The organism is Portibacter lacus, assembly GCF_021533215.1.
Classification (GTDB): domain Bacteria; phylum Bacteroidota; class Bacteroidia; order Chitinophagales; family Saprospiraceae; genus Portibacter; species Portibacter lacus.
In genome coordinates, this window is the sequence record NZ_JAJNKA010000011.1 from 57,672 (window position 1) to 115,342 (window position 57,671).

General features: G+C 36.2%; 49 protein-coding genes (2 of these 49 cut by a window edge). 17 read left to right on the forward strand and 32 right to left on the reverse strand.

Translation table 11 applies throughout. From position 1 onward, the window contains the following. Nucleotides 1-1,015, reverse strand: the 5' portion of a protein-coding gene (locus L2586_RS17440; RefSeq protein WP_235294220.1) for a formylglycine-generating enzyme family protein. It extends 11 nt beyond the left edge of the window; 1,015 of the gene's 1,026 nt are visible here — the first part of the coding sequence; it begins with the start codon at nt 1,013-1,015; its stop codon lies off the left edge, out of view. Nucleotides 1,016-1,057: 42 nt separating this feature from the next. On the opposite strand from L2586_RS17440, the gene L2586_RS17445 reads away from it, so the two are divergent. Together L2586_RS17445 and L2586_RS17450 are read left to right on the forward strand one after the other, a co-directional pair. After that, on the forward strand, nt 1,058-1,738 hold the full coding sequence (locus L2586_RS17445) for a DUF2461 domain-containing protein (protein WP_235294221.1): 681 nt from the start codon (nt 1,058-1,060) through the stop codon (nt 1,736-1,738). A 13-nt stretch (nt 1,739-1,751) separates the two neighbouring features. Beyond that, the gene (locus tag L2586_RS17450) at nt 1,752-3,575 is read left to right on the forward strand and encodes a T9SS type B sorting domain-containing protein (RefSeq protein WP_235294222.1); all 1,824 of its coding nucleotides are present in this window, start codon (nt 1,752-1,754) and stop codon (nt 3,573-3,575) included. Here L2586_RS17450 and L2586_RS17455 read toward each other — a convergent pair whose 3' ends face one another. Then, nucleotides 3,576-6,956, reverse strand: coding sequence for a DUF7133 domain-containing protein (locus tag L2586_RS17455; RefSeq protein WP_235294223.1), 3,381 nt, complete (start codon nt 6,954-6,956; stop codon nt 3,576-3,578). 288 nt (nt 6,957-7,244) lie between these two features. Between L2586_RS17455 and L2586_RS17460 the strand changes: the two genes are divergently transcribed. Further along, nucleotides 7,245-11,513: a LamG-like jellyroll fold domain-containing protein gene (locus L2586_RS17460; RefSeq protein ID WP_235294224.1), complete on the forward strand. Its 4,269-nt coding sequence runs from the start codon at nt 7,245-7,247 to the stop codon at nt 11,511-11,513. Between the two features lie 168 nt (nt 11,514-11,681). Here L2586_RS17460 and L2586_RS17465 read toward each other — a convergent pair whose 3' ends face one another. The 5 genes from L2586_RS17465 to L2586_RS17485 form a co-directional block, all read right to left on the reverse strand. Next, complete coding sequence (locus L2586_RS17465) at nt 11,682-11,987, reverse strand: ArsR/SmtB family transcription factor (protein WP_235294225.1); 306 nt, start codon at nt 11,985-11,987, stop codon at nt 11,682-11,684. Nucleotides 11,988-12,200: 213 nt separating this feature from the next. Next, complete coding sequence (locus L2586_RS17470) at nt 12,201-12,539, reverse strand: ArsR/SmtB family transcription factor (RefSeq protein ID WP_235294226.1); 339 nt, start codon at nt 12,537-12,539, stop codon at nt 12,201-12,203. A gap of 157 nt (nt 12,540-12,696) precedes the next feature. Then, complete coding sequence (tsaB, locus tag L2586_RS17475; RefSeq protein WP_235294227.1) at nt 12,697-13,374, reverse strand: tRNA (adenosine(37)-N6)-threonylcarbamoyltransferase complex dimerization subunit type 1 TsaB; 678 nt, start codon at nt 13,372-13,374, stop codon at nt 12,697-12,699. Between the two features lie 29 nt (nt 13,375-13,403). Then, nucleotides 13,404-15,023: a S41 family peptidase gene (locus L2586_RS17480; protein ID WP_235294228.1), complete on the reverse strand. Its 1,620-nt coding sequence runs from the start codon at nt 15,021-15,023 to the stop codon at nt 13,404-13,406. Between the two features lie 221 nt (nt 15,024-15,244). Further along, a complete protein-coding gene (locus L2586_RS17485) occupies nt 15,245-16,132 on the reverse strand; it encodes a phosphohexomutase domain-containing protein (protein WP_235294229.1) in 888 nt (295 codons plus the stop codon). A 92-nt stretch (nt 16,133-16,224) separates the two neighbouring features. On the opposite strand from L2586_RS17485, the gene L2586_RS17490 reads away from it, so the two are divergent. Beyond that, a complete protein-coding gene (locus tag L2586_RS17490; RefSeq protein ID WP_235294230.1) occupies nt 16,225-16,905 on the forward strand; it encodes a protein-L-isoaspartate(D-aspartate) O-methyltransferase in 681 nt (226 codons plus the stop codon). A gap of 194 nt (nt 16,906-17,099) precedes the next feature. On the opposite strand, the gene yidD is transcribed toward L2586_RS17490, so the two are convergent. Genes yidD through L2586_RS17505 form a run of 3 tightly spaced genes read right to left on the reverse strand, consistent with a single transcriptional unit; the run spans nt 17,100 to nt 18,998 of the window. Further along, nucleotides 17,100-17,360, reverse strand: coding sequence for a membrane protein insertion efficiency factor YidD (gene yidD / locus L2586_RS17495; RefSeq protein WP_235294231.1), 261 nt, complete (start codon nt 17,358-17,360; stop codon nt 17,100-17,102). Further along, the gene (locus L2586_RS17500; protein ID WP_235294232.1) at nt 17,360-18,475 is read right to left on the reverse strand and encodes a hypothetical protein; all 1,116 of its coding nucleotides are present in this window, start codon (nt 18,473-18,475) and stop codon (nt 17,360-17,362) included. Before L2586_RS17500 ends, yidD begins: the two co-directional genes overlap by 1 nt. After that, nucleotides 18,414-18,998 (reverse strand): RNA polymerase sigma factor, encoded by a 585-nt coding sequence (locus L2586_RS17505; protein ID WP_235294233.1) that lies wholly within the window; start codon nt 18,996-18,998, stop codon nt 18,414-18,416. Before L2586_RS17505 ends, L2586_RS17500 begins: the two co-directional genes overlap by 62 nt. A gap of 157 nt (nt 18,999-19,155) precedes the next feature. Between L2586_RS17505 and L2586_RS17510 the strand changes: the two genes are divergently transcribed. After that, complete coding sequence (locus L2586_RS17510; protein ID WP_235294234.1) at nt 19,156-20,961, forward strand: carboxypeptidase-like regulatory domain-containing protein; 1,806 nt, start codon at nt 19,156-19,158, stop codon at nt 20,959-20,961. Nucleotides 20,962-21,152: 191 nt separating this feature from the next. On the opposite strand, the gene L2586_RS17515 is transcribed toward L2586_RS17510, so the two are convergent. Next, nucleotides 21,153-21,851, reverse strand: a complete 699-nt coding sequence (locus L2586_RS17515; RefSeq protein ID WP_235294235.1) for a response regulator transcription factor — start codon at nt 21,849-21,851, stop codon at nt 21,153-21,155. Between the two features lie 62 nt (nt 21,852-21,913). Then, entirely contained in the window at nt 21,914-23,338 is a 1,425-nt protein-coding gene (locus L2586_RS17520; RefSeq protein ID WP_235294236.1) for a sensor histidine kinase, read from the reverse strand. Between the two features lie 90 nt (nt 23,339-23,428). Here L2586_RS17520 and L2586_RS17525 point away from each other — a divergent pair, with 90 nt between their 5' ends. Continuing rightward, nucleotides 23,429-23,956 (forward strand): DinB family protein, encoded by a 528-nt coding sequence (locus L2586_RS17525; protein ID WP_235294237.1) that lies wholly within the window; start codon nt 23,429-23,431, stop codon nt 23,954-23,956. On the opposite strand, the gene L2586_RS17530 is transcribed toward L2586_RS17525, so the two are convergent. Further along, a complete protein-coding gene (locus tag L2586_RS17530) occupies nt 23,953-24,675 on the reverse strand; it encodes a hypothetical protein (RefSeq protein WP_235294238.1) in 723 nt (240 codons plus the stop codon). The genes L2586_RS17525 and L2586_RS17530 overlap by 4 nt on opposite strands. Further along, nucleotides 24,665-25,810, reverse strand: coding sequence for a glucosaminidase domain-containing protein (locus L2586_RS17535; RefSeq protein ID WP_235294239.1), 1,146 nt, complete (start codon nt 25,808-25,810; stop codon nt 24,665-24,667). Before L2586_RS17535 ends, L2586_RS17530 begins: the two co-directional genes overlap by 11 nt. Nucleotides 25,811-25,969: 159 nt before the next feature. Here L2586_RS17535 and L2586_RS17540 point away from each other — a divergent pair, with 159 nt between their 5' ends. Beyond that, nucleotides 25,970-26,935, forward strand: a complete 966-nt coding sequence (locus L2586_RS17540; protein ID WP_235294240.1) for a tetratricopeptide repeat protein — start codon at nt 25,970-25,972, stop codon at nt 26,933-26,935. Between the two features lie 222 nt (nt 26,936-27,157). Further along, entirely contained in the window at nt 27,158-27,358 is a 201-nt protein-coding gene (locus L2586_RS17545) for a dodecin family protein (RefSeq protein ID WP_235294241.1), read from the forward strand. 74 nt (nt 27,359-27,432) lie between these two features. Here L2586_RS17545 and L2586_RS17550 read toward each other — a convergent pair whose 3' ends face one another. From L2586_RS17550 to L2586_RS17560, 3 genes are read right to left on the reverse strand one after another with little or no spacing between them, the layout of a single operon-like run. Further along, nucleotides 27,433-28,518: a site-2 protease family protein gene (locus L2586_RS17550; protein ID WP_235294242.1), complete on the reverse strand. Its 1,086-nt coding sequence runs from the start codon at nt 28,516-28,518 to the stop codon at nt 27,433-27,435. Beyond that, on the reverse strand, nt 28,518-29,678 hold the full coding sequence (locus L2586_RS17555) for an acyl-CoA dehydrogenase family protein (RefSeq protein WP_235294243.1): 1,161 nt from the start codon (nt 29,676-29,678) through the stop codon (nt 28,518-28,520). Before L2586_RS17555 ends, L2586_RS17550 begins: the two co-directional genes overlap by 1 nt. A 4-nt stretch (nt 29,679-29,682) precedes the next feature. Next, nucleotides 29,683-30,006 (reverse strand): DUF4286 family protein, encoded by a 324-nt coding sequence (locus tag L2586_RS17560; protein ID WP_235294244.1) that lies wholly within the window; start codon nt 30,004-30,006, stop codon nt 29,683-29,685. 395 nt (nt 30,007-30,401) lie between these two features. On the opposite strand from L2586_RS17560, the gene L2586_RS17565 reads away from it, so the two are divergent. After that, a complete protein-coding gene (locus L2586_RS17565; protein WP_235294245.1) occupies nt 30,402-32,624 on the forward strand; it encodes an NADP-dependent isocitrate dehydrogenase in 2,223 nt (740 codons plus the stop codon). 247 nt (nt 32,625-32,871) lie between these two features. Here L2586_RS17565 and crcB read toward each other — a convergent pair whose 3' ends face one another. Genes crcB through L2586_RS17580 form a run of 3 tightly spaced genes read right to left on the reverse strand, consistent with a single transcriptional unit; the run spans nt 32,872 to nt 34,839 of the window. Beyond that, nucleotides 32,872-33,240, reverse strand: coding sequence for a fluoride efflux transporter CrcB (crcB, locus tag L2586_RS17570; protein WP_235294246.1), 369 nt, complete (start codon nt 33,238-33,240; stop codon nt 32,872-32,874). Next, nucleotides 33,237-34,313 carry a glycosyltransferase family 4 protein gene (locus L2586_RS17575; RefSeq protein WP_235294247.1) on the reverse strand — a complete coding sequence of 359 codons (1,077 nt, stop codon included), beginning with the start codon at nt 34,311-34,313 and terminating at the stop codon, nt 33,237-33,239. Before L2586_RS17575 ends, crcB begins: the two co-directional genes overlap by 4 nt. A gap of 25 nt (nt 34,314-34,338) precedes the next feature. Beyond that, on the reverse strand, nt 34,339-34,839 hold the full coding sequence (locus tag L2586_RS17580; protein ID WP_235294248.1) for a DUF6565 domain-containing protein: 501 nt from the start codon (nt 34,837-34,839) through the stop codon (nt 34,339-34,341). A gap of 214 nt (nt 34,840-35,053) precedes the next feature. Between L2586_RS17580 and L2586_RS17585 the strand changes: the two genes are divergently transcribed. From L2586_RS17585 to L2586_RS17595, 3 genes are all read left to right on the forward strand, one after another. Continuing rightward, nucleotides 35,054-35,821 (forward strand): isoprenyl transferase, encoded by a 768-nt coding sequence (locus L2586_RS17585; RefSeq protein WP_262914182.1) that lies wholly within the window; start codon nt 35,054-35,056, stop codon nt 35,819-35,821. Between the two features lie 60 nt (nt 35,822-35,881). Then, nucleotides 35,882-38,488, forward strand: coding sequence for a BamA/OMP85 family outer membrane protein (locus L2586_RS17590; RefSeq protein ID WP_235294250.1), 2,607 nt, complete (start codon nt 35,882-35,884; stop codon nt 38,486-38,488). 544 nt (nt 38,489-39,032) lie between these two features. Next, entirely contained in the window at nt 39,033-39,686 is a 654-nt protein-coding gene (locus L2586_RS17595) for a hypothetical protein (protein WP_235294251.1), read from the forward strand. Between the two features lie 107 nt (nt 39,687-39,793). Here L2586_RS17595 and L2586_RS17600 read toward each other — a convergent pair whose 3' ends face one another. Beyond that, nucleotides 39,794-41,515 (reverse strand): ABC transporter substrate-binding protein, encoded by a 1,722-nt coding sequence (locus L2586_RS17600; RefSeq protein ID WP_235294252.1) that lies wholly within the window; start codon nt 41,513-41,515, stop codon nt 39,794-39,796. A gap of 78 nt (nt 41,516-41,593) precedes the next feature. Between L2586_RS17600 and L2586_RS17605 the strand changes: the two genes are divergently transcribed. After that, on the forward strand, nt 41,594-42,502 hold the full coding sequence (locus L2586_RS17605) for a TIGR01777 family oxidoreductase (RefSeq protein ID WP_235294253.1): 909 nt from the start codon (nt 41,594-41,596) through the stop codon (nt 42,500-42,502). Between the two features lie 80 nt (nt 42,503-42,582). Here the strand turns inward: L2586_RS17605 and L2586_RS17610 are convergent, their stop codons facing one another. Together L2586_RS17610 and L2586_RS17615 are read right to left on the reverse strand one after the other, a co-directional pair. Then, nucleotides 42,583-43,008 (reverse strand): LNS2 domain-containing protein, encoded by a 426-nt coding sequence (locus L2586_RS17610; RefSeq protein ID WP_235294254.1) that lies wholly within the window; start codon nt 43,006-43,008, stop codon nt 42,583-42,585. A 4-nt stretch (nt 43,009-43,012) separates the two neighbouring features. Beyond that, entirely contained in the window at nt 43,013-43,843 is an 831-nt protein-coding gene (locus L2586_RS17615) for a M23 family metallopeptidase (RefSeq protein ID WP_235294255.1), read from the reverse strand. Nucleotides 43,844-44,015: 172 nt separating this feature from the next. On the opposite strand from L2586_RS17615, the gene porW reads away from it, so the two are divergent. Continuing rightward, a complete protein-coding gene (gene porW, locus L2586_RS17620; RefSeq protein ID WP_235294256.1) occupies nt 44,016-46,976 on the forward strand; it encodes a type IX secretion system periplasmic lipoprotein PorW/SprE in 2,961 nt (986 codons plus the stop codon). Between the two features lie 471 nt (nt 46,977-47,447). On the opposite strand, the gene L2586_RS17625 is transcribed toward porW, so the two are convergent. The 6 genes from L2586_RS17625 to L2586_RS17650 form a co-directional block, all read right to left on the reverse strand. After that, complete coding sequence (locus L2586_RS17625) at nt 47,448-47,828, reverse strand: hypothetical protein (protein ID WP_235294257.1); 381 nt, start codon at nt 47,826-47,828, stop codon at nt 47,448-47,450. Continuing rightward, nucleotides 47,828-48,037 carry an AtpZ/AtpI family protein gene (locus tag L2586_RS17630; RefSeq protein WP_235294258.1) on the reverse strand — a complete coding sequence of 70 codons (210 nt, stop codon included), beginning with the start codon at nt 48,035-48,037 and terminating at the stop codon, nt 47,828-47,830. Before L2586_RS17630 ends, L2586_RS17625 begins: the two co-directional genes overlap by 1 nt. Then, nucleotides 48,030-48,488: a bactofilin family protein gene (locus L2586_RS17635; RefSeq protein ID WP_235294259.1), complete on the reverse strand. Its 459-nt coding sequence runs from the start codon at nt 48,486-48,488 to the stop codon at nt 48,030-48,032. The genes L2586_RS17630 and L2586_RS17635 overlap by 8 nt, the downstream gene beginning before the upstream one ends. Nucleotides 48,489-48,613: 125 nt before the next feature. Next, a complete protein-coding gene (locus L2586_RS17640; protein ID WP_235294260.1) occupies nt 48,614-49,660 on the reverse strand; it encodes a PorP/SprF family type IX secretion system membrane protein in 1,047 nt (348 codons plus the stop codon). Nucleotides 49,661-49,780: 120 nt separating this feature from the next. Further along, nucleotides 49,781-50,863 carry a trypsin-like peptidase domain-containing protein gene (locus tag L2586_RS17645; protein WP_235294261.1) on the reverse strand — a complete coding sequence of 361 codons (1,083 nt, stop codon included), beginning with the start codon at nt 50,861-50,863 and terminating at the stop codon, nt 49,781-49,783. A gap of 1 nt (nt 50,864) precedes the next feature. Then, nucleotides 50,865-52,169, reverse strand: a complete 1,305-nt coding sequence (locus tag L2586_RS17650; protein WP_235294262.1) for a YbjN domain-containing protein — start codon at nt 52,167-52,169, stop codon at nt 50,865-50,867. 96 nt (nt 52,170-52,265) lie between these two features. On the opposite strand from L2586_RS17650, the gene L2586_RS17655 reads away from it, so the two are divergent. From L2586_RS17655 to L2586_RS17665, 3 genes are all read left to right on the forward strand, one after another. Continuing rightward, on the forward strand, nt 52,266-53,228 hold the full coding sequence (locus L2586_RS17655; RefSeq protein ID WP_235294263.1) for a GSCFA domain-containing protein: 963 nt from the start codon (nt 52,266-52,268) through the stop codon (nt 53,226-53,228). Further along, the gene (locus tag L2586_RS17660) at nt 53,228-54,292 is read left to right on the forward strand and encodes a BamA/TamA family outer membrane protein (RefSeq protein WP_235294264.1); all 1,065 of its coding nucleotides are present in this window, start codon (nt 53,228-53,230) and stop codon (nt 54,290-54,292) included. The genes L2586_RS17655 and L2586_RS17660 overlap by 1 nt, the downstream gene beginning before the upstream one ends. Nucleotides 54,293-54,976: 684 nt before the next feature. Continuing rightward, entirely contained in the window at nt 54,977-55,576 is a 600-nt protein-coding gene (locus L2586_RS17665; protein ID WP_235294265.1) for a hypothetical protein, read from the forward strand. An 84-nt stretch (nt 55,577-55,660) separates the two neighbouring features. Here L2586_RS17665 and L2586_RS17670 read toward each other — a convergent pair whose 3' ends face one another. The 3 genes in view from L2586_RS17670 to L2586_RS17680 are tightly spaced (at most 10 nt apart) and all read right to left on the reverse strand, a layout consistent with a single transcriptional unit that may run on beyond the window. Continuing rightward, nucleotides 55,661-55,966 carry a hypothetical protein gene (locus L2586_RS17670; protein WP_235294266.1) on the reverse strand — a complete coding sequence of 102 codons (306 nt, stop codon included), beginning with the start codon at nt 55,964-55,966 and terminating at the stop codon, nt 55,661-55,663. Nucleotides 55,967-55,976: 10 nt separating this feature from the next. Further along, nucleotides 55,977-57,050 (reverse strand): cytochrome d ubiquinol oxidase subunit II, encoded by a 1,074-nt coding sequence (gene cydB / locus L2586_RS17675; RefSeq protein ID WP_235294267.1) that lies wholly within the window; start codon nt 57,048-57,050, stop codon nt 55,977-55,979. A 3-nt stretch (nt 57,051-57,053) separates the two neighbouring features. Continuing rightward, nucleotides 57,054-57,671, reverse strand: the final stretch of a protein-coding gene (locus L2586_RS17680; RefSeq protein WP_235294268.1) for a cytochrome ubiquinol oxidase subunit I. 714 nt of this gene lie beyond the right edge of the window; only the last 618 of its 1,332 coding nucleotides appear in the window; its start codon lies off the right edge, out of view; it ends in the stop codon at nt 57,054-57,056.

A 57,671-nucleotide genomic window follows, 5' to 3' on the forward strand; every position in this document is an offset into this window, starting at 1 on the left:
TCGCACACCTAAACCCAGCATGGTTTAATCCGGTATCAGGACTAGATTGCATACGTCGTGCATTTCTATACCCAGAACAATATTCATCGTTGCATAAAAATGAACCACCACGCATTACTTTAGAAGCTTGATATGGATTCATTGGATTGTAACTTACACTCGGTCCATCCGTACCTTTTTTAGCAGCATCTTCTTTTTGGTAGTAATTAGAATCATACCAATCCTGGCACCATTCCCATACGTTTCCGGCCATATCATAAAGGCCGTAACCATTAGGAGGGAACGACTTAACGGGAGCTGTAGTTATAAAGCCATCTTTCTTAGAGTTTTCATAAGGAAATAGACCTTGCCAGAAATTAGCGTATTGATGACCTACTTTATCGACAGCTTCATTTCCCCAAGGGTATATCTGACCATCTTGTCCACCTCGAGCTGCCCATTCCCATTCTGCTTCTGTAGGAAGGCGCTTTCCAGCCCAATTCGCGTAAGCTTCTGCATCTTCCCATGATATCTGAACAACAGGATGGTCCATTTTGTCTTTGATATCTGAATCTGGTCCGAGTGGATGTTGCCACGAGGCGCCTATCGTCCATGACCACCATTTCGAAGGGTCATCCAGCGCAACGGGTTGTGATGTTTGGTGAAAAACTAACGCACCTGGTTGTAGTAAACTATCAGGTGGTTTCGGTGTCCCAGGTGGAATATCTTTTTTAAGAACTTCCCAGTCTATTTCTCGTTCTGCCACAGTGATATAACCTGTTGCGTCAACAAATTTTTTAAATTCTGCATTGGTTACTTCGGTTTCATCCATATAGAATCCATTCACCTTAGTTGCATGCTTAGGATACTCATCTTCGGAAGCTTGCTCATTATCGCCACCCATATTTAATGTTCCCGCAGGTATAAAAACCATTCCAGAAATTGCTTCTTTGGGCTCAGAATCCGAACAACTGACTAGAAAGGCAAGACAAATAAAAACAAAAACAATTTTTAAGTTGCTAATTTTAATAATCATATAATATATTGAGTAACATTAATTCTAAAAGTATACATTTTAATGATAACTGAAAAGACTTTTAAATTTTTAAAAGAATTAAAGCAAAATAACAATCGGGATTGGTTTCAGAACAATAAATCATTGTATGAGACGAGCCAGCTTGAAATGATTGATCTTGCAAAAAATGTCAATGAATTAATGTCTACGCATGATCATATTGTTGAATTATCGCCTAAAAGGAGTATTTTTAGAATATATAGGGATGTGAGATTCTCTAAAGACAAGACGCCATATAAAACAAATTGGGGCGGCAGGGTGAAAAGAGATACACCATTCCTAAGGGGCGGATATTATTATCAAGTGGAACCAGGAAACTCTTTTGCAGCAGTTGGGTTTTGGGGGCCAAGTAGTCCTGATTTGAAATTGATCCGGAAGCAAATAGCTCAAGATCCTGAAGGCATCATTCAAGTGAGTAAAGATCCAGGAATCATTGCTACGTTTGGTGAAATAAATGGAGAGCGGCTTAAAAAAGCGCCACAGGGATTCAGTCCAGATCATGAGGCTATTCATTGGCTGAGGTATAAGCAGTTTATATTAAGCAAGTCGTTCACTGACAAAGAGGTTCTGGGGAGTGATTTTGCGGAGAAATTAGATAAGACATTTAGGACTGCGCGACCCTTTTTAAATTACATGAGTGAAATATTGACCACTAATCTCGATGGCGAGCCTTTATATGAATAAAATATACTTTTTCTTGTTTTTGGTAATTGGATTCAGTCTTAATGGTCAAAATATTTGTTCTGGAAATCTTGGAGAGAATATATTCACAATTGGTGATTTCGGCTCAGGTTCAGCAGCAATTATTCAGATGGATCCAGAAATTGCGCCAGGTTATATCTATTCCACTAATCCTCCGCCGAATGATGGTTATTACACGATTACGAATAATATGAATGCCCCACAATGGAGTGGTTTATGGGCAAGTTGGCTCAGAATTCAAGACAATAGTGATGATCCTGAAGGTTATATGATGGTGGTGAATGCAAGTTATGAACCTGGAATATTCTATGAAGAAACAGTAGAAGGATTATGTGAGAATACATTATATGAGTTTTCATCGGATGTCATTAATTTAATCAATATTGGAGTTACAGGACATCATGAACCCAATCTTTCTTTTTTACTGGACGATGTTGTTCAGTATAGTTCTGGAATTGTACCTCAAGATGCACAATGGCATAAGTATGGTTTTACATTTACTACTGGTCCAGATCAGACGACGGTAAAATTGACCTTAAGTAATAATGCTCCAGGTGGAATAGGAAATGATCTTGCCCTTGATAATATCTCTTTTCGAGCGTGTGGTCCAAGTGCATTTGCTAATGCTCCGGAAGATTTAGTAGTTTGTTCTAATGAATTAGATCCACTAGAAATCATAGCGGAAACAATTAATGATGCGGCTATACAGTGGCAGTTGTTTGATTCGATAACTGGTTTCTGGACAGATATAATAGGCGAAAATGACGTAATTACTTATCATTCGGATTTTAATCCTGGGGCATATAACTACCGTTATCTCACCGCTGGAAATGCAGCAAACCTTCAAAATGAAAAATGCAGGGTAATTTCTGATGTTGCAACAGTTACTGTTCTACCTATAGAATTCACAGTGTATGATACCATTTGTGAGAACTTGCCTTACTTGTTTAATGATGAACCGATCCTTGAAGAAGGTTTCTATGAAGCGACTTTTGTGGCCTCTTCAGGATGTGATAGTTTCGTCGATCTGTTTTTAACACATGTTCCGGAACCTGAATTATTGTTTGATCACTTGCTTCTGGATCCACTTTGCTTCGGTGATAACACTGGGGCAATTGAAATTTCAAATATTAGCGGGGGAAACGGGCCTTATGAGATTTTATTAAACGAAGTAGATGTTGAAAATAGGATAGAAGGACTTGGTTCAGGAATCTATAATATAGTTGTACAGGATAAATTTTTGTGTCAATCTGCAAGAGAAGTAAGTCTAGAAGATCCAGAGGAGTTTAGGCTTTCCCTTGGAAATGATACCACAGTTAATTTTGGTACTATTTTCAACTTTGATATTGCTTCTAATTATGATATTGCTTCAGGGGGCTGGCAGGGAAATGAATTAGAATGCATGACTTGCGTTCAGAACAGTGCTCAGCCTTTCGAGAGTGGTAGATATATTTTCGAAGGAGTTAACGAGCTTGGGTGTCAAGCTGTAGATTCCATTTTATTGCAGGTGAATGAGTTAGGAGACTTGTTTTATAAACCGAATATCTTTTCTCCTAATGATGATGGGTTCAATGATGTATTCCAGATATTATCTAGCTCTCAAGCAATAAGAGAGGTTAATTTTTTCAAAGTATATGACCGACTTGGAAATATAGTGTACAGCACACAAAATAGAATGTTTCAATCTGAGGAATATGGCTGGGATGGAAGAATAAATGGAAGTCCCGCTTCCGTCGGGACTTACACTTATCTTTATTTATTGACACTTATTAATGATGCGGAATTAACAGTTTCCGGCGATGTTACCTTAATAAGATAGTTACAATTCTTCTCCTTTTAACGAAGATAAAAAGGCAACTAAATCTCTTAATTCTTTCTTGTCTAGGATCTTATCCATTGCAGGCATACTCGATGGAAGGAAGCTTTGCGTTTTCACATTGCTTTTCTGAACAACTTTACTTTCATCTTTAGATACTTTCAGTGTGTAAGTCGCTTCATCTTCTGCTTCTAACACTCCAGCAACAGTTGAATCATCATTTAATGTAACACTTAATACTCCGAATCCTGGAGCTAGTCGCGCACTTGGATTCAATAATGCTTCTAGTATTTGTTCAGAAGTGATCTTATTAGCAATTCCAGCAAGTCCAGGTCCTGCATCGCCTCCCCACTCATAAATAGAGTGACATCTGACACACTGTGCAGCTTCGTTGTTAAAGAAGATTCTTTTTCCTCTATTTACGCTGCCTCCATAAAGTGTTTCTTCATATCCTTTAAGTGGGCCATCTGGTTTTGCTTCATGGTAAACGGAAGCAATACTATCACCTGCTGCTTCTAATAAATCTAGCGCAAGTTCTGGCTTTAAATCACCAGCTTTAAGAAGTTCTAATTTTGAACTCAAAAGTTCTTTTGATGCTTTTCCAGTGTAACCTGCTAATGCTGCGTAAGTTGATTTTTGTTCCAGATCACTACCATTCTCTAAAATATCTGCAAAAAGTGTCACGGCTGATTCTTCGTCAATGGATGATTTCGGAATTAGTGATAATGCTTGAGCTCGAAGTGTTTTATTATCTGAACTTAATGCATCTTGTAAAATCATATCAAGATCCTCAAAATTCATTGCAGATAAAGCTTCTAAGCTTTCTATTTTAACCTTTTCAGACTTGCTGTTGGTATATAAGTTTTCAATGTCATCAATTCTATCAGACATTTTTAATCTGCTAATAGCGCTGATCACTTCAATCTGGATATTTTCAGAAGATTCCGTAAGTAAGTTATCTATAAGACCATTCATCTGACTTTTCACATAGCTACCATCTCTTGCGGTCAGTTTTCTATTTCGACCATCCACTCTATCTAGAGGAGAAGGATTTTCCCAGGTAGAAAGACAAGCCATCGCTTCTGCTCTCATAGCATCTGGCTTTCTTTTATCCTGCGCGTATTTAATTAATTGGTCAATGTTTTCTTTTTCAGCCAATCTGAAATTAGCATTGATAGCTCTTCTGATAAGTGCTTCATTCTTGAAATTGGTGGTATTCAATAATGCCGCTAGGTCAGGCATTGCGCCCATAATAGACCTGTCATCATTAATTGCTCTTGCTGCTTCAGTAACAATAAGCTCATTTTTGTCCGTTAGGTAAACCTTAATCTGATCGCTTGACATTCTTCGCAGTGCAACGACGGCTCCGATTCGAACAGCATATGATGGATCGTTATTAAAGGAAGCAAGGTAAGTATCATCACCTATAAGAGACAATGCATAAGAAGCAGCGTGTCTTATGTATAAATCTTTACCATTATTGCTTCTTATTAAGTCAATTAATTCCTCTTTCGCTCCTTCGAATTTCATTCTTCCCAATGCTTCTGCAGCAATCATCTGAACTCGTAGAGATTTATCTTTTAGCGCTGGAATGATCTGGTCACCAGCTTCTGCATATCTTACATCCCCAAGCATCTTAATTGCTTGAGCTTTTATCTCTGGATCTATATGATTGATAAACTTTGTTAGGTATGCAGCTTGGGATTTATCTTTTCTAGCGATTTGTGAAAGACCCCAAATCGAATGTATAATGCTCATTTGGTTTTTACTAGAGGATAGAACAGTGTGAAATGCAGCAATTCCTGGTTTTCCTTTCTTTGCTATTTCAAATTGTGCTTTTAACCTAACACGCATATCGTCGTGTTCAAGTAGAGGAATTAAGTTTTTAGTGGATAGCTTTCCATAATCCATGGTTAATTCACGTTGAGTTGCCTTTCTCAGTGGATTTTGCTCTGCAGCAGGAACATCTAATTTCCAGATTCTACCTTTATCTTTAGTTCCCCATCCATCGATCCAGTCTCCGAAATATAATGCACCATCAGGTCCGAAATCTAGACCAGTAGGAAGTAAGCCTGAAACAACTTCTTGCGTTTCGCCTAGTTTGAATCCAGCACCATTAGGTTCCATTGTAAATGCATGAATAGGCGAATTAGCAGGATTTCCTCTGAATTCTGCAATAAAGAAATGGTCATTCCATTTTTCACCAAGAGCGGTTCCTGGATTGTAAACCATTCCAGTCGGTCCGTTCACATAGTTCTGAATAGGAGGAATAATATAGGCTGCTTGTCCTTCCCAGTATGGGATACTCATTTTTTCGTCGATCCATACCTTGTAACTATTATTATTAGGATCTGTATATTTTCCAAACTGCCAGTTCGTTCTCCATCCAGCATCCGATCCATTAATTACATACATTAATCGTTCTCTTTCTCCTCTATGGTCACCATCATTATCTTCTGTAATTAAGTTGCCATATTTATCGAAAACAAATTCATGTGTATTTCTTACACCAGCTGCATAGACTTCGAAATTGCTTCCATCAGGGTCAGAACGTACGATTACTCCTTGATTAGGATACTCCCATTTATTACCATCTTTATCTGTAGCGTTCATTCCGATATCACCGATTCCCCACCAGATTCTGCCTTGTGGTCCGATGGTTACACCTGACATTCCATGTCCACTAAATCCAATGTGAACAGCGAATCCATTGATCAGTGATTGAGTCTTGTCACCTATACCATTATTATCCGTATCTGAAATTCTCCATAAGTCTGGTGCAACTGCGAGGTAGATTTCTCCATCATGTGCAAGAATTCCATTCGCAACATCTGTGTTTTCTTGGTTGAAATCTTTTAAATATAGTCTAGAGGTTTCTGCAACGCCATCATTATCTTCATCCGCAACATACCAGATTTCTTCCTTTTGTACTGCTAGATCTTTCCAATCAAGCACGCCATCTTCATTTAGATCCTTTAAGAACTTTTCAGATTCTTCTGAATTTTCGGTAAAAGTCTCTTTCAAGAAAGCTCTTCGGTCTTCTGCTGTTTCGAATGAAATAGAAGCAGTCATCCAATTTCGGTGACCACGTATGTCAAATTCTGAATTTTCTTGCCTTGTTGCACTTGTATAAAAAATCCGTCCTTGTGGATCTATGCTGATAGCGATAGGATCGTGCACAAGAGAATCTGAACCCCACAAAGATAATTCCATTCCATCAGCAACTTGAACTGCCACTTCTTCTCTAATCTTTTTAGCATCTGAGAGCGCATTTTCTGCCTTTACAGATCTTACAGTTTTAAAAGTTTCTTTTGTAGGCGTTGTTGTAGGTGTGCAGCTGAACATTAATAGCGCTAGAGCACCGACAACCAAGTGGATTTTCATATTTAGTATTTTAAGTAAATATACAATTTATAGACTTTAATTAAATTTTGAACCCTTATAAATAGGGGCTGTAAGATTTTTTTTGAAAAAATAGAGAATTAAAAGTAGGGTAGTTGTCATTTTACGGTTTCTTTAATATACCTAACATTTACTAATTCACCTCTCTATATGCTGAGCAATTTAGCTTTTAGCTATCCAGTTTTTAGCATTTATATACGCACAGAATAATCAAAGATCTTCCAAAAAATCAATTTGGTTATTTATTAAATACAAATTCAATTTATGAATATGAGTGTGATATTGAGGCATTTAGCTTCCTGGGATTCCTATGCCATTAACTTAAAGACAGGTTCTCTTTTCTTATTTCTTTTTATGTGTGTTGCTCTAAATGCACAAGCTCCTAACTGGGCGGAATTAATGTACAAAGAAGGTGCAGATGTTCAGAAAGTTTCCGAAGCTTATGAAGCGTATTATGAGTCGCATGAATTTGTGAAAAATAGATACACTCAAGACTATAAAAGATTTTTGAGAGGCAAAACTAGAGAAGCCTTCGAATTGAAAGACACGAAGACGCTGAGATCTCAGCAGGAATTGTATCAAAATAAATTATTGATAAATAATACAAGAGGTCCAGGTTCCACATGGCAGCCATTAGGCCCCTTTGATATTGATTTGAACTCTTCAGCCGTAGGAACTACTCCAGGGTTAGCACATATTTACACTGTGGAGAAGAATGGGTTTCTAGTTGCAGGAACGGCTACATCAGGAGCTTGGAAATCCACAAATAATGGAAGTACATGGCAAGCGATCACTAAAAATTTAATGGTTACGGAAGTAAAGGCAGTAGAAATTGTTGGGAGCACAATTTATATTGGCGGAAATGGTCACATCTATAAGAGTACAAATGGAGGTTCTTCATGGTCAGAAACTGGAAGTTCTTCTTTTAAAAATCAATACCATAATACATTAGATATCGTTTCATCAAATTCAGTTTTATTTGCGGCTACAAATTATGGTTTTTATCGAAGTACGGATGCGGGAAATAACTGGACTCAGATAGCATCAGGAAAAGTACAAGAAATAGAGGTTCATCCTACGAATCCTGATGTTATTTACTTTATAAAACAAGAAGGAAGTGGAACAGCTTTTTACAGATCGATGGATGGAGGGCTTAATTTCACACAATTAACTAACGGGTATCCTGTAGTTGCCAATGGGGAAGAACAGTTGAGAACTGAAATTGCAGTTACTCAGGCGCAACCGGATAGAATCGTAGCATTAGCAACTGGAATCGCGAATGGAGGTTCTGGATTATATGGAATCTATGTTTCTGACGATATGGGCAGTTCTTGGACTTTTAAATGTTGCGGAACAGGACCTGGAGGTCCAGCCTCTGCATCGAATAAAAATATCATGGCTTGGCAGATCACAGGAGAGGTTAGTGGAGGACAATACTATTATGATGTTGCATTGGCTGTCTCGCAAATCAATCCTGACGAAATATATACAGGTGGAATTAACATTTGGAAATCTACCGATGGAGGAACAACATTTGTCAATAACGCTGACTACATTTTTAATAAAGCTAAGGAGAAATATGTTCACGCAGATATTCAAGATATTAGAATTATCGGAAACGAAATTTGGGTAGCAACAGATGGCGGAATATTTATGTCCAATGATAGTGCAGAAACATTTAACAAGAGAATGTACGGGATAGTAGGGACTGATTTTAGAGGTTTCGGAGCTGGAGCAAAAGATGGAGAAGTATTAATAGGTGGAACCTACCACAACGGAACACTACTTAAGGAAAATAATACATATGAAGGCGGATGGTTATCTACTTATAGTGGGGACAACACGCATGGAAATGTTAATCCTCAAAACAATAAAATAACTTATAGTGATATAGGGATAATGACATTGCCAGGGAATGCTAGCTCAGTTCCTACACTTAAAACATTGACCATTAAACCTAATGCCTCGTATAAAACAGGCGAATCCAGTGAGTATGTTTTTCATCCTAATAGCGGTGATATCTTTTTCCTAGGATCAGGCGGAAGTCTTTTCAAAACCACAGATAATGGAACTAACTTTACTCAACTCCATAATTTCGGAAGTGGAAAAGTGACTAAAATAGAAATCGCACCAGCGAATCCAGATATAATTTACGTCGTTTATTACCCCAGTTATGATAGCCATAAAAAGCTTTACAGGACAACTGATGGAGGACAATCTTGGGATGATATTTCTCCCTTGTCCTCCGTTTTTCAAAACAATAAATTATGGATTGCATGGGACATTGCAGTGAGTTCAACTAATCCAGATGAACTTTGGTTAGCTCGAACACCACAGACTAGTTCGAATGCGAATATTGATGGATATCAGGTTTTTCATACAGCAGATGCAGGAGGATCATGGAATAATATTTCGACCTCTTCATTGAATGGTGAGATGCTTACGAATATTGTTCATCAACACGGAACGAATGGTGGTGTTTACATTGGTACACGAAGAACTGTATTTTATAAAAATGCAGCAATGTCACAATGGGCATTATTTCAGAACGGACTTCCTGCGCTTACGTATTCTACAAATTTGGTTATTCTATATAACCAGAATAAAATTGTAAATGCAACACACAGAGGTGTGTATTCAGTGGACTTATACGAAACGGTAGTAAAAGATGTAGCTTTCCAAGTAGATAAAACAGAAGGGTTATGTGAGCGAGATTTCTTTCAATTTTCTAATAATTCAAAAGGATTTCTTGCGAGTGCTACGGTAAAGTGGACATTCGAAAATGGAAATCCATCTGTCTCTTATGACGAAAATCCAATGGTGAGATTTAATGGAGTAGGAGGGCATAATGTAACTCTAGAGATCATAGAAAATGGAAAGTCTACTCAGAAAACAGAAGTTGATTTTATAACGGTGCAAGAATCATGTGGTATAGAATCACTACCTGGGAGCGCATTGAGAACAAATAATAACAACTATTTGATCGTTCCGGCAATTGGCTTGGAAACGAATGAGATTAGTTTCTCTACATGGGTAAAAAGAGAAGGTACGACAAAAGATAATGCAGGGCTTTTCACGATGCGTCGATTCGCGAATACAACAGGGCTGTCCATTTCATCTAGTGGTGAAGTAAAATACATGTGGGATCAAGTAGAATTAGGAATTCCAACTGGACTAAAGATCGAGAAGAGCAAGTGGACTCACGTTGCGATGACGGTAAGTCCTACTGAGCTTAGAGTATATGTAGATGGGATAGAAAAGGTTTTCGCAGGTAATTATTCGCCAGTTATTTTTGACAAGGATCTTTTAATAGGCAAAGATATAAACTCTTATATCTACTATTTTAATGGTTACTTTGACGAGTTTAGTGTTTATGATAAAACACTTTCGACAGCTGAAGTTAGATCACATATGAACTTGGTGAAATACGAAGAGGCGGTATCCGGGCTTCATAATTATTTTCAGTTTAATGATGAAACTTCAGTAACTAAAGATGTGATTGGATCTAAGCATGCGAGTTTCTTTTCAAATGCTGATTTTGTAGAATCTATGGCTCCGATAGGGAAGGGAACATCACAAGTGAAAAAAATTGAAAATTTTGGAATTCACACTTTCGATGCGGTTAATGTAGAATTGAATATTGAATCAGGAATTTCATGCAATAGTGATTTGGGAGTATATCGAATAGAGAGAAATGTGAGTGGATCATCAGATCTTCACAGCTCAGACTATTTATACATCGTTAATCATTTTGCGGAAGATGATTTTATAATAAATGGAGAAATTTCGATATCCAGAGCATTTGATGAATTAGTAGATTCAGGGGTTTCAAAGGACTCGTTTAAGTTGTATCAACTAGCTTTCGATGAAGTTCCGGAATGGGAAAATAATACAAGAGCTTATTCTATGGATTTTGATCCTGACAATGATGATAAAGTGATTTTCGAAGTTCATGAAGAAAAGGAAATGGAAGGTAAATTTTTGGTTTCTTATAATCCAATGAATGCTTCATTAGCTATATCAGATATTTACTTTGAATTAGATATAATTAGACCTGGAGTTGTTGATGTTCAATGGTTTCTTCATCCAGAAGATCATTTTATTAGAACAGAATTGCAGCGAAGTGGTGATGGAAGAAGATTTGAAGCGATAAAGGTTATTGATAATGAAGAAGGTCAATTAGCATTTAGTTACATAGATGAAAGTCCATTAAAAGGTCGAAATTATTATCGTGTAAAAATGACTTATGATGATCTAAGTACAGATTATTCAAAGATAGATCACATTCGGGTTTCATCAACGATAGCCGATCAGTTCTTATATCCGAATCCTTTAGTGGGTGGTAGTGAGTTGGTTCTGAATGATGTGAGATTAGATGGAGCGAGTATGACGATATATAATATGACAGGAAAGAAGGTGAAGTATTTATCAAATATCGAAAGAGGGAAGGTGGATGTATCATCGCTTTCGGCGGGAAGTTATATTGTAGTGATCGATGAAAGAACGGCTAGGAGGCAGCAGATATTAATTAAAAATTAAGAAGACGCTTGATGTTATTTCTGTTGAAAGAAGCATTTCATGATGTTATCACTTTCAGTGATGACATCAATGTTGCAATGCTAATATTGCACAAAAAAAATGTCGCAATTCTTAGAGTTGCGACACATTACTTTATTCGTTCTGTTGGTAATTCGTAAATGTAAATATTTATTTTCCCAGAAATCTATTTACAGCCCGCTTTGCCTTTTCAACTATATCATAGTTAATAGTATAATGGATATATTTACCATCCCTATTTGCCTCTACGACTCCAGCAAGTCTTAATATTCGCAAATGCTGTGACGTTATAGATTGTTCTAAATTTAGAGTGTTATAAATTTTATTTACATGAATGCAATCATTCATGTCTATAAACTCTAAAATTTTCAACCGTAATGGGTGCGCAAGCGCACGCATGAGTTCGCATGAGACATGCAACTTCTCATTGTCAAAAGTAACCTTAGTCTTTCTCATTAATTTTATTTGTAGTATTTCTTAATCGACCTTGAGACAAATATGGGCAATAAAATTTTCATATCAAAATAAATATTATAAAAAATTGTAATTTATAACTTACTGATAAAAAAATCCGTGAAATCTTAGTCTGTAATCTTGTAGTTCTCTTTATTGCTCAAATGTAAAAGTCTCTAATTCAAATACTTAGGTTACTTGTTATAAAGTAGGGTTCTAACCAGCTAAATCTTCCACTAACTGTGAAATTTGACCAAGCCTATTTCTATCTAATGAATAATAGATGAATTTTCCTTGGCGCTCAGTTATCACAACTCCTGCTCTTCTTAAAATTGCTAAATGTTGTGATGCGACAGATTGCTCTAATCTTAACTTGATATAAATATCAGTTACAGTCATTGTATCGGAATCTTCTAAAAGATCGATGATTCGCTGTCTCAGTTTATGATTAACAGCTCTTAAAACCAATACTGCTTTTCTCAAGTCAGCATAATCCAATTGGATATCCTTATCTCCTTGCTTGAGCGTAACGGTTTCGTTTTTCTTATTTCTCATATAAAATAAATTTTAAAAAATGTTCACGGATAATTACATATTACAGATAAACCAAAACTGTACCAGAAAATACCATGACATATTTTATTTATATATAACCAGCTGATTTTTAGTTATATTATATGAACAAAAAAGATTTAATAAAGGTTCTAGAAGTCTAGAATAGAGGCTTTTTAGACTGTGTAACCTTGGGTGCTTTGAAGTAATTCGGTGAATAACTGATCATATCCACGAAGTTTTTACTCCTAAATTTAGCCTGAATAAGAGGTAAAAGATAACTTGCTGATAACCTAAATGGCAAAAAATCATACCCTTTTGTCTTGAAAACATCTTTGCATTTCTCCACTCCTGTTCCACATAAAACGATTTTTTTACCATTATATATATTAAAGGAGTCCTCTTCTAAGATCAAATTGTGAGTTTCTTTTACTTCTTCAAGCTTATTATTATAGGTAGAAGTATACACTTCCATTCGACGAGCGTCTATCATCGGTATATATAGATCACCCTCTGCAAGGCTGCTAGCGTGTGTTGCAATGGCCTCTAATGTGTTAACTGTTATAAGTGGTATCTGTAGCCCGAAACATATTCCTTTCGCTGTAGCAGCTGAAACACGCAGTCCAGTATAAGAGCCTGGCCCATCACTTACCGCAACTGCATCAAGCTCTTGCATGCTTATGTTTGCTTCAGAAAGACATTGCTGGATAAACAGCGTCATCTTTCTCGTATGAGAAAAAGGTTCTGTAGTCTCAATAAGACTAAGAATCTCATTTTCATCACTTACACAAACAGAGCAAACCTCTGAAGAACTTTCTAAGCTTAAAATTTTTGCCATAAGGCACAAATATAAAGGATTTCTATTCCTTAATTTAAAATCTCTTGATATCGCTTAGGATCTCCTAATAGTTTGATCGCTTCCTGAATTTCTTGATCTTGATCTAGTTTCCTCTGAACTTTACCCTCTTCGAAGTAGTACCTGTTTATAATTTCTTCAGCAATTAATTCTGTCACTTCGTCTCTATAATTTTCGAAACTGTTCTTGTAAAAATTCTTAATTTTAGAAGATAGACCTTCTACTTCCGATGTTAAATCTACCTCGTTTTTCTGTATTGAGGTCTCTAGTTCTTTAAGTAATTTCTCACCTTTAGATTCGAATACGAATTGATTAGATTCTGCAAATTTTACAAATTCATCATATTCCTCGAACTGGAAATCTATCGGACCGCTAATACTGTCATGTTTACTTACATATTGATTAACATACTTGAATATAATGTATTGATCTATCAATGCTTGACTGAAGTCCGTGATTTTCTCAGCAGGAATTTTTACATCTGGCGTTACGCCTCCACCATCTAGAACAGGTCGGCCGTTACGTGTTTTAAATGTTGATCTTTTATCATCTTCTATGTCTATCGGCTCACCATTTTCATATGCCACGCTCTGAATGCATCGATTACTAGGGATGTAATATTTAGAGATGGTCAATTTTAATCTTGAGTTATAACCGACCTCCGCGGTATTCTGAACCAGCCCTTTTCCGAAAGACCGCTGCCCCATCAGCACACCTCGATCGTAATCTTGGATTACACCAGACACAATTTCCGAAGCCGAAGCAGATGATTTATTGATCAATACAACAAGTGGAATTTCAGTATCCCAAGAATTGTTCGTCGTTGAGTAAGACTTATCTCTTTCCGCCACTTTACCTCTAGTACTCACTACAGGTAGACCTTGTGGAATAAATATATTGGAAACATTAATCGCTTCTCTTAATAAACCTCCACCATTGTTTCTAAGATCTAAGATAACCGCCTTCATCTCGGGATTCTCTTTCTTCAATTTGTTCAAGTTTTTTCGAATATTCGCGGAAGCATTGGCAGTAAAAGTAGTTAATGAAACATAAGCTACTTCATCTGATACCATTCCAGAATGCGGAACATTAGGAATAGAAACTTCCTCCCTTATTAATTGAATCTTCATTCCTTTTTGTTCACCAGGACGATCGATCGTCATTTCTACTTTTGTGCCGGGAACTCCTCTGAACAGGGTTAAGACATCTTCACCAGATTTATCACTTGTAGACAATCCATTGATGGCTTTTATCTGATCTCCGATTTTCATACCTGCTTTTAGCGCTGGACTATTTTCGAATGCATCTACGACCGTTACTACACCATCCACTTCTCTTATCATCGCTCCTATGCCTTCATACTTCCCTTGTGTAGAAATTCTATAATTCTCTACCCTCGCTTCAGAAATATAATTTGTATACGGATCTAATGAAGTCGTCATCGCATCTATACCTATCTTCATCAACTCTCCTGGGTCAATGTCATCTACATAATTGGCATTTAACTCCTTATATACATTGGTATAAATCTCCATGTTTTTAAGAATTTCAAAATACCTGTCATTCCATGTAAATGCTGAAACACCTAATAGTATGGTAGCTGCGACTATGATGAGTGTAAGTTTCTTCATTTTTTTCTTTTATGTCAATGTTTTATAAACGAACTAAAAGTGCAATAATTGTAAAACTCAGAAAATCCATTATAAAATCTAATACTAGCTTCTATATCTGCAAAATAAGTTCGTATACTTTACTTCTGTTGGTCAAAATAGTTAAGTTATTTCATCTCACAGTCGTAACTTGTATTATTGTTATTTCATCTTTCATAACGAAGTTCTATTAACATTCGTGATTAAAGTTCACTGACTTTTTTGCCAGTATTAGCCAGATGTTGCAATAATGAAAGGGCTATCCATACGCCATCTTTCATTTCTGATAGATCTAAAACGGACTTTATATGATCAACATCAACAAAAACACCATTTTCATCGCAAATGTTTATCATTTCAGCTGCTCCACCAAGTCCTATCCCACATGAAGTATATTCTGTTTCTCCAACTAACTGGGACATGAGAATTAAATTCTCATTCGTGGGGATAGGAAGTTTTTCGTCAAATGTAGGATTGTTCTCACTTCTGAGTCTTAAAGATTCTGGAAGGATTCTTTTCCAGATTTTCTGCCCAGCACCATATATTGGATCTACAACGACTAGAACATCAGCAGCTCTAATGGCACTTATGTCAAATTCCTTGATAAGTCTTTGGTAGTATTGTTCTTCTAAATTAACAACTTTAATTTGCTGGCTGGCCTTATATTGCTTTAGCTTTTTTGTTTCTAAGTCGAATTTTTCTTTAATTAAGGATTCGATTTGATGCTCTACCAAACCTCCATCTTTGGAAATCAACTTTAAACCACTGAAGAAGAATGGCTTCGTGCCTCCAGTTATATAGATTCCTAGATCAGCGTTTAACTCCATTACACCATTAGCAATCATTGCTGTAGTCACAAATTTTTCGGAAATAAAAACTTCGAAGCCATAGCTAGCCATTATTTTGGCAATTTTTCTTGAGAACATTTTGCCTCCGAAACGTGTATCAAAACCGATGACAACCTTCGTGAAGTTCTGAGTTTTCATCCATTCCGCTGTTGCTTGGCTTACTCGACTGATATTTTCTACTGTAAAACCTTGAGCGATGATCGCTTTCCAGCCATCTGGTCCGATAATAATTTGTTCCTCCATAATGTAATGTTGTTCATTGTAAAATTAATGATATTGGAATAAATGCAAAGATAAAATAAACATATTAAAAAAAGTTTTAATATATTGGCGCTATGAATGCTACCTATACCTCCAAGCGGAAAAGAAAAACTCTTGTGGATACCTATCGACATAAAGGGATGAGAATGAAATTAGTGGGTGAATTAAGACAGCGAGGTATTGCGGACCAAGATGTTTTGCATGCAATGGGAGAAATTCCAAGGCACTTCTTTTTGGATAAAGCATTCGAAGAATGGGCGTATAAAGATGTACCATTTCCGATAGAGTCAGATCAAACGATTTCACAGCCATATACGGTTGCCTTCCAGTCGAGTTTACTACGGGTGAAAAAGGGAGATAAAATTTTGGAAGTCGGCACGGGATCTGGTTATCAAGCTTCTGTCCTTGCAGAAATGGGCGCTAAGGTTTATTCTATAGAGCGTCAACAAAAACTATATCAAATCACGACTAAGTTTCTTCCGAGTATAGGTTATGGCAATATCCGACTTTTACTAGGCGATGGGTATATGGGATCCGAAAGATTCGCACCTTTTGATAAAATATTGGTAACTGCTGGAGCTACTTATGTTCCAGATACTTTGATTCAGCAATTGAAAATCGGAGGTGTATTAGTCATTCCAGTTGGAGATAAGGTCCAGAAAATGCTTCGGATTACTAAAGTTTCAAAAGATGAAGTGAAAACGGAGAATTTTGGAGATTTTAGATTTGTACCATTTCTGAAAGGGATAAATTAGGCGTTGCTGAATAGATATAAGATTGGACTTGAAAAGTAAATGTTATTTGTAAATTGATAACATCGCTAAAAAAAGCGCTGTCATCAATAGAAAGCGCTGTTATGAAAAGTAAATGTTATTTGTAAATTGATAACATCGCTAAAAAAAGCGCTGTCATCAATAGAAAGCGCTGTTATCATGAGAAAGCGTTGTCATCATGAGTTAATGTTCTCTTTCTTCTTCTTTTTCGGAACTGGGTCGTAACCATGTCCTCCCCATGGATGACAACTCAATATTCGTTTAATTCCAAGATATAAACCTTTAAACACACCCCATTCCTGAATAGCTCCAATCATATAATGTGAACACGTAGGATCATAGCGGCACGATGGGCCGAGTAATGGGGATATAGCAATCTGGTAAAACCGGACAGGTAGTATAAATAACTTCTTGAAAAATAGACTAATGTATTTCATTACTTATTTAACATAATTCTAAGCGTCTTGTTCCCAGCTTCACCCCATTCTTTAAAAGATTCGACTAATTGATTGATTTCCTTGTTCTGGGCAGGAGTAAGTATAGTTTTTACAACAATATTTTTTGCCTCTTGCTGATCATTTATGATCATTTCAATACCTATAAGTTCAGGGAATCCTTCTAAGTCTAATTGCTCAAGAGCATATTCCTGAAATTTCAATGCAATTCCAGGATCATTATATTGAATAGTAATTGGTGAAGTAGAAATTCCATCGTCTAGGATACTGGATGAAGAAATTTTCGCAGTTTCTGCGTTCTGGAACGCACTTCTTCTGAGTTCTTTTTTCTGACGTGAGGCAACAGGTGCAGATTGGGCTAAGGATGGACTTGCTACATCATCTGATTTAACAGCAGGTGCTGGAGGTGCTTCGGTTAATTCAATTATAACCTGTCCATCTCCTGTGCTTTCTAATTCAACTTTCGCAAGATCAATTTTCTCTAAGGGAGCTATTTCTGATTCTGCAATTTCTTCTTCTAACGCTATTTTATTAGAGAACTGATCTGAAGTTTGATCTGCTTTTTCAGATACTAAATCATTAATTTTCTTAGACTCCTGGGAAGGACTTGATTTGGCTTTTGATAGTGGTTTAGGTAAGGAAATGCCTGTTTCTGGTTCATTGGCTTCTGTTTCCGCCACTTGTGATTGAGCAATATCACTCAGTTCCAAGTCTTCATCAGAAAAGTCTTTTTCTACCTTTTCCATGACGACCTCGCTAATTGCATCATTTTTTAAATCTGGAATAAAAGTAATAGCAACTACTAAAATTACTACAGCTGCGGCTGCGGACATCCATATATAAAGTGGAGACCTTTTTTTCTGAGTTTTCGACTTTAATTTTTGGTTGAGATCTTCAATAGCATTTTTATTTCCTGCTTCGAATCCTGCTGCACCTTCCAGCGCCTCGAAAAGAAAATCATCTTCTAAAGCATACTGATTCAACTCGTGCATTTCGTCTTGCGAAATATCACCAGCCATGTATTTTTCGAATAATTTATTTTTCTTTGATGGATTCATATTTCTTTTCCATACAGTTTTTAAGATTCCTCCGCCCATTCTGAATTAAAGACCTTGCTCTACTCCACGTGATAGACATCAAATCAGTTACTTCTTTGTATGTTTTTTTCTCTAAATAAAATAATCGAACAGATTGTTGCTGCTCAGTTTCTAATTTTTCGATGCAATTTTCCAGCATCCCTAATTCTGCTTCTTTCTCCTCTATATTACTTAGACGGTAGACATCGTCAGAATACATAATTGCAGCCTGATTTTCTTTTTCTAGTACTCTAGATTGGCTCCTTAGGATTTCATAACAGTGATTTTTGGTTAATGTATATAACCATGATTTCGGATAAGCCACTTCATGTTTGAGTAGTTTTTCAACTAACTTTTCATAGATATCCATTACCGCATCTTTACTTTTTTCTTCATTTTTTAAATACTTGAGACAGACAGCGTAAATCATGCTCATGTATTTGCTGAAGAAGACCGTCATATCTGCCTGATCGCGACTTTTTTTATACTTCTGAATAGAAGCAATATCCTCTTTTAAATCAATATTTTTTTCAGGCTTTTGCAAATAAAATGATTCTCTTTTATGTAATCGGAATGAATGAAACATCTAAGGTAAGAAGTGATTCGGTAACGAAGTTGAAAAAATCTATTAATTAGTTCAGATTTCAATTTTGAATCATCTGCTACAATCAACAAATTGAAAATTAAAAAAAATATTTAACATGAAATCAATCCTATTATTATCCACTATTTTCTGTCTAGCTTTTTCGACAAAATTTATTAGATCATTTGAAAATATAAAAGTAGCTGGTGTGGTCTTCGATACGAAAGGTGAGCCGATTCATGGTGCGACTGTTTTTGTTCTAGGGACTAAAAAGGGCACAATGACAGATTCTTTGGGCCAATTCGAAATGATGGTTCCTGTAGAAACTAAAAAATTGACCATTAAACACTACGGTTATAAAGCTCAAGATGTCAATATCACATTAAGAAAAGCACTAAGAGTATTCTTAGAAGAAGGCCGTACCACAACAGAAAAGCATCGTGATCTAGCCATTATGGAAAGTAGTAGTGCAAGGAGGGAAAAAAAGCTGATGTCACATTCGGCATTAAAACCATCTCCAGTTTTACCAGCTTCTACTTTTTCAGAAGGAATAGCTGATGATTATGCAGAAAGTGAAGCAAGTACAAGTCCCGAAGGTAGAGGGAAAGTTAAGGAAATGACTAAAAGTGAAGTGGATACAAGAGCAGGTCAACTGACCGCTGGAGAATGGAATGACTTGAATAATTGGGAAGCATGGATGAAATTAGTGGAGGAAGCAGACTACAAAGAAATGGGCGAATACTGGCAGGTAAATGCTAAAGAGCGGGTTTCTGTTTTTGTAACGAATCAATACGAATTACCTATTGCGGATTGCTTGGTGACCATGAAGTCTAGTGGTAAAATCGTCTGGACTTCCAAAACGGATAATGCTGGGAAGGCGGAGTTGTGGACAGAAACTATAGGAGAAAATATGGAGCTTATCGTAGAATCTAGAGAGAATAAATTTACTTCTACGAAAGTTAGAACAGCAAAAGAGGGTGTTAATCGGATTAATTTCAAAGAAGAATGCGATGCTCCTAGGAAAGCGGAGATCATGTTCGTAGTAGATGCAACAGGATCTATGGGAGATGAAATTGAATTTCTGAAATCTGAATTAAAAGATGTTATCGGCCAGGTCGAATCTTCAAGATCTAATATTGATTTTAGTTGGGGATCTGTATTTTATAGAGATGCAACGGATGATTACTTAACGGTGCAATCTCCCTTGAGCTCTAAAGAGAAGAAAGTTCTAGACTTTATTAATATGCAGTCTGCCGGTGGAGGAGGAGACTACCCAGAAGCGGTGAATGAAGGATTAGAAGAAGCATTGATGCAAGATTGGAGTCATGATGCCATTGCTAGAATTGTATTTTTAGTATTAGATGCTCCTCCACATCATAATCAAGATGTGCTAAAAGATCTTCAGTCCCAGATTGCTTTTGCTTCTGCAATGGGAATAAAAATAATTCCAATTACAGCTAGTGGAATTAACAGACAGACGGAATATTTGATGAAATTTATGTCTGTAATGACGAACGGAACTTACGTATTTTTAACGGATCACTCGGGAATCGGAAATGCTCATTTAGATCCAATTGTTAAAGATTTCGAAGTAGAAAAATTGAATGACTTGCTTGTTAGAGTAATTATTAATTACACAGATCCTGGTACATGCCAAAGCCAAGAAGATAATAACGTGGTATTCGAAAACATAGAAGTTTTTCCGAATCCTACACTTGATTTGTTACAAGTAAAAGTGCCTAGCGGAGTCAATAAAATCACCTTAACGACAAGTTCTGGAATGTTAATACATTCAGAAAAAATAACGGCACAATGTGATGTGAGTCTTGATCTAACTAATTATGTAGACGGAATGTATGTCGTTAATTTCTTTGCGGATGAGCAAGTCTACAGTGTGAAAGTGATCAAAAGCAACAAAGCTTAATCTTGTAAAATCTTTTGCCTCTCAGTTATTCACTGTCCAGCAAATAATTATTTGGATGAAAGCAAAAAGTCATTTCCTTTAATTAGGAAATGACTTTTTACTTATAAAAAGGTTTATTTTTCAAAAGTAGAGTTAATCACCTTTCGGAGACTAAATTTGTTAATAGAAATTGTAAAATTTGAGTGTTGAAATTACCCTTCTCCCTCTAATAATCGGAATCCATTTCCATGAATATTTACGATTTCAAGGGCATCATCTTTAGCTAAGTATTTTCTGAGTTTAGTTACAAAAACATCCATACTTCTAGCTGTGAAGTAATTGTCTTCTCCCCATATCTTAGTTAGAGCTATAGATCTAGGTAGAACGTCATTCTTATAAATACAAAATAATCTTAGTAAGTGAGCTTCTTTAGGAGACAGTTTTTCTTTGTCCGTTCCGTTAAATGTAAGAATTCTCAATGGGTAATTAAAGTGATACTTTCCAAGTGTAAACTCTTTAGTATCTTCTTCAGGATCTTCTGACTTAGCACTTCTTTTCAGAATTGCTTGAACTCTGTAAAGTAATTCTTCGGAATTAAATGGTTTAGAGATATAATCATCGGCACCAATTTTAAAACCTTCTAGAACATCTTCCTTAAGTGTTTTAGCAGTTAGAAAGATAATAGGCGTTTCTTTGTCTTTTTGCCGGATATCCTTGGCCAGTGTGAAGCCATCTTTTTTAGGCATCATAACATCTAGAATGCAAAGGTCATAGTCAGATTTGTTGAATTCTTGAAGTCCCATCTCACCATCAGAGGCAAGATTGACATCATATTCATTCATTTCTAAGTATGATCTTAAAACATCCCCAAAGTTCTGATCGTCTTCTACGAGTAATATTTTAGCGGTCATTTGTCGTTGTGTTTTATCTTCTAATAATATAAAGACGTATTGATTTTAATAAGTCACTCTTTTTAGGATGGTAAATAGACATTAAATTTCGAGCCTTTGCCCAATTCGCTTTCTACTTCTATCCATCCTTTATGAGCAGTCACTATTGCTTTCACATAGCTCAGCCCAAGTCCAAAACCTTTTACATCGTGCAAATTCCCAGTATGCACTCTATAAAATTTGTCAAAAATCTGTTTACGTGCGTCACTAGTCATACCAATTCCATTGTCAGATACGCTAATGATTATGCCATTAGTTTTATTATGCGTGCTAATATTAATCCTTGGCTTTTCAGGAGTATATTTGATCGCATTGTCCAACAAGTTATGGATAATATTATTGATATGCGTCTCATCGCCTCTGATTTTTGGATTTTCTGCATCTAAATTTAATGAAATTGTCCCCTCCTTACGTTGTAATTGTAGCTTTCCGTGCTCTGCAGCTTGACGAATTAAGGAGTGAATATTTATTTCTGTAAGGTTAAGACTGAAATCTCGTTTGTCCAAAACAGCCATCTGAAGAACCTTCTCCACTTGACTCAACATTCGATTATTTTCTTCCTTAATAATGTTCGAAAATCTTCTCACTTTATCAGGATTAGAAGAAATCTTCGGACTATTTATAGAATCAGCTGCTAATGAAATCGTTGCAATTGGTGTCTTAAATTCATGGGTCATATTGTTAATGAAATCCGTTTTCATTTCTGAAACTTGCTTTTGACGAAGGATAACATATATGGTGTAACTGAAACAGAATAAAATTAGACCAGTGAATATGATCGAACTAATTAACGAAGGCATCACTGAAGACCATAAAGCCCTTGTCTTATTAAGAAACGAAATTTTTAAGTATCCTGGGACATCGAATTCAGAAGCAAAAAGTTGGATTTGATATGGCGAGGAATATAAACTTTTATTCATGCCTGTCTTAACAGTAGACATGTCTTCTGTCTCACCTATGGTTGCATTATACACACCATTAACAATAATGAAATCTCTCATTTCCGAAGAAAAAATACCAAAATCGTACTTAGCATCGATATTCTGTTCTTTCATCTCAGCTTCTATAAATTGTTTGACTTCTTTAGGGTCGATTCCTTCTAATTTTACAGATGGATTAATGCTCGATTCTAGACTTCTAAGCTCAAACATTAATCGCTGTTTATTATAGGGATCAAGATCCGATAGCGACAACTCCATGTCCTTCGTGATCGAGTTTTTTAGTTCAGTTCGATTATTCTTCTTAAAGTAATCATATGCTTCTAGTGGTTCATCTGCACCTTCCTGCAATTTTTGTTGAACTTTCCCTAAGATGAGATATACGCTGCTGTTAAAAGATTCTTCATTTCTACGTACAGATTCATTGATCCAATATAGTTGGATGACAATAATTCCAATGAGCGCGGCACTCATTAACGTAATGATGGTGATAATAGATTTTCTTCCCATACTTCTGTAAGTAACAAAAAAACAATTTATTAGATTATGTTTTTAATTGGTTTTAACTTAGATGTCAATATTTTCTTAAAAAAACCGATTATGCTAAGAAATAAATTAATACAAAAAGTTCAAAATCTAGACATTGAAATGGATCAATTGTTCAATGAACTAAAGGGTAATTCATTTGAAACCTTGAATAAGAAAAAGGATGCAAACACTTGGTCGCCTATTCAGATTTTGGATCATATTATTTTGTCTGAGCGACTGTCATTAGGATATTGCAAGAAGAAATTGTCATTCGACCCTAAGCTTAAGACAGCCAATTTTCGTACTTGGATAAATGGTCGCTTAATTTCTTGGTCCTTGCAATCGCCATTTAAGTTTAAAGCGCCTGATGTTGTTACTTCTGATAAGCTTGTGGCAGAAAGTGAATTGGGATTAATAAAGGAGAAATGGAAAGCACTCAGAGCTGAATTGCTAGCATTTATTCATAATGTTCCTGAGAAATACATCGATAAGGAAGTTTACAAGCACCCTTTTGGCCTGAGAATGTCATTAAATGGAATGCTGGATTTCTACAAGAGTCACTTCCGTAGACATAGAAAGCAACTCCGCCAAAGGATCTAATCTATATATTCTACTTTTCTTAGAAAACGAAGACCGAAAGAGATTTCAAGCGATACATTTCGAATTGTTTTTTCAGACAAACCTCTTGTTGTCGTCCCAGTGTATGGATTGTATACAGAGACATCATTTAATGCAGGTTGGTAATATTGTCTTCCTAAATCTGGTAAAACAGATAGCTCAACAACGGCACCAATAAATTCTGAAATTTCAAATTCTGTACCGCCACCAGCATATATTCCATATGTCCAGTGTTCTACGAATTCGTTAAGAGGATAGGTGGTGATAGAAGTAAAATTTTTATCCACAAATTCATCTAGATTGGTACTAAAAGTGTATTCTCCTCGGATACCTAAAGTGTAATATGGACTCCAAGTTCCCATCCTAATTTTTCGCTTTGCACCGATCGTTAACCCAGCATTTCTAAATTTAAAACTATTAGTCTGCGGGCTGAAGCCAGTGGTTGGGTTAATGAAATTTTGCCTTAGCGAACTTCCCCTTTCATGATAGCCGATTTGCGCAAAAAGTGAATTGGGATCATCTTCTGCCCATGTTTCGATAGAGAGGATGGCATGTCCTGCAAAGAGCGGATTTCTTTGGAAATTATTCCAGTTCTGTGTGGCAATTACAGGTCCGCCTTTTATTCCAAAAACATAACTCTGAGCATGTGCCCCGCCGGCAACACAAAGTATTAAGAAGATTAATTTAATTCTAGTTCCCATTTTTCTTGCTAAATATATATTCAACTGTTTCTTCTACAAATCTAGACTTTTCTACTACACCAGATTTGCTTTTCTTAGATAATTCTGGCTTTTTGCCTGTTCTAAGCAGTCCTTTTAACATGACTTTCTCTCCAGTCTTGACCTCAGATCCAAATGGAATCCTATTTCGAATGTAAAGTGCTTCGAGTTCGATTCCATATTTCTGAGCGATTTCACCCATGGTTTCTCCATCACGAACTTGATGAAACTTCTTTTTGCCTTTAAGAGATAGTCTTTTCTTTTCTAGGTAAATGGTAGATTTTGCAGGGATTACTTCATAAGGCTCTATCTGATTATCATTAAATGCAACTAATGAAGCAAGCGGAATTCCAGATGCATTCGATATGTCGTTAAGTGTTTCACCACCTTTAGCCGAAATGGTTTTTGCTTCATTGATAAATTTAGAACGAGGCATTTTGAAGTTGCTAGAGCTAGAAGCTATAACATCTTTTGTCCGATCTTCTCTACTTACTCTAGGTTTGTCTGTTGTGGGTTTGTCTGTAGGCTTTTCTTGATTTGTAGATTCAGCAAAATTGTGATTAAAATCAGGACTACCCATACTGTCATAACGGTATAATTCATATTTTTCTATTAAGTTTATTAGCTTTTGTGGGTAATTAGGATCGGTTGCATAACCAGCTTTACGAAGCCCTTTTGCCCATTTTTTATAATCTGTTGTTTTGTAATCGAAGAGGAAATCATATCGAGAAGTACGTCCATTATTTTGTAAAAAATTACTGTGAGCGATAAATGATTCTGTAGCATCTTTATAGACGCGGAAACAAGATTCGATTAATTTTCCTCTGTGATCTTTATCATCGTCTATTTTATAGTAAGAAGTACCACGCCAGTCATTACCACATTTGATTCCGAAGTGATTGTTAGCCATCATCGCCATCTCGCTTCTTCCAGCATTAGATTCTAAAATGGCTTGTGCCAATTTTATACTTGCAGGAATGCCAGTACGTTTCATTTCTGAGATAGCAATCTCGACATATGCATCTACATATGCGGTTGTTCCATTCTTTTTGTCATTGTTAGCAAAGACAGAAAAGCTTATTGTCAATGCGAAAAGGGCTAATATAATTCTGCTCATGAATACTTGTTTAATGATTATCATATTACACATTATGCTAATATGACAAAAACTGTTCCGAAATTTGAAATGAAGTGAGCGGGTTCCGTATCTTTGCATTCTATGAACGCAATTTTTAATAAATTCAATATAATTTTTATTTGTTTTCTGGTTTTCACAATGAGTTGTAAGCCCGAAAAAGTAGAACAGCAAGCACCATCGGTTTCGATAGCATCAGACGATCCAGTGCTTGTCGGATTAACGAATGCTATAGCTGAAGATCCTAATAATGCAGATACTTATTACGAAAGAGCTCGGATTCTAGGAGATAGGGAATTATACGATCCGGCGATAGATGATTTGAAAAAAGCGATCAGTATAGATTCTTCGAAGGCAGAATATTATCACTTGCTTTCAGACACTTATTTAGATTATTTTAAATCTGGAGAAGCGCTAGATATTATGGAGAAAGTGGTTGAAAAGTTTCCTGATAGAATCCCATCACTTCTGAAATTAGCCGAGCTTCAGTTGATTCTAAAGCAATATGATGCTTCTTTTTTCACGGTGCAGAAAATTATGAATCAAGACAAGCAGAATGCAGAAGCATTTTTTATGCTGGGAATGATTTATAGAGCGCAAGGAGATAAAGACAGAGCAATTAATAGCTTCCAGTCAGCAGTTGAATTAGATCCTGAAATCATCGATGCGTGGGTCATCTTAGGTGATCTATTTGCTGAGAAAGATTTCAAAATTGCAGGGCGTTATTATGATAATGCGATACGATTAGATCCTGAAAATCTGCAAGCCTACCACGCGAAAGCTTTCTATTTGCAGAATTCTAATAGAACTTCTGAAGCCATAAAAATTTACAAAGAAATTAATCAACGAGATCCACAGTATACCGATGCGTATTTGAATACTGGAATCCTATATCTGGATCAAGATTCGCTTCCACAGGCATTCGAACACTTTGATATTCTTGTTAAAATAGATCCTCAGAATTATCTGGGTTATTACTATCGAGGAATCACTAGGATGTTCCAAGGGGATAAAGATGGTGCCAGGGCAGATCTTAATCAAGCTTTAGTCTTCAATTCTACATTCGAGAAAGCTCAGATAGCGCTTAGTGAATTAGACAAGTTATAGCAGTTAATAAGTAAGAATTTTGCTACACATAGGAAGGCATATTAGTGCTTATTGCCTCCTGATATTTTTATAGTTTATACTGTAGAAATTAGAATTAAACCTAACCTTTCTATTCATGATTTGAGGTTTCATACTTGAATGCATGTGGGAATCAATAGATATGTAATACGCTGGTTGTTAAACTGGTATGGTATTTGAACTCATCTATGAAAAACAAATATCATGGCAGTTTTAAAAGTGATTGAAGTATTAACGGAATCAACAGTTAGTTGGGAAGATGCAACTCAGAAAGCAATTAAAAAGACAGCGAAATCTATCAAAAATATTAGATCAGCATATGTACAATCTCAGAGTGTGACGGTTAATAAGGGTAAAGTTGAAAAATTTAGAGCGAATGTTAAGATAACATTTGAAGTTTCTTAGCGAGGATCGTATTTAAGAATGTTATAAATGAAGATATTAAGATCTCTGTAGACATTAATAAGGAGTAAAGTACATTACTTTCCATTCATTCTTTCGATAATTTTATATCGTTCTATTAGTCCGAAACCACCCTCTTGACCATTGACCACCGCATAGCGCAGTCTTTCATTGTTCATCGTGCTGAGAATAGTCTGAAGACTTGATTTGTCTATCAATTTAAATATAGGTTCTGTATACTCAGCGGCCTCTTCTTTGAATTTCTGATCCTTTATGCACGACTTAATAGCTGGTTCCGTTACGATTCCTGCTAAGTTTCCATCCTCATGAAATACCATGAAATTTCTGGCTCTTTCATCGTAGTAATGATTAATGATTTCTTGCATCGGTGTTTCTGGAGAGAATTGATGATGTGTCATTAAGCCTTCGAGATCAGAATCATTAGTGATTAAGAAATCCTCTTGTCTAGCTGAAATTTTTTCGCCTCTAGCCATAAACATCACAAAAAATCCTATGATGCTTAATGTGTAATAAGCATAGACAATACCTAGAATTACAAAACCGACAGCTATTGCATAGCCGATCCATGAAGCTATATCCGTGGATTTTTTCTTACCTAATTTTATGGAAAGTAAGGCCCTGAGTATCCTTCCACCATCCATTGGGAAAGCGGGAATCAGATTGAACAAGAACAACATTAAGTTGATGTATAAAACAATACTTAGATACGCTCCCCAATTATTGAAATTACTTACGCTCGAGTCTAAGTCTATCAATATGGGCATAGAGCCGAAATATAGGATCAATCCAATGAATCCAGCAATTACGATATTGACCATTGGTCCAGCAATAGCGATGTAAAACTCTTGTAACGGCTTAGATGGAAGTCTTTCTAAGCGAGCTAGGCCACCGATAGGAGATAGAATGATATCGATGGTTTTCACATTGAATCGTTTAGCCATTAATGCATGTCCATACTCATGAAGCACTACACAGATGAAAGAAACGATGACTAAAATGATTATGAGTCCAATTTCGTCTAGTGCTCTACCTTGCTTTGTTCCTAAGCCTATAACTAATACAAATATTAAAGCAAAGGTCCAGTGTACTTTCAGCGGTATTCCTGCGTAAGTCCCTAAATGTAATGAACCTTTATTTATCATTATCCTTCTTCGTATAATTTTCCTGAAAGTACTGTTCTAGAAATAACCAATTTTTGGATTTCAGATGTTCCCTCATAAATTTGGGTAATCTTTGCATCTCTCATTAATCGCTCTACATGGTATTCCTTCACATATCCGTAGCCACCATGAATCTGCACCGCTTCGACCGTATGCTTCATTGCCGTTTCAGCAGCGAAAAGTTTAGCCATACTGGATGCCATATCATAATTTTTGCCCTCATCTTTTAGTCGTGCTGCATTGTAAACCAATAAACGAGCCGCCTGAATTTCTGTGGCCATATCCGCAAGTTTGAATGCGATCGCTTGATGTTTAGAAATTGATTTTCCGAAGGCTTCTCTTTCTTTAGAATACTTTACGGCTAATTCGTATGCTCCCGCTGCAATACCTAGTGCTTGGGCTGCAATTCCTATTCTTCCTCCAGAAAGTACCTTCATCGCAAATTTAAACCCAAATCCGTCTTCACCTATTCTATTTTCTTTCGGCACTTTCACGTTGTTGTACATGATGGTGTGCGTATCAGAACCTCTAATTCCTAGCTTATCTTCTTTCGCGCCAATTTCTACGCCTTCTAAGTCTGTAGGCACAATAAGTGCATTGATCCCTCTATGTCCTTTTTCAGCATCCGTCTGAGCAATGACAAGGTGTACGCTCGAACTTCCACCATTTGTGATCCAATTCTTAGTCCCATTGAGCAAGTAATGATCTCCTTTATCGATAGCAGTGGTTCGCTGACTAGTAGCATCACTTCCCGCTTCTGGTTCCGATAAACAAAATGCACCGATTTGCTCTCCTGAAGCTAATTTAGTTAGGTATTTTTGCTTTTGCTCTTCTGTTCCGAAAGTCTCTAATCCCCAACAAACCAAGGAGTTGTTAACGGACATTGCTACGGAGCATGAATTATCAATCTTAGATATTTCTTCCATAGCTACCACATAAGACATGGTGTCCATTCCTCCACCGCCATATTTTTCACTGACCATCATACCCATAAAGCCCATTTCCCCCATCGCCTTTACTTGCTCAGTTGCAAATGTCATATTCCTATCCCGTTCGATTACACCGGGGAGTAATTCTTGCTGTGCAAATTCTCTCGCTGCTTGCTTTACCGCTAATTGTTCTTCTGTCAATTTTCCAACCATATTGTTAATATTTTGCTTGTACCTCCATTACGGATCTAAATGCTACAAATTTGTCTTTATATCTATCTTGATGCTCTTTCTGCAATTTTGGTGCATGTGAACCTTGATATTCTTGCAGTTTACGCATGTTTTCACACTCATACTGAATAGTGTACATGACACCATCATCATCAGGAACCAAAAGTAATTTATTAATTTTGCTTTCTATAAAACACTGAGTAGCCATAACGCTTGGGATATGCTCCTCTTTCATCCACATTAACCATTCTTCTTCTACTTTATGGTCAATTTTAATAGTGACATTATATAGGATATTATTATCTGCCATCTTAATTTATCTGACAATTGACCATGGTCAATTTCTTATGCTTTAATAAGTAAATACAACTTAATGTTTAGTAGCTCCCTAATTTACTTTTCGAAATAAGGGATCATTTTCCTAAAACGCACAATTCTTCAATAAAGTTTTGAAAAAGTGATGCGTGCAAATATAATGATAAAGGTGAAAAGATTTTTTCGATTATAGATTAAGCTAAATCATATAAAAAGTGTAAATATTCAAGTTCAAACTATGAATTTTCTCTAGTATCTACCTGAAAATTGGCGGAAAGTAATGTTTTTTAGACATTCTAGCAAAGAAGGATTAAGGATCATTTACTATCTGCAAATTTTGATTATTTTTGTCAGCCAAAATTTTTAGGCATAATTAAATATATTAGCAAGATGAGCAAGCATAAGATAATTTACACGATGACAGATGAAGCGCCTTACTTAGCGACGCATTCTTTTTTACCGATAGTGGAAGCGTTCGCAGGATCTTCTGGCGTAGAAGTAGAAACGAGAGATATATCTTTAGCTGCAAGAATACTAGCCCTTTTTCCAGATTTTTTAAAGGAAGATCAAAAAGTGAGTGATGATCTTTTGTTTTTAGGAGATCTAGCTAAGCAACCAGAAGCAAATATCATTAAGTTGCCGAATATTAGTGCTTCGGTTCCACAATTGATTGCGGCAATCGAAGAATTGCAAGCTGATGGATTCGCGATTCCAGATTTTCCAGAGGAACCAAAGACAGCTGAGGAGAAGGAAATAAGAGCGAGATATAATAAGGTGAAAGGAAGTGCGGTGAATCCTGTATTAAGAGAAGGAAATTCAGACCGTAGAGCACCGAAGCCAGTGAAGGCTTATGCACGTAAGCACCCACATAGAATGGGGAAATGGTCATCAGATTCTAAGTCACACGTTTCGACGATGTCTCATGGAGATTTTATGAATAATGAAAAGTCTCACACATTTGATGAGGCGACTACGGTTAAAATCCAACACGTTGCTAAAGACGGAGTGGTTACCGTTTTAAAAGATAATTTAGCTATTCTGAAAGGTGAAATCCTAGATGGAACATTCATGAGCAAATCTGCTTTAGTGGACTTCCTTAAGGAGCAAGTAGCAGATGCGAAAGCGAAAGATGTTTTATTTTCTTTGCATATGAAGGCAACCATGATGAAGGTATCAGATCCTATCATTTTTGGTCATGCAGTGGAAGTGTTTTTTGCACCAGTTTTCGAAAAACATGCTGCAACAATCGCTGACTTAGGTGTAGATGTGAGCAATGGTTTTGGTGATTTGATTTCGAAGCTTGATGAGTTACCATCAGAAAAGAAAGCGGAAATCCTGAAGGATATCCAAGCTTGTTACGATGAAAGACCAGACCTTGCAATGGTTAATTCAGATAAAGGGATAACGAATCTACATGTTCCTTCTGATGTAATTATCGATGCGTCTATGCCAGCTATGATTAGAACTTCGGGGCAGATGTGGGATAAAAATGGTGAGCAGAAGGATACAAAGGCAGTCATTCCAGATAGTAGTTATGCTGCAATTTATCAAGAAACGATTGATTTTTGTAAAGAGCATGGTGCATTTGATCCAACTACCATGGGTTCAGTACCGAATGTAGGACTAATGGCGCAGAAGGCGGAAGAATATGGTTCACATGATAAGACATTTGAAATCGCAGCAGATGGGAAGGTACAGGTTGTAGATGCAGGTGGAAATGTAATCATGGAGCACGAAGTAGAGAAGGGAGATATTTGGAGAGCTTGTCAAGTGAAAGACTTACCTATTCAGGATTGGGTAAAGTTAGCAGTAAGAAGATCTAGAGAATCAGAAACACCTATCGTTTTCTGGTTAGATGAAAATAGAGCACATGATGCGGAATTAATTAAGAAGGTCAATTTATATCTAAAAGATAGCGATACAGATGGTCTTGAAATTCATATTATGTCTCCAGCGAAAGCAACTAGATTTTCTTTAGAAAGAATTAAAGATGGTAAGGATACTATTTCTGTGACAGGAAATGTATTAAGAGATTATAACACAGATTTATTCCCAATTTTAGAAGTTGGAACAAGTGCTAAAATGCTTTCTATTGTTCCATTGATGAATGGAGGTGGATTATTTGAAACTGGAGCTGGAGGATCTGCACCTAAGCATGTTCAGCAATTCGTAGAAGAAGGTCACTTAAGATGGGATTCTCTAGGAGAGTTTCTTGCACTTGCTGTTTCTCTTGAACACTTAGGAAAAACATTCGATAATAAAGGAGCTATAGTTTTAGGTGAAGCTTTAGATAAAGCGACTTCTGAATTTTTACAGAATGATAGATCTCCTTCTAGAAAGGTGAATGAATTAGATAATAGAGGTAGTCATTTTTACTTAGCATTATATTGGGCGGAAGCGCTTGCTGAGCAAAAAGAAGACGAAGCATTAGGAAAGAAATTCTATGATGTAGCTTTGGAATTAAAAGCAAACACGGAAACCATCTTACAAGAATTAGTGGACGCGCAAGGAAGTCCAGTAGATATAGGAGGTTATTATTCTCCTGAGGAAGATCTTGTAAATAGTGCCATGAGACCAAGTGCAACATTGAATGCTATCTTAGCTAAGATCTAATTAGGATCTAAATGTGATTAGCCTTGGGCTGTGAGCAAAGAAAAAACCACATTGATTATTTGACTTCTAGTCATTTTGTCAATGTGGTTTCTTTCGTTAGGGCCAATTTTTTCAGTGAAGCAGGTAGGATTTAGACCGAGGAAAGTTGTAAAAAAATTCGCACTGAAGTACTAGGTCCTGTAAAAAGCATAGCATAAAATATAGATCGTAAAATGGAGTTTTGTTTTTAGCCTGAGAAAAAAGGAAACTATAGTTGCTCGGCAACAGTCATTCCGCCATAAATAGCGAGCAAGCAGATTAAAAAACTAGCTGCCATATAAAGGATTGCAGAAAGTGCCTGTCCTGAATCAAACAGCTGAAAGGATTCCGCAGAAAAGGTAGAAAACGTTGAAAATCCACCACATACACCTACCAACAAAAATAGCTTCATTTCTTGGCTAAATAAATTCTTAGCGCTTAATCCAATTAGAAATCCTAGTAGAAGGCAGGCTAAAACATTGACCAATAAAGTACCAAATGGGAATTTTTCTGAGAACGATGCCATCAGATTATTGATGCCATATCTTAAAAGACTCCCGATTCCACCGCCTAGAAATACAAACAGGATCGATTTCATGACTTCGCTTTCGATTTCAAACTGCTCTTCTTGATTCTTTGTTGACGAGCATATAAAAAAAGCAAACTTGTAAGGATAATAGCAATACTGAAAATGACCATTAGAAGGTAAAGGTTACCAATGCCTTGGAGTTGTACTGCCATGAAAATAAATAAAATATTGACCAAAACCAGTACGCCAGTTGATTGCATATGTGTCAGACCAGAGTCTAGTAGTAAATGATGAATGTGGTTCCTGTCTGGTTGGAACGGTGAACGTCCCTTGAGAATCCTCATGGTAAATACTCGTAAAGTATCGAATAAGGGCAGTATTAATATGCCGATAGCCACTGAAGGTGCAGATTTTATGAAATAAGGAGAATCTCCTAAGTCTTGATGTAATTCTATAAATTGAATAGTTAAAATAGAAGCGACTAATCCCAATAATAAGGATCCAGTATCTCCCATAAATATCTTCGCAGGGGAAACATTATATTTCAGAAAAGCAACTAAGGATCCAGCCAAAGAAAATGCTACAATCGCGATTTCGAGTCGGTCTATTAAGAAAAACCATGAGCCTAAAAGAACGCTGATTAAAGTTCCGATACTCCCGGAGAGTCCATTAATTCCATCGATTAGGTTGAACGCATTGATGATGACGATAATCGTGAAAATAGAAAGCGCGATGCCTACATATTCATTAATTGCATAGATTCCGAAGATTCCGTAAAGACTCGTGATTTTAACATTGGCCTTAAAAACAAGAATACCTGCAGCAAAAATCTGACCTAGAAACTTACGGCCAGGATCCATCGGATCTATATCGTCTTTGGCTCCTATCAGAAATATGATAATAAAGGCACAAAGAATATACTGCAAGTCACCGAAGTAATTGAATGGTGTCCAGAGAATGATGGAAAAAATCATCCCTGCGAAAATACCAATTCCTCCTAGAGACGGTGTCGTCGTGGTGTGAGCTCTTCTTTCACCTGGCTCGTCAGTTAAACCCTTCTTAATGGCTACATTAATAATGGATGGAATTGCCAGGAAAGTAAGTGCAAAGGCCGTTATAAAACTTAATATCACATCATACATACGATGCAAAGATATATAAATTCGCCTATTTACCTTCTTCTAACCATTCCTTAATCTTATTCGAAATATCGTTGATGCCTTTCTGGAAATCGTCTAAAGCCTTTTCAATGTCATCTCCATAAACTTCCTTGAATATTTGTTCTAAGTCTTCGTCTGGGTCATCGAATAAGTCTTCCATGGCTTGATCCATTTCTATTTCAAACTTCTTAACATCTAATTCAATAGCCTTGAGAACATTACGTCCATGGCGATCGTACTTGTATTTGAAATATTTTATCCAGAAAGTTTTCTTTTCTTCATCTGTCAAATTTGATTCGTGTTTTGGGTAACACTGATCCACGAAATTATCCATCTGGTCATCTTTTGCCTTCCAGTCTGCTTTAGAATAATCTTCATGATTCGCTGAAACTTTATCTGTAAAGGTTTCATAACCTTTAACAAACTGACCTTTAGTCATACAAGGGTCGATGGTGCATGAACTTGCGAAAATGGTTAATACTGCGAATGCAAGAATAAATTTGTACATATTGATTAGTTAGTTGATTCGGATAAAACAATGAAGATTTTAATAATATTGTTCCTTTACCCACAGAATATAGATGAAATTGATTTTTTAGATGATGAAAGTATCCGATGTGGCTATTAAATAGGAAACGATTGTCTAATTCTTAAAGATCAAAAAGCTGGCCTGTTATTAATAAATACTTGTAAATGTGGATTTTGCTTAGCTTTTGTTAATTTTGCAGAAATTTTCGAGGATTGAAAATATGGATCTGAAATCTCAAATAAACATGGACTTGTTACCAGAACACATTGCCATCATTATGGATGGGAATGGGCGATGGGCTAAGAAGTACGGAAAGCCAAGAGTTTTCGGGCATCGAAATGGTGTGAAGGCGGTTAGAGAAAGTTCTGAATCGTGTGCAGAATTAGGTATTAAATATTTAACGCTGTACGCTTTTTCTACTGAAAATTGGAACCGTCCTAAACTCGAAGTAAATGCTCTGATGGCATTACTTGTAGAGACACTCCGAAAAGAAGTAGAAACTTTGAATAAAAATAATATTCGACTTAATGCTATCGGTGATCTAACTAAGTTGCCTCCTAAGAGTTATAAAGCTTTATTAGAATGCATCGAGAACACGAAGCATAATGATCGAATGACTCTTACACTTGCTCTTAATTATAGCTCTCGATGGGAAATTCTCCATGCAACTAAATTAATTGCTGAAGATGTAAAGAGTGGAAAAGTGGATCCAGATCAGATAGATGATGACTTATTCAAAACTTACCTCGATACGCATAACATGCCCGATCCGGAATTAATGATTCGGACTAGCGGAGAAAAAAGAATTAGTAATTATTTACTTTATCAGATGGCTTATTCTGAATTGTATTTTACAGATATTTATTGGCCAGATTTCAGGCGAGAAGACCTGTATAAGGCCATTGTTGACTATCAACAAAGAGAAAGAAGGTTTGGAAAAACAAGTGAGCAATTAGGTTAAGTTGCAACACTTCATGTGGCTTAGCCGTTCTTTAACGGCAAGTCTTAAATAGATGATTAAATGAAGATTGAGATTATAAAAAGTATTTTGTTCGGAATGTTTCTATTTATGTCAATGGGCTTAAATGCTCAGGACGTAATGGGAGAAATTGATTATGACGATCAGAATGAATATGAAATCGGTGGTGTAAATGTTTATGGACCTAAACATAGAGACCCAAATGCGATTATTTCCATTTCAGGATTAACAGTAGGGAAAAAAATTACTGTTCCTGGTCCTGAAATTCCTAAAGCGATCAAGTCTTTACTTCGATTGAGATTATTCTCAGATGTAAAGGTGATTCAGGAGAGAGTAGAAGATGATATCATCTTTCTAGGGATTGAATTAACAGAGCTACCGATTTTAGCAAGATACTCTTACAATGGAGTTAAGAAAGTAAAGCATGAAGATCTTAATGAGATCGTCGATGGGATACTTACTAAAGGTGGGATTGTCACGGAAGATCTTAAAGAACTTACTAAGTTGAAAATCAAGGAGAAATTTATCAGTGATGGTTTCTTAGATACTGAAGTTGAAATTAAAGAATTTGCAGATACGATTCGGGCGAATTCGGTTAGACTTGAGTTTGACATTGACAAGAAAGATAGAGTTAGAATTCAAGATATCGTTATCCATGGTAACGAGGCTGTTTCAGATCGGAAACTTCGTAAGAAAATGGAGAATACGAAGAAGAGGTTAACCTTGCTGAAGAAGTCTAAGTTTAAGGAAGACGAATACGAGGATGATAAGAAAGCCATGATCGCATATTATAACACGATTGGTTTTCGGGATGCTAAGATTGTGAAAGATTCTGTATATCGTGATTCAGAAGGAAAGTTCTTTATTGATATCACGGTTTCGGAAGGAAATAGATATGTGTTCAGAGATATCGTGTGGAAAGGAAATTCTTTATATTCTAGTGAATACCTAGGAAGTATATTAGGAATCGAAAAAGGAGATGTGTACAACGAAGAATTGCTTAATCAGCGAATTCAGTTTGCTCAGGATGGAAGAGATGTGAGTTCATTATACATGGATGATGGGTACTTGTTTTTTAGAGTAGATCCTACAGAAATAAGTATAGAGAATGATTCTATTGATTTAGAAATGAGAATTTATGAGGGTCCTCAGGCAACAATCGACAGGGTAAATATTGCAGGTAATGATAGGACTCATGAACATGTTGTTAGAAGAATGTTGAGAACGAAGCCAGGTGCTAAGTTTTCAAGGTCAGATATCATTAGATCACAAAGAGAGATTATCAACTTAGGATATTTTAATCCTGAGAATATGGATATTGGAACTCCGGTAGATCCGCAGAGTGGAACAGTGGATATCGAATATCAACTAGAAGAAAGGCCTTCGGATCAGCTTGAGTTATCAGCTGGATATGGAGGTTTCCAAGGTCTAGTAGGTACACTTGGTGTGACGTTTAATAACTTTTCTCTAAGAAATATAACAGATCGATCAACATGGAATCCACTACCACAAGGTGATGGACAACGACTTTCTGTAAGAGCACAATCGAATAGTAATTTTTACCAGTCTTATAACTTTTCATTCACTGAACCGTGGTTGGGAGGAAAGAAGCCGACCAGTTTAACAGTTGGTAGTGTATATTCTAATTTTGATTATTCTTCATTAGGAAGTGGTAAGTTTTCGATAACAAATGTATCGATAGGACTTGGAACGCAGTTAAAGCGTCCGGATGATTATTTTGTATATAGTGCAACAGCTAATATTGAGAATTTAGTGTTAGATGATTACTTCCAAGGAGGATTTACTGTTTCTAATGGTAGCTACAAAAACTTTAACCTAAGACAGACTTTGGTTAGAAGTTCAGTGGTAGAACCAATTTTCCCACGGAGTGGATCTAAGATTTCATTGACATTACAACTTACTCCATACTATTTCTGGAGAGGTAAGGATAATACTATATTCCAACTTACGGAAGCAGAAAAAGCTCGTGAAATTAATGAAGAGAACCTAAGAAGAGGAGAGGGGGCTCCATTGTCTGAAGCAGATGAGTTATCATTTATTGAAGATTTAGAAGATGCAGGAAAATTTGAGTTTTTAGAATATCACAAGTGGAAATTCGAAGCGCAGCATTTCTTCAATGTTTGGGATAAGCTAGTTGTTATGGCTCAAGCCAAGATTGGAGTGTTAGGTTACTATAGGAAGGAAGTAGGAGTTTCACCTTTTGAAAGATTTGAAGTAGGTGGTGATGGTCTGAATAATCAGCAAGTACAGATAACAGGTAAAGATATCATTTCGGTAAGAGGGTATGAGACGACAGATTTTGTTGTAAATGGTGAAGATGGAGAACCAGAGGATGCAACTATATTTAATAAGTTTACAGTTGAATTGAGATATCCATTTACCTTGAATCCGAATTCTACGATCTATGCTCACTTATTTGCTCAAGGAGCGAACTCGTATGGAGGATTCAGAGATTATAATCCTTTCCAGTTGAAGAGATCAGCGGGAGCTGGACTTCGGGTATTCCTTCCGATGTTTGGATTACTTGGATTTGATTATGGATTTGGATTTGATAAAAATCTTGAACCAGGATCTAAGTGGACTGATTTCGGTAAGTTTAGTATAGTACTTGGTTTCGAACCTGAATAGCCGTTGCGAAGGATGAACGAACGATCCGTAGGATGAACGAACGATCCGCAGGAAAAATGCCAGCGGCATTTTAGTGAGAGAACCAGCGGCACACCCGCTGGATGGGAAGCCGGAGGCATTATAGGCTATGAACCCGCGGCTTATCCGCTGGATGGGAAGCCAGAGCATAATTTAATTTTAAACTGAGTGTTCCTTGTTAGAACGTAATGCAAGGAAGATAAAATAATGTCAACAACACGCCGATAAATCTGATAGCCTCACTGGATGTGAGACCATCAGATTTATCTTAAAAAAAAGTCATGGTCTCACATAAAGTGAGGCTATGACTTTTTTTGTTTAAAGTTTTGTAGATTCTAGAATGTGAATGTTTTATGCCATCTCGTGCTTCAAAGTTAATAGCTTCATAGAATGAGAAATAGTGAGACGATTTGTGATATACTATCTTAAATAAGGTGAGTCCAGAATAACGAAAGTTATATTTTTCACACGATCAAAAGTTAATAAATAAGGTCTTTTATTTACTAAGTTAATAAAGAACCTTTGCATGGATTTTTATGACAATCAATTGTTTCATATTTATAATCAAGGAAATAATGGACGGAAAGTATTTCAAAATTCTAACCACTATGATTATTTCCTATGGAAAATGAGATTGACCTTACCTCCCTTTGGTAGTTTAATAAGTTATTGCTTAATGCCAAATCATTTTCACTGGCAGTTTTATATCGAAAATTCTAAAATTAAAAAGCATGACTATTATAAACATGTGGATGAATTAGAATACAAAAGGAGAGATTTAAAATTTGGAACCAGTACATTTCCAATGAAAGCAAGAGTGAAAGATGAAAATGATGAAATAACATTGAACCATGCAATTGGAATACTATTAAGATCTTATACTAGAAAAGTGAATCTGGAGTTAAATGAAAGTGGGAGTTTATTTAGGTCACATTGCAAAGCAAAAGATGGATGGATTGACGACTTTATTACAATTGATGGAAAACACAAATCTAAATTTGAATTTGGGAATGATTATGTTTTTCAATGTTTTAGTTATATTCATGAGAATCCAGTAAAGGCTGGATTAGTAAAAACGGCAGTTGATTGGGAGTACTCTTCAGCTAAAGCTTATAATGGATTTAGAAATAATAGTATCGTTAATATTGAATTAGGAAAAGAATTATTTAATAATATTTAAGACTAAGATTACACGCCGATAAATCTGATAGCCTCACTGGATGTGAGACCATCAGATTTATCTTGAAAAAAGTCATGGTCTCACATAAAGTGAGGCTATGACTTTTTTTACTCCGCGAACTCGAAACTCCCAACAAAATATCCTGGTCTTTTCATTGAGAATAAGCCCTTGAACTTTTTATTCAATACAAATTTCTGAGTAGGAGAGTATAGGAAAATCACTGGTTGCTCATCATACATTAATTGCTGGAATTCTTTATATGCTGCAGTCCTTTCAGCAAGATCTTCAGCCGTTCTAATGAGCTCTATTAATTCATCGTTTCTTTCATTGACATAACCTGCAAAATTGCCTTCCTTAGGATCACTATTGTCAGAATGCCATCGCTGGTAAGGATCATATGGCGCAAGTGAATAGCCTGCCGCAGATGCCGAAGCTTCGAAATCCAAGGCATACATTGCTTCATTAAATTTACGACCTTCCTTGATGATCATTTTTACGTCAACTCCTGCTTGTTTAGCATTATCTTGGAAGAGTAGACCAACTTTCTGACCCAATGGGCTCTGAGAGGCTACATATTCCACTTCTAGTTCTACAAGTTGGCCATCTATAATTTTATCTCGAACGCCATTTCCATTAGTGTCTTTCCAGCCTTCATTATCAAGTATTGCATTAGCTTTCTTTATATCGAAGTCTATTTCAGAAAGAGAGCGGTTATAATATTCGGAGTTAGGCATTATCGTTCCTAGTTGTCGAGTCGCATATCCATTTTCTAGATTATTAATGATTAGGTCCACATCAATCAAATGAGCCAAAGCTCTTCTTACATCTTTGTCTGCTAATTCAGGCTTTCTATTGTTCAGCCCGATGTAGTAGAATCTAGCTAACTCAGGAGTTGCGAGTGTAAATAGACTATCGAAATTAGAACTGTTTTTTAAGTTTTCAAAAATGGTTGCACTTTTTACAACCATGAGGTCTAAGCTTCCATCTTTTAATAAAGTTACCGCCGCATTTTCATCTGAGATTATTCTGAAGATCACTTCCTTAGGGTTGTTTTCGAGTGCCTTCCGTTCAGGATACTTATCGCCCCAGTAATTTTCTTTTCGCTCTAAAGCTATATATTGATCTATTTCCCAAGCTTTTAACTTGTATGGCCCACTTCCGGAAACGATTTCTTTAGAATATTTAACACTATTAAAAGTTTTCGCAAATTCAGAAAGAATGCTGTCCGATTCTTCTGAATTCACTACATCCTGAAGGGAATAAGCATCTAAGATTCCTTCAGGATCATAGATATGTTTTGGGAAGATCTCGAATGTGCAACTGGCCTCTTTAGCAAGAAGGAAATATTCCTTTATGATAACGGAAAACTTTCGATCGTTCGAAGCATCTATACCTATAGAATCGATATTTGCTAATAGCCCTCTCCAAGAAACTGCATCAACTTTTGGGTTCATAGCAACTTTCATCGTGAAAAGGTAGTCTTCAGCAGTGATCGGTTTCCCATCATCCCACACGGCATCTTCTAAAAACTCATAATCATATACTATGGTCCCATCCTCCATGACCTTTGCGTCAGGTACTTCCTTGATTAAAACTGGACTCATTTCGTAAGTAATAGGATCGTAGTGTGCAAGAGGTAGGAATATTAATGAATTGACCTGATTAGATTCATCTGTAGGGTTTCCAACCATAGGATTCACTCTTCCTGGATCATTAGCCAATCGAATATTGAGACTAAAATCCTGAATTGGTTTTTCTTCCGTCTGACAGGAATACATACATAACAACACACTCAGGAATAAAATTGGATATATATTCAATAATTTCATTATCATGAATTTAGGACATAGAACAATCTGCCTTATAAAGATATTTAATATATATTAATAACATATTAATAAATTTAAATGTCAAAAAAAATACTGATAACTGGTGGTACCGGATTAATTGGAAAATCGCTTTCAACTTTACTTTTAAGTCATGGTCACGAGGTTTCAGTGCTATCAAGAAGTAAGAAATCAGACGGTAGCATTCAATTTTTTGAGTGGGATATAGAAAAGGGATATATAGAAGAAGGAGCATTGGATGTTGATTTTGTTATTCACCTAGCAGGAGCGGGAGTCGCTGATAAAAGATGGACAGATGATAGGAAAAAAGCAATCCTAGAAAGCCGATTACAATCGACGGCGCTTCTTAAGAAGGAATTGTCAAAAATAAAAGGAAAAAGACCTGGATACATTGGAGCTTCTGCGATAGGAATCTATGGAAATCAGGATGATCATGCTTTATCAGAGGAAGAAGTGAGCCAAGACCGCAGTGACTTCTTAGTAGATGTCGTCCATCAATGGGAAGAAGCACACAGAAGTTTGCAAAGTGAAGTGAGTTCTTTAGCCATCATTCGGATAGGAATAGTGCTTTCCACAGAAGGAGGTGCCTTAAAGCCAATGTTAATACCGTTTAATTTTAGAATGGGGAATTATTTCGGTGATGGTTCTCAAGTATTTTCATGGATACATATAAATGACCTTTGCAGAATATTCACTTTCATTATAGAACATTCACTAGACGGAGTGTATAATGGGGTAGCACCTCATCCTGTCAATGGAAAGGAACTAGTTCGTTCTATAGCAGAATCTAAACCTGGACCTTTTGTTCAGTTTGGGGTACCAGAATTTATGCTCAAATTAATATTTGGAGAAATGTCGGAAGCTATACTTATGAGTTCGAAAGTATCAGCTGATAAGATCTTAGATCAAAAATTCCATTTTGAATTTGATGAAATCAATCCTGCAATTAAGAATTTACTACATCGGTAAAATGATGAAGTGATTTAAGATACTTTCAGAAAAGCATTGCTGCTGATCATCCTGTATTCTTAAATCACTTGCATTTGGAATTAATCTTCGAAAACTTCGATGGATTTATTTTTATTGACAAAGTTGGTAAACTTGCCCTTAAATCTTGTCGCTCTTACTAAGTGATTATCAATCCAATGATAATTACCTCCTCTAGGCTTACCCATTAGAAGACCATGATATCTAAATTTATGTTCTTTCAACCACTTTTCAGTGATTTTACGGTGTTCTTCAGTTCTAGAAGTAAAGAAAGTTATAATATGACCTTCTTCATACCATTGGTTGATAATTTCTAAAGCGTCAGGATATGGAGAACATGTTCCCATTCTTTCCGGTTCTTCATTAGGAATATCATCGCAAATTGTACCGTCGATATCAATTAAAAAATTCTTGATTTCGTCTGATAAAATTGGGCTTAATAATTTACCCTCTTCGTCTCTTAGGGTTTTTAAATCGTGATTACTCATTCGTCTAAAAGTTTATAAATTCTGTTGGATTAACCGGATGCCCATTGTACCAAAGCTCAAAGTGTAAATGAGGTCCGTCCGATAATGTTCCTGAATTGCCGATAATCGCTATCGCCTCTCCAGCTTGCACAAAACTACCAGCTTTTTTTAATAAAGAAGAATTATGCTTATAAAATGATACAATATTATTGGCATGCTGAATGGCTATGGTATTTCCTGATTCTAATGTCCAATCGGAAGAAATGACGTAACCGTCCATGATTGCTTTAACTGCAGAATTTTTAGGACCGAGGATATCCACGCCGAAATGTTTCCTATTTGGATCGAATTCTGCACTAATAGGCCCGAGTAATGGCGTTAGCAAATAGTACTGACCTAATTTTGCCTTATTTACTATTTTCTTAGGGCTGCGATTCGTGTATTCTTGATCTAGATCTAAGTTAATAGGAATGTTAGATGGATTTTCATCGAATGATTCTATCCTGCTATCTCCTTCAGAAGTCCCCACTAATCTAGTTTTGCTCCTTTCTAGATATTCATTCATCGCGAGGATATCATTTTCTAACTCTTCAGTCTTTTGTGTCAGCTCTATAAACTGTTTATTAGCTTCGACATCTCCATAACCAGGTAGAAAGGTTTTTAAAGGTGTAAATACAAAAAGTAGAATAATTATAAGTCCAAGTAATACGAAGACACTACTCAGGAGCATATATAAGTTAAGTAAACTTAGCTTGTAAGTTGATACTTCTTGTAATGTCTCATCATCTAAAATTACCAAACGGTAATTCTGTTTGAGTTTATCTTTTTTCTTTCCTGTTAATTCGTGTTCATCCATATTCCCAATTATAACGTTGTTTTCGAGTATAAATTGACATATTGTCAAAGAGAAAATCAATTTATAAAATAAATTTGCTCGATTTTTGTTATATCATATGTTGGTCTGACATTTTTGTTTTGTCAGGCCCCAAAGGTATTGAAAGTAATTTAAAAATAATAAATCTGATAGATTGAGGCGGATTATAGTTTTATTAGGGTTTTTAACGACAATTTTTCTAATTGAAGGGTGTACTGTTCAAAAGAAGAGAGGAGAGGTCGGTACGATAGGAAAGATTTATCATAATACCACTGCGAAGTTTAATGGTTATTTTAATGCAGATGTCTTAATGCAAGAAGCAGAGGCGTCGCTTACTTCTCAATATCAAGAGAATTATAATCAACTTTTACCATTGTATCCATATACGGCGACTAATGATGCGAAATCGGTAAGTGCTAATTTAGATAAGGCTATTGAAAAAGTTTCTATAGCAGCGACGATTCATGAACCAAGTCAATGGGTAGACGATTGCTACGTTTTACTTGGAAAGGCGCAATACTTAAAGCAAGACTATGAGTCTGCAGAGAAGACTTTTGAATTTTTTGTAGATGAATTTGATCCGCTGAACAAGAGGAAGTCAAAATTAAAAGATACAAAGAAAGAAAAGAAAAAGACTACACGAAAGTCTACTCGTCGACCTACGACTAAGAAGAAAAAAGCACCGAAGAAGAAACGAGAAACTACAAAGAAAAAAACAAAAAAGAAAAAGACTAAAAAGGCTGGGACTAAAAAAAGAACTAGTAAGCCAGGAAGCAAGAAGAGACCTGAAAAAACAGAAAGTAAGGCGACAGAATCTACTACAGAACGTTCTACAACGACGGAGACAACCTCAACGGTTGAAGCAGACAAAGGTACTCCATCAACTAAATCTACCAATACAAAAAGTACAAACCCACCTAATTCAGATCCTAAAGAAGTTGTTTCTTCCGCTGAGAAGAATGAGATGTTCGGGCACAAGCCTGTGTATCAGGAAGGAATATTATGGTTAGCAAGAACTTATGTTCATAGAGAGCGCTTTTCACTTGCAAGTTATTACTTAGATAAAGTAGAAGGTGACGCTGGAACTCCAGAGGATGTCAGAAGGGAAATACCAGTTGTCCGTTCATTTTACCATATTAAGAAGAAGGAGTATAGTGAGGCTATTATTTCACTTAATCAAGCTATAGAACTAAGCAAAAACAAAGATGAGAAGGCAAGATTTACCTTCATTATAGCGCAGCTAAATCAGCAATTAGGAAGACAAGATAAAGCATTCGACGCATATAATGCGGTGATCAAAATGCATCCTGCATATGAGATGGAATTTAATGCGGCATTGAATTTATCTAAGGCAGCATGGGCTTCTGGTCAAGAAACGGCTGAAACGACAATGAAGCGTCTAGAGAAAATGGCGAAGGAAGAGAAGAATTTCGAATATAGAGATCAGATCTACTATACCATGGGAACGATAAATCTCAAATTGAAACAAAGAGACTTAGCGATAGAAAATTTTAGACAGTCGATCAAGTACAATGTTGGAAATGGATCTCAAAGTGCTGAATCTTACTATGCACTTGCGACTTATTTTTATGATGAGGAAGATTACGCAGATGCAAAGTATCACTATGATAGTACATTGATTACCCTTCCGAAATCTGACGAGCGATATGATGATGTGAAGCGAAAGAGTGAAAACTTAAAAGATATTGCTACGAATATTTCTATGATAGAGCTGCAAGACAGTTTGTTAAGGGTTAGTGAAATGGGACCTGAAGAGCAGAAGAAGATTGCTGCGGCATTGAAAAAGAAAAAAGAGATGGCTTCTAAACCTAAGACTGCCACTTTAAGTAAAGGTGCTAATGTTGCTAATGCCATTTCAGTAAGCAGTGTCGGAGGTGCTTCAGGAGGAGGAAAGAAAAGTGATTTTTTCGCTTATGATCTAAATAAAGTGCGTCGAGGTCAAAATGATTTCAGAAAGAAATGGGGTTCTAGGAACTTAGAAGATGACTGGAGAAGGTCTAATAAAACATCAAGTACTATCGATGCGGAATCTTCGGAAGAGCAGATCGCAAAACGCATGACCGATGAAGAAGTACAAGCACTTTTATCTGGAGTACCTTTCAGTGCAAAAGCTAAATTGGTTGCTAATAATAAAATCGAAGAGGCTTATTTTAATTTAGGAAAGCTATACAGAACCAAATTAGAACAGTTTAGTAAATCAGCGGAGTCGTTAGAAGAATTGTATCGAAGAAATGCAAAAACGATGTTAGCCGAGGAAGCTTACTATTATTCTTACTTGTCTTATATGGATTTGAAAAACACTGCAAAAGCAAATTATTATAAGGATAAATTGGTAGCAGAATTCCCAGATTCTAAGTATACTCTTTCTATTACCGATCCAAATTATGGAGATAAGCAATTAAATGAAGCTAAGAAAGTGGAACGGAAGTATGAGCAAGCTTATAGTTTGTTTGAAGATGGTGAATATGCAAGTGCTAAAGGTTTATTAATAGAATTAGCGAATGAAGACAATGAAAAATTGAAGGGACTGAGCGCAAAAATTGACCTATTATCTGCAATGTGTGTTGCTAATTTAGAAGGTGAAGCTGCTTATATTACTTCGCTTAATTACGTTGTGAAGAAGCATCCGAATACTCCCGAAGAAGCAAGAGCAAAGGAAATACTTAGATTTGTAAAAGGAGATAAAAAAGCGTTCGATCCGATATTATACAATGAGTCTGGTGAAGACTTTAAGGTAGAGCCGGATAAGTTGCACTACGTTATTGTGATCTTATACTCTAAGAGTAGTAAGGACATGACGACTTCTAAAATTGACATCAGTACTTTCAATCAAAAGAACTTTAAAGATGACAAGCTTAAGATTTCTAGCATTTACTTAAATAAAGATGAAGGTTCACAAATCATTTTGGTTCGTAAGTTTAGCAATCAATTAACAGCGATGGAATACCATCAGAAAGCTGTTGAAGCGGAGGAAGGTTTTATTTCAAAGGATCTAGAGTATGAAGTTTTTGCGGTTACGCAGAAAAGTTATAGAGAGATTGTTAAGCAGAGATCAGCAGATTCTTATAGAGGGTTTTTCGAAGCAAATTACTAGACTGATGATATTCATCTCTTGAAATTAACAACTTCACGGTATTACCTCAAGTGAGTCTATGAATGTTTTATTAATCTGCGTCATCACTGAAATCTGCGGGAAACTTTTTCCACGATCCAACAACTATCTTTCGATTACCGTGATCATTTGATAGGCTGACTTCAGGTCAGGCTATCAGATCATTAATACAACTTCATGGTATCACCTCAAGTGAGGCTATGAATATTTCATTAATCAGCTTAATCTGCGTACTTAGCGAAATCTGCGGGAAACTTTTTCCACGATCCAACAACCATCATTCGATTTCCATGATCATTTGATAGCTGACTTCAGATCAGTCTATCAGATCATAATTAATAACTTCATAGTATCACCACAAGTGAAGCTATGAATACTTTATTAATCAGCTTAATCTGCGTACTCAGCGAAATCTGCGGGAAACTTTTTCCAATATCCATTATCCATTATCCACTATTTCCCCTTCGCCAACTTAGTCAGAAAGTAGGTTTCGAAAATAGTATAACTAAGATAGATGACCAGAAAAGGCAGAAGAAAAGCTCTAGATTCGATCTGATAAGCTTTCTTGTAGATGAAGACAATAGCAACGCACATGAACATTTTAATGATCATGTTACCGACGATGATATTATTAAATGAGTACTTGTTAGAACTGCTTGCTGCAGAAGTACCCAAAGTATACATCAAGTAAGACAATCCAAAGAATGCGATGATCGCATAGATAGAGAAATCAGTGAATTTTCCAATTTCACCGTGGCCATGAATTAGTAGAACGATAGCAAGAAGAGCTATCGTAAGGCCAAAAAGGTATTTTAAGAAATTGGATTTAGACATTAACCTACATCTTTATAGACTTTATAAAGATAAGCCGCTAATCCTATAATTATAAATATGAGCATAAAAACTGGTTTTTCTAATGCTAGATAGGCGTCCAGTTTTTTACCAAGCCATAGTAAAAGAAAAAGCAACACAAATAATTGTGTTGCCATTCCCATATATTTTAATAAATCGTTTCGTTTATTTTCTTTTCCAGTTTTAGGCATTGAGCACTAAATCTTTCTTGATTCCAGAAGGTTTGTTTTTATTGCTATTTACATTCGAAAGCGTCTGTCCTCCCATCTGGCATTTCACATTAAAGATTGCACCAGACTGAACTAGAAGCTTATCTGTAACGATTTCACCAGTGATCTTAGCCGTATCTTTTACAGAAAGTAATTCTTTAACTTTCAACGCTCCATTGAAATTTCCTTCTATCAAAGCATTAACACAATCTATCTCACCATCTACAGTTCCTGATGGTCCGATGATCACTTTACCTTTACAATTCAAGTTACCTATTAATGTTCCATCTATACGGAAATCATTATCAGCTTTTACAGTACCATCTAATTGTGTACCTGCAACTAATGAATTACTTGAGTTAGAAGGAGGCGCTGTGCTTCCAGATCTCTTTTGAGCAGCTTGTTCTTTCTTTGAATCTTTATTTCCGAACATCTTGAATTAATTTTAACCTTTTAAAAATGTAAAATAAGATATGTTTACCACATTTAATAAAAAATAGTGCAGCATATTTAATTTTTACAATATATGTCGTCACCGACATTTAGAATAAAAAGGACTTAAAATTTAGGACAGTAAACCCCTCTGTTTTCAGGACCGCAAATTGTATAAACAAGTGAAAATTCGAAAGCTCCATTTCCATATGTTGCAGCCGTTAATGACGAAACATTGATGTCATAACTGAATCCTATTCCATATTCCTCGTAATCAATTCTTGTTGCTAATACAATTGCATCTACATGGATTCCACCAGATTCTTGTCGGCCGACCCTTGTCCAAGCACCCGCTTGCCATGACTGACCTCCATTTCTGCTTTTTCCCATTGCGAACCTTAGTGAAGTACCAAGATTAAACTCTCTGTGTGGTCCTTGAAACATTGCAACAACGTTAGGAACCAAAGAAATTCTATTTCTAATCAAAAATTGACCACCCGCGTGAAAAGTAAATCTGCTCGCTAATGGCTCAAATGAACCTTGGTAGAAACTCTGATTAGGTTGATTTAGGTGATGGAAAGCTCCACCAACATAATAATTTGTGTTTTTATCGATAACACTGAACCAAAGAAGTCCAGCTGATATATCTCCAAAAAGGAAGTTGTATCTCTCTAATGACTCATTAGTAGGGCACGTAGGACAGAATCCTCCATTACCATCATGCTGAGATCCCCACTGAAGATTATCTTGTCTTATTCCTCTATTAGCAAGTGCAGCTTCTGCTCCAATTACTAAGTAATGTGATTTCTTTCTATATCCTCCCATTTTCTTACTGTAAGAAAGCGAAAGTCCTCCATGCTGAGTGCCGAATCTAGAAGATCCTGCAACATCACCATAAAATGATCCTCCGATACCAAAATAATCAGATCGTCCTACAGGTACTTTTTGATCGTATGATGCGGAGTAAGTATTATATGCATTTGAACCTAAGGCTTGTGCCCATTGATTTCTGTAGTTAGCCACGAAACGCGTATTACAGTTCATAACCCCCGTTAATGCAGGGTTAAGGTTTAATGGTGACATGTAAAACTGGGAAAAGTGTATATCCTGAGCACTTACACCAGCACACATTAAAACCGTAAAAAGAATGAATAGGTATTTTTTAAATTTCATAGTTTAAAGTTTCGAGGTCTTAACATCAAAGGCAAAATTAATCATTTATTCGGTGTATTTCTATTTTTGTATACATATTAAAGACATTATAATTTGATAAACCCCCCATTATTAGACGTATTAATTTTGCATTTTCCACATCGCTCCGAACTCTTCCACAAGGATATTGTCAAAATAATCTGCCTTTTCGAATAATTCTCTAAATAATTTAACGCCAGTTTCCTGATTCAAGTATTGATCGAAGATTAAAAGTGAAAGTATAATATCTTGATCTTTTATTGACAAACTAAATCCTTCTAACTGATGATTTTGTCGTAGCAGATATTTATAAATTGAATTTATACCTTCTGATGGCAATTCACACAAATAAGCATCACAAATATTAAGCCCGTTTTTCGAATTGTACGAAATGTTAATTCGCGCACTCCCTCTCGTTATTTGCCAATTCTTAGGACCTCTTCTTGCTAACTTTACCTCATAGCCGAGCTCAGTCAACATCGATTCTAAAATTTTAGAAACGCCCATAGGCTCGTAAGGTTCTATGGATTTAATCAGTCTTATGGATGCACCACAATGTGGACAATAATCCATATTAGTAGATTCTTCGAAAACGATGTTCAGACATGAATTACATCGAACACCTGGCAAGTTGCCGCCTTTCTTGAAATCATGTAAGGTATCTAGTAAATATCTGACCGGAAGTGAAAAACCAATATTGTTCCCATCTCGTATCACGAATGTGTTAATTCCAATAACGCTTCCGTCTCTATCAAGTAAGGGCCCACCACTATTTCCAGGGTTGATCGCTGCATCATGTTGGATATAAGTGATTCCGGATTGCTCATGCAAGAGATTACTGATAATCCCTGTGGTAACCGTGTATTTTAATCCATAGGGATGTCCGATCGCAATCACTGGATTTCCTTCTGATAAATCCCCGATTCTCTCTACATCAACTTTTAAATGTTTCAATTCTGGCGGTGCTGATATAAAGGCAATATCAAATTTAGGATCGATGTAAATGACATCTACTATCTGTTTCTTGAAAACCCGCCCATCAATTGCAACTTCCGCATTATCTCTGACCACATGTTCATTCGTAACGATAACATCATAATCACTGATGTAGAAACCCGTCCCAGTGCTGTAAGGTGTAGCGATCTGAATAACAATATCTTTATATATTTCTATAATTTCTTCCATCTTAAGCGTGGTCTAGATTTATGTCTTTAATTAGATTTAAGAAACTTTCTGAAAAGGTTAACATCGTCGAAAAGTCAATGGCAGAAGCATTAAGATCTAAATGTGGGTGAATCGATTTATACTTGTTTTCTATTCTCGCCATTTCTTTTTTAACCCTTCTAGCATTAGGTGTATCTCCATTGATGAACTCTCCATTATTTAGAAATTCAGATTCTGTTACTCGATAGAACAGATCTAGTAATTTCATGTCTGGCATCGGTAAAGCATAACTGAAAAGACTGTAACCGACAACATAGGAAGGAATGGCAAGTGCAATGGCAGTATGCTTATTTTCTTTATACCATTGCATTTTATTCAATTCACTTTCTATTAACTGAGTTAATGTCTCATGTGGTGTTGGTACAGGTAGACCGAAAGTGCTTATCACATCATAAAGTTCTGCTTTAATTTCTTCTTTATCCTTCTCTAAAATTTTCCTAAATGATTTGATGAAAAGATTATTTTTTAGTGCGACTTCACTCTTGTCGTTCGCAAAGAAAACCCGATGATTTTTTTCTAAATTATCCATCAGGAAGCCTTCAGGCGTTAGTAAGTAGTCGAGTTTGTAATTTAAATCTAGCAACAAAAACGATAGCCCGCCTGGAAATTGATCAATATTAAGTTTACTGGTTTCAATTTCGTGAAAACACTGGTTGATTTTATGTGTCAAGTAAACATATTGTTTTTCTTTCTGTTCCTCCGATCTGGGAATGATATGCTCATTGTTGATCGGTCGGAGATCGCTGAATTCATCTAGAATTAGGTCGTCTAATTTATCAGCCTGCGTCGCCATTTCTTTTAATCCTTGGTACAGCTTATTAGGACTTGCATCTACAGTGTAACTATCGAATATTAGAAGGATGTTGCCTTCTTCATCTAGCGCAAATCTAGAATATTTAAGCAAGTAATTTTTTTCCAAAAGTCGCCGACTTAATCCAATTTTGATATCGTCGGTTTGTGCTATTTTGGCCTCAGCTCTGAATTTTGTTTCATTTTGAAAACCTGAAATGGTTTTTGATCCTTGAAAAAATTGAAAGGTGACTTCATTCTCAGCTGTCTGATAGGATATATTCTTATTCTCTGGGTTTTTAAGAAAAGTAAGTAAGTTTATCGTTGCTTTTAGGTATTCCTCATTTTCATATGCAAGAAGTGCATCTTCCCAGACCTTGTAATTCGACGAGGGTTTATATGCATCGCTAAACCTACCGAGCATTTTTATTTCTTCTTTGTCCGTATTCCTGTTAAATAACTCATCTAAAAATCCCATTTTGTAAAAATATGAATTATTACTTTTAATTTTTACTGAATTAATTAGCTTATGCTTTGAATGGTATGGTCGCATGAAAAAAAGAATTAATTATCTATGAATTTTCGAACAGTATTAAAAAAGGACAAGGTCAGAGAAGTAATTTCTTATCAGGATAAAATACTGTGTATAGGCTCGTGTTTCGCAGAAAATATACACCATTTTTTAAGCCATCGTAAGTATAAGTCATTTTTGAATCCATGCGGAATTACCTATAATCCGATTTCGATTGCTAATAGCATTTATTACACGATCGGGATGACAGATATTAAGAGAGAGGATATTCAAGAAAATAATGGGATCTATTTTCATTTTGATTTTCATTCTCAGTTTTCTGGAACAAGTAAGGATGAAGTTTTTGAGAAAATTACACATCATCTAGAACAAGCTCGGAAATTCAATGATCCAGATGTTTTAATTTTGAGTTTGGGTTCTGCATTTACTTATTTTCAGAGTATGACGAACGAAGCGGTGAATAATTGCCATAAGATTCCGCAATCGTCATTTGAGAAAGTTAGGTTGAGTATTTCGCAGATTTCTAATATGTTAAATGTAGCGATTTCTGAGATTAGGAAGGCGAAACCTAAGATGAAAGTGATTGTGACCGTGAGTCCAGTTCGACATTTAAAGGATGGAATGATTAATAATAATTTGAGCAAGTCAAGTTTGCTGTTAAGTGTTCCTGAATTAGAGGAGGCGACCTATTTTCCATCATACGAGTTATTACTAGATGATTTACGAGATTATCGATTTTATGATCGGGATTTAGTTCATCCTTCTTCGGAAGCTGTAGATTATATTTTGGATTTTTTTGAAGGTCAATTTTTTTCTGGAGAAAAGGAAATTCGCGACAAGGTTGTGAAAGTTCAGAATGATCTTAAGCATAGAGCTTTCTTTCCTGATTCAGATCAGCACCAGCAATTTTTAAAGAAAGTGATGATTAATATGCAAACTTTAATGGAGGAATCCAACGTAGATTTTTTGAGGGAGATACAAGCAACGAAAGAAAAATTAATTTAATGAGGATTGCATTTACTTTAGTATTAATCATGTTTTTAACAGGCTCAGTTATGAGTCAAGCCAAAAAGGAAAAGAAATTCAAATACAGTGCATTGCCCGTTGTGTTTTTTTCTCCTGAAACTGGACTTGCATTCGGTGGATTGATTAATACAAATTTTTATATTCAAGATAGTTCTTACAGACCGTCTACGATGTTGTTAGGTGGTGCATATACTTTGAAGAAACAATTGCTTGTTTATTTACCATTTGAGTTTAACTGGGGAGGGAATAAGTATTTAGCAAAAGGGGAAATAGGGTATTATCGGTATTTTTATAATTATTATGGAATTGGGACGGATGTAGATTCGGACTTTGAGGTTTATACCGTAAATTTTCCAAGATTAAGAATCATAGGAGCATACCGATTTTATGGAGATCATTACGCAGGGATCAAGTATAATTTTGATGATTATAATATTCAGTCGCTAGATTCGGAAGGGAGTCTTCTCAATGATCAGATTTCTGGTTATCAAGGTAGTCTTGTATCGCTTGCAGGTTTGGTGCATACTTATGATTCACGAGATTATAATTTCAGTGCGACGAAGGGTTGGTTTATTACGACTACATTAGAATATAATGGCTCCGTCTTAGGAAGTGATTTCCAGTTTAGCAGAATAACTTCTGATATTATCAAATATATAAGTGTTGCCGAAAATCATATTCTAGCCTTGAATCTTTATGGTGGAACGACTTTCGGTACACCTCCTTTTCAAGAACTATTATTATATGGAGGTGGAAACAAAGCAAGAGGATATTATCTAGGGCACTATAGAGATAAAGCACTGATTGTTTTTCAGCCCGAGTATCGGTTCCCAATCTGGAGGAGGTTTAGTGGCGTTGCATTTGGAACATTAGGGAATGTAGCTCCAGCATTGAATAAGTTTGAAATTTCGAAGACGAAGTGGAATGCAGGATTAGGGCTGAGGTATATGATTAATCCGGATGATCGATTGAATCTTAGAGTGGATTACGCTATAGGTAAGGAGACGAGTGGATTGTATATCACGTTTGGTGAAGCTTTTTAATAGACTGAATGTGATGCTTTTTAAGGGTTAGCTTGAGTGTGAAGCAAGAAAGCGTTGCATTTTTGTTTAGAATTGGGAAGCAATGTTGGGTAGAGAATACATCCTGATATTCTTGTTCTGTAAGCCGAAAAACATTTCATAGCCTCACTCCATGTGAGACCATGAAGTTTTTCATCACTATCCATGTGATGCTTTTTAAGGGTGGCCTGAGTGTGAAGCATGAAAGCGTTGCATTTTTCTTAGAATTGAGAAGCAATGTTGGGTAGAGAATATATCCTGAAATTCTTGTTCTGTAAGCCGAAAAACATTTCATAGCCTCACTCCATGTGAGACCATGAAGTTTTTCATCACTATCCATGTGATGCTTTTTAAGGGAGGCCTGAGTGTGATGGGAGAAAGCGTTGCATTTTTTCAATAATCATTATGGAATGGACTTTAGGAATTAAATAATTCAGGAAGTAAGTTAATCTAGCTGGATATGTTTAGAATATCCTAAAATTAATTTCGTTTTTAGTCTGATGTTAGCGCTTTTTTTAGCAATGACATCAATGATTCATGATTAAAATCTAGCATCATTTTAGAATGCTGTCAGATCATGAACTTTTTAAATATACACATGTCTATGTTCAATTTTTTAATAAACAAAACGAAGAGGGAACATGGAATTTGATTAAAATACCATTTATGAGACATTTAATATTTACACTTTTATTAGTTCTTCCATTCACTGCCCAATCACAATTTCAATACATCACAAATGACTATGTAGAATTAGGAGCATTTGTTGGAACTAATAATTATCAATTGATTGAGCGAGAGTTAATGTCAGGCAAGAGCAGTAGAGGGTATGGAGGTTTAGAGAACCAAGGCCTTTTTATGCGATATGGCAAAGGTCTGGCCTCTTTTGCACATTTAAATTTGGGTATTTCTTATTCCAAAAGGGAAGAAATCTTAGTGGAAAATGTTGTAATTGTAGATAATCAGATTAAAATTGATAATGCTGAGAAATTGGATTTGAAAAGCATTACAGTGGAATTGGGTCCAAGGTTTAGAATGATAGGTAATGAAATACTCGAGCTGTCCTTGGGATTGGGAGGAATAGGAAGATTGACAAAGAACTCTAATTATTCACCGAAGGCTGGTTACTATGCACGAGCCTTAGTGGGGTTAAATTTGACTCGTAGATTGCAGATGAATGGAAGTTATGCTTTCGAAACTACAGCAGGAAGAGATAGATATCAGTCTTTTCCGGTCTCATTTGCTATCCAGTATAAAGTCTATTAAGAAATTCTTAGATTTAAAAAATTAAACGAGAAAATGACTTCTAAACAAATGCCATTTTAAGAAAGCTAAACATTAAAGAAAACTTCAGATCCTCTCTTTGGCCATTCTGTTCCTTAAGCTGCTAATTCCAAGGACAGCAATCGCTCCTCCTAACATTGACAACAATAAATTAATGACTAATAAACTATAATGAATCTGATCAACACCAACAATATTCCCAGGACCGAAACCCAACCTACCAAAACTTTTGATTAAGAAGATACTCCCGAAGACACCTGCAATCGTATTCCCGATAAATCCCATCGAAAAACGCTTATAAATTGACCCGAAAAAATAAGCACCAATGATTCCTGTGGAAATACTGATCAGTGAAATTAGTGTAGCTGTCATGTCGTGAACTTTAATGTCCGTAATCCATGTGATCTATCTTTCCTCCTAAAAGCCTTTTCTGGATAATAAAATAGAAAATCAATAATGTAAATCCAATAATTCCCCAATATACAGCAACGGATAATCCATAATCAGAAGTAGCCGTATTATATATCGTAAGAGATTCATTAATGTCATTCGTAGATGGAAGAATCACTGGAAAGATCGATGCTAATGTTGCCGTTATTCCTCCCAAAATGACTAAAGTGGAAAGGATAAATGGATATACATCTTTCTTGAATTTCTTAACAAAAAATAGACCTCCGACGCCTATGAAATAGATCAATGGAAATATTCCAAAGTAAGGCTTGTCATAGAAGTTGTCCATGGCTTCTGGATTGATCTTTAACCATACAACTAAGGAAAGAATCGTTAGTGCTGTCAAGGTTATATTTAAATTGAAAATGACAGATTTCAATTTAGTATTGATAGAAGATTCAGTTTTCAAGATGACCCAGTTAGCGCCATGAATTGCAAGAGCCACAACAGTAATCACACCTATAATTAAAGTGAACCAATCTATAACACCTGGCGTATCACTTAATGGGCTAAAACTTGAATCCCATAATGGTAAGAAGAAATAATGACCCTCATGCAGTGAAACTCCGTTGGAAGTACTTCCTAAATTGACACCTCGAACCACATTGCCGAGCGCAATTCCAAAAAACAAAGCAAGCAATAGACTGGAAACACCGAAAGCCTTATCCCAGATATCCTTCCACATCTGAAAATCAAATTGACCTCTAAACTCTAACCCTATTGCTCTAAACACTATAAGCCAAAGCACGATAATTAGAGGGAGATAAAAGCCACTAAATACCGAAGCGTAGAAAATTGGAAAAGCCATAAATAGCAAACCTCCACCGGCAACGAGCCAAACCTCGTTTGAATCCCAAAAGAGTCCCGCGGATTTAGCGATGACGACTTTGTCTTTTTCCGTTTTTGCGAAAAATAAGTGAATAATACCAGCTCCGAAATCATATCCGTCGAGAATGAAAAATATTGCCAATACAGTGGCGATGATGATATACCAAAAGACTTCCATAGCTTAATGAATTTGAGGTTTTGGTCCTTGATGAATAGTCTTTCCGACTAAGACTAAAAATAATAAACCCAATAAAATATATAATCCTACGAATCCAATGAGTGTGAATAAAGTATTTCCAGAAGAAACAGTGGGCGAGACACCATCGGAAGTTCGAAGCAATCCATAGACGAGCCATGGTTGACGACCTAGTTCAGCTACATACCAACCTGTAATATTAGCAATGTAGGGAAATGGGAAAAGAAACATAATCCCCCAAAGCAACGATTTGATTTTATATAATTTTCCTAACAGCAAGAACAACACTGCAAGTCCCATTACTCCAATGAATATGGTTCCTAAACCGACCATTATATGATAAGAATAGTAAAGTGCGGGTACGTTATCTGGTAGGACGTCCTCTTCGAACTGATCCATTCCCTGAATCTGTGCATCCCATCTGCCATAAGTTAGAAAACTAAGGACATTCGGTACGGCAATTTTATTATCGAGCTTTTTCTCAACCATGTTAGGCTGACCGATGAGCACAATTTCAGAACCTGCATGCTCGGTTTCGAAAATTCCTTCCATCGCAGCGAAGGCTGCTGGTTGGTACTTTGCTACATTCTTCGCATTCCAGTC

What these genes read in the sequence shown, in the direction of transcription:
- L2586_RS17445 (WP_235294221.1), top strand. Translation starts at nt 1,058, where the DNA reads ATGATAACTGAAAAGACTTTTAAATTTTTAAAAGAATTAAAGCAAAAT.
- L2586_RS17455 (WP_235294223.1), bottom strand. Translation starts at nt 6,956, where the DNA reads ATGAAAATCCACTTGGTTGTCGGTGCTCTAGCGCTATTAATGTTCAGC.
- L2586_RS17460 (WP_235294224.1), top strand. Translation starts at nt 7,245, where the DNA reads ATGAGTGTGATATTGAGGCATTTAGCTTCCTGGGATTCCTATGCCATT.
- L2586_RS17465 (WP_235294225.1), bottom strand. Translation starts at nt 11,987, where the DNA reads ATGAGAAAGACTAAGGTTACTTTTGACAATGAGAAGTTGCATGTCTCA.
- L2586_RS17470 (WP_235294226.1), bottom strand. Translation starts at nt 12,539, where the DNA reads ATGAGAAATAAGAAAAACGAAACCGTTACGCTCAAGCAAGGAGATAAG.
- tsaB (WP_235294227.1), bottom strand. Translation starts at nt 13,374, where the DNA reads ATGGCAAAAATTTTAAGCTTAGAAAGTTCTTCAGAGGTTTGCTCTGTT.
- L2586_RS17480 (WP_235294228.1), bottom strand. Translation starts at nt 15,023, where the DNA reads ATGAAGAAACTTACACTCATCATAGTCGCAGCTACCATACTATTAGGT.
- L2586_RS17485 (WP_235294229.1), bottom strand. Translation starts at nt 16,132, where the DNA reads ATGGAGGAACAAATTATTATCGGACCAGATGGCTGGAAAGCGATCATC.
- L2586_RS17490 (WP_235294230.1), top strand. Translation starts at nt 16,225, where the DNA reads ATGAATGCTACCTATACCTCCAAGCGGAAAAGAAAAACTCTTGTGGAT.
- yidD (WP_235294231.1), bottom strand. Translation starts at nt 17,360, where the DNA reads ATGAAATACATTAGTCTATTTTTCAAGAAGTTATTTATACTACCTGTC.
- L2586_RS17500 (WP_235294232.1), bottom strand. Translation starts at nt 18,475, where the DNA reads ATGGGCGGAGGAATCTTAAAAACTGTATGGAAAAGAAATATGAATCCA.
- L2586_RS17510 (WP_235294234.1), top strand. Translation starts at nt 19,156, where the DNA reads ATGAAATCAATCCTATTATTATCCACTATTTTCTGTCTAGCTTTTTCG.
- L2586_RS17515 (WP_235294235.1), bottom strand. Translation starts at nt 21,851, where the DNA reads ATGACCGCTAAAATATTACTCGTAGAAGACGATCAGAACTTTGGGGAT.
- L2586_RS17520 (WP_235294236.1), bottom strand. Translation starts at nt 23,338, where the DNA reads ATGGGAAGAAAATCTATTATCACCATCATTACGTTAATGAGTGCCGCG.
- L2586_RS17525 (WP_235294237.1), top strand. Translation starts at nt 23,429, where the DNA reads ATGCTAAGAAATAAATTAATACAAAAAGTTCAAAATCTAGACATTGAA.
- L2586_RS17530 (WP_235294238.1), bottom strand. Translation starts at nt 24,675, where the DNA reads ATGGGAACTAGAATTAAATTAATCTTCTTAATACTTTGTGTTGCCGGC.
- L2586_RS17535 (WP_235294239.1), bottom strand. Translation starts at nt 25,810, where the DNA reads ATGAGCAGAATTATATTAGCCCTTTTCGCATTGACAATAAGCTTTTCT.
- L2586_RS17540 (WP_235294240.1), top strand. Translation starts at nt 25,970, where the DNA reads ATGAGTTGTAAGCCCGAAAAAGTAGAACAGCAAGCACCATCGGTTTCG.
- L2586_RS17545 (WP_235294241.1), top strand. Translation starts at nt 27,158, where the DNA reads ATGGCAGTTTTAAAAGTGATTGAAGTATTAACGGAATCAACAGTTAGT.
- L2586_RS17550 (WP_235294242.1), bottom strand. Translation starts at nt 28,518, where the DNA reads ATGATAAATAAAGGTTCATTACATTTAGGGACTTACGCAGGAATACCG.
- L2586_RS17555 (WP_235294243.1), bottom strand. Translation starts at nt 29,678, where the DNA reads ATGGTTGGAAAATTGACAGAAGAACAATTAGCGGTAAAGCAAGCAGCG.
- L2586_RS17560 (WP_235294244.1), bottom strand. Translation starts at nt 30,006, where the DNA reads ATGGCAGATAATAATATCCTATATAATGTCACTATTAAAATTGACCAT.
- L2586_RS17565 (WP_235294245.1), top strand. Translation starts at nt 30,402, where the DNA reads ATGAGCAAGCATAAGATAATTTACACGATGACAGATGAAGCGCCTTAC.
- crcB (WP_235294246.1), bottom strand. Translation starts at nt 33,240, where the DNA reads ATGAAATCGATCCTGTTTGTATTTCTAGGCGGTGGAATCGGGAGTCTT.
- L2586_RS17575 (WP_235294247.1), bottom strand. Translation starts at nt 34,313, where the DNA reads ATGTATGATGTGATATTAAGTTTTATAACGGCCTTTGCACTTACTTTC.
- L2586_RS17580 (WP_235294248.1), bottom strand. Translation starts at nt 34,839, where the DNA reads ATGTACAAATTTATTCTTGCATTCGCAGTATTAACCATTTTCGCAAGT.
- L2586_RS17590 (WP_235294250.1), top strand. Translation starts at nt 35,882, where the DNA reads ATGAAGATTGAGATTATAAAAAGTATTTTGTTCGGAATGTTTCTATTT.
- L2586_RS17595 (WP_235294251.1), top strand. Translation starts at nt 39,033, where the DNA reads ATGGATTTTTATGACAATCAATTGTTTCATATTTATAATCAAGGAAAT.
- L2586_RS17600 (WP_235294252.1), bottom strand. Translation starts at nt 41,515, where the DNA reads ATGAAATTATTGAATATATATCCAATTTTATTCCTGAGTGTGTTGTTA.
- L2586_RS17605 (WP_235294253.1), top strand. Translation starts at nt 41,594, where the DNA reads ATGTCAAAAAAAATACTGATAACTGGTGGTACCGGATTAATTGGAAAA.
- L2586_RS17610 (WP_235294254.1), bottom strand. Translation starts at nt 43,008, where the DNA reads ATGAGTAATCACGATTTAAAAACCCTAAGAGACGAAGAGGGTAAATTA.
- L2586_RS17615 (WP_235294255.1), bottom strand. Translation starts at nt 43,843, where the DNA reads ATGGATGAACACGAATTAACAGGAAAGAAAAAAGATAAACTCAAACAG.
- L2586_RS17625 (WP_235294257.1), bottom strand. Translation starts at nt 47,828, where the DNA reads ATGTCTAAATCCAATTTCTTAAAATACCTTTTTGGCCTTACGATAGCT.
- L2586_RS17630 (WP_235294258.1), bottom strand. Translation starts at nt 48,037, where the DNA reads ATGCCTAAAACTGGAAAAGAAAATAAACGAAACGATTTATTAAAATAT.
- L2586_RS17635 (WP_235294259.1), bottom strand. Translation starts at nt 48,488, where the DNA reads ATGTTCGGAAATAAAGATTCAAAGAAAGAACAAGCTGCTCAAAAGAGA.
- L2586_RS17640 (WP_235294260.1), bottom strand. Translation starts at nt 49,660, where the DNA reads ATGAAATTTAAAAAATACCTATTCATTCTTTTTACGGTTTTAATGTGT.
- L2586_RS17645 (WP_235294261.1), bottom strand. Translation starts at nt 50,863, where the DNA reads ATGGAAGAAATTATAGAAATATATAAAGATATTGTTATTCAGATCGCT.
- L2586_RS17650 (WP_235294262.1), bottom strand. Translation starts at nt 52,169, where the DNA reads ATGGGATTTTTAGATGAGTTATTTAACAGGAATACGGACAAAGAAGAA.
- L2586_RS17655 (WP_235294263.1), top strand. Translation starts at nt 52,266, where the DNA reads ATGAATTTTCGAACAGTATTAAAAAAGGACAAGGTCAGAGAAGTAATT.
- L2586_RS17660 (WP_235294264.1), top strand. Translation starts at nt 53,228, where the DNA reads ATGAGGATTGCATTTACTTTAGTATTAATCATGTTTTTAACAGGCTCA.
- L2586_RS17665 (WP_235294265.1), top strand. Translation starts at nt 54,977, where the DNA reads ATGAGACATTTAATATTTACACTTTTATTAGTTCTTCCATTCACTGCC.
- L2586_RS17670 (WP_235294266.1), bottom strand. Translation starts at nt 55,966, where the DNA reads ATGACAGCTACACTAATTTCACTGATCAGTATTTCCACAGGAATCATT.
- cydB (WP_235294267.1), bottom strand. Translation starts at nt 57,050, where the DNA reads ATGGAAGTCTTTTGGTATATCATCATCGCCACTGTATTGGCAATATTT.